Below are 57,671 nucleotides of genomic sequence, written 5' to 3'. Positions count from 1 at the left end.
CAAAAAGGTGACTGAGTTACTGAGTGAGCATCACTGGACTGAGGCGTTGTACCGCAATAGAGCGCAGTGGGGAGAAGGCATTCATGCCCGCATGTTTGGTCATGCCAACTATGAAATGTTGCTTAACCCGTTCATTGGATTAACAGGAAAATGGCTGGCGGTCCGTGTTGAACCAGGGTTTGCTCAGCGAAGCATGCTTGAGCAAAACGCTGAAGTTGACCGGTGTTTGTGTGGGCTGATAAATACCACTGAACTCTTTAAGCAAGCAAAACCCTTATTACCTTTACCGCTTTTAGGGATTGCCCAGTGGAGTAAACTTAATGCAGACGTACAATTCTATCAAAATACCGATTATTTTCGCCCTAAACGTGCTTAAGCACCTCGTCCTTTATCAAACCTGACAATTAAAATTACTTAATAAAAGATAATGATGAGGGCCCAAACTAGCCAAAGAGTCAGACAAGGGGCAAACGCAATCACTAATGCTCTTCGCCGACTTAACGTGACCCACTGGCTAATGCCTATGGCGAGTAGGTACATGCTCCAAAATATTTCCAGTTTGATGCTACTGGCTAATCCAAACCATGAGGAGGACACGGGAATAGCAAATAGGAACGATAAGGCGCTGGGAGACACAGCATCAAAGCTAATTTGCCCATGATCTAGCCAAAAAAGGATGACGCCGCTAAACAGTGCGCCCACGCACGATGGCAATAATATCCACCAAGTAAAACCAAACCAGTCACTAAAGCTATTGATGTTCTGGGGATCTGATTTGGTCACCACATTAAGGTAAAACGCGATAATAGACACCAACACTAACAACATAATCACAGGGGTAATCACGGTGCCAACAATGCTTTTAGTTGCGTCGAGTGAAGCGCTTATCGCTTGTTGTTCTCCGGGGCTGATGTTGGCAAATTGACTGGCAATAATGACCTCTTTATACCACTGAAAATCAACCACCTGAAAATAGTAATAAACCGGTAAAACAGCGGCAAGTGTAACCAACAAAAACGGCAACCACGACCAGTTATGTTGCTCTTTTAACTGTGCAAACGTTGCCTTAGGATGGCGCAGTACACCGATACAGGCACTGAAGGGATTGAGATGAGAGACCATGAAACGTGTCCTTGTATAACCTATTTTGTGGTTGTTGAAATAACTAATCTTATGATTTTAAACATGATTGTCGCATTTTTCAGCTACTAGGTTGTAGCTATTTGGGCTAAAGTAACAAACTATTTGCAACCTAAGGCAAGCAGCGGGCTGGAGCAAAAAAATAGCCGTGAGCGAAAAAATAGCCGTGAGCGAAAATAATAGCCGTGAGCGAAAAAGCAGTCGCGAGTTAAATAGGGTAAAAGAATGATCGAGATAGTTGGCTTAGCCAAAAAGTTTTCAGTTGAAAATCCTAAAAAACTCAGTGAGCAAGAACGTAAAGATCCCAGACTTAAAGGGCGCTTTTTTCATTCTGTCATTGATGTGTCTTTCACCTGCCAGCAAGGGGAAGTATTAGGTTTGCTGGGCCCAAATGGTGCTGGCAAAACCACGACATTACGCATGTTGTCCACGGCACTCAAACCCGACAGTGGCAGCATTACCATTAATGGTACAGATGTGTTGCAGGATCCGGTAATGGCGCGAAAAAAAATAGGTTTTCTATCAGGCTCGACAGGCTTATACGGGCGACTTTCTGGTCGTGAAAACATTGAATACTTCGCTAAATTACATGGCATGACGCCAGTGCAAATCAAACACAAAATGGAGGCACTTGCCGAGCTCCTTGATATGCATACATTTTTAGACCGGCGCAGTGAGAACTTCTCTACCGGTATGAAACAAAAAGTCGCGATCGCCCGAGCGGTGGTGCATGACCCCGAAGTTGTGATCTTGGATGAGCCGACAACCGGCCTAGACATTATGGCGACTCAAACTGTGTTGCGCTTTATTCGCGGCCTAAAAGAGCAGGGCACGCCGGTGATATTCTCTACCCACCATTTAGATGAAGTGAGCGAATTATGCGACCGTGTAGCGGTTATCGACCAAGGGTTGAGCAAATTTGACGGGGAGTTGAAGGCGTTTACCCAACTCGCTGATGGTTCATTACATCAAGCTTTTTTAACCAGTATCGATACTGAGCGTCAATAAGGAGGGAAAATACAATGTGGTTAGTCTTTTTTAAAGAAATAAAAGAATTGCTGCGCGACCGTAAAACGTTGTTTTTTATGATTGCGTTACCGATCCTCATTTTCCCGTTAATTTTTGGCGGAATGGCGTATTTCACCGCTCAGGCATTCGAAAAAGCGGAAAGCAAAGTCTTGAAATACGCGGTGGTGAACGACCAGTATGCGCCAGAGCTAACAAATGACTTGGCAGCCTCAGATAAGTTTGAGCGTGTAGATATTGCCATTAACGCCGATTACACGGCGTTAATTAACAGTGACACCGTTGATTTTGTAATGGTACTGCCGGAAAACTACAGTGCAGATATCCTTCGAAGCGGTCAGCTAAACATAACACTTTATTTAAATGACGCGGGATTAAACATGGTGCGCAACCGTGTGAATTCAATGGTGCAAAAGTATGCCGATGCGTATCAAGCATCAGCGTTTTCTGAACTTGGTGTCACCCTAGTGCAGCAAGATGCTTTGTTAAAACCCATCGTTCTTGAGCAAATAAGCACAGCGGGTCAACGGGAAAGTTGGGGCGAGAAAATAGGTGGTATGCTGCCATATTTACTGTTTGTATTGTGTTTTCAAGGGGCGATGTTTCCTGCGACCGACATTGGTGCCGGTGAAAAAGAGCGGGGCACATTAGAAACGCTGCTTATTTCACCTATCGATCGTACGAAAATTGTTTTAGGTAAATTTTTAACAATTGCTTGTGCTGGCGCCACCACCGCATTGATTACCGTTGTTAGCATGGCAGTATGGGGGTTAGTGCTCAGCCGCGGCTTTGCTATGCAGTTTGTAGCTGACTTTATGAGCCAAATTGGCATTGTTGATTTTGTTTTGATGTTTTTGATGCTGATCCCGCTGGTGGCTATCTTTGCGGCAGTATTGCTGAGTATTTCAATTTACGCTCGTAGCTTTAAAGAGGCCCAGAGTTATATGGGGCCGTTAGTGATTTTCGTTATCATGCCGGTCATGGTGGCACTCATGCCGGGAGTTAAACTTAAAGGCGGTTGGGCTTGGGTGCCTTTGACAAATGTAGCGCTAGCCATGAAAGAACTGGTAAAAGGTACCATGGACTATTTTCAGTTAATTGGCATTTTTGCTTCAACGGCATTGATTGCTGCATTACTGCTGGGATTTTGTGTGTACTGGTTTAAACAAGAAAAAGTGTTGTTTAGATAAACGACTCAACCCGCTAAACAGGCAAATTTGCTAAACCGGCTAAAACACCTAAACAGGTAAATTTGCTTGATTAGCTAAGCGTCCGGCAGTGATTCACTTCGGGCGTTTTTTAGTTTTGGTACTGTGAGCAACCGGCTTAAGTGTTAGCTAAGGGGTTAGCGAGTCAAATATCGATATCTGCTGATGGCTGTTTTGCGAGGCTGGTAATACTAATGCAGGCAGCGGAGCATCAGGGTAGGTAAGGTTATAATCACGAATAAAGGCCGCCGCTAACCAAGGTGCATCTTTGTTATCAGGCATATGAAAGAAAATGGAAGGGCTTTTACCCTCATCCAGCCAATATTTTATTTTCTTGATCCAGGGTCGATAAAACGACGTGCATTTGTCAATCTGCTGATGGCCGACAAAGCGTACGACAGGTGAATCACCGGTAGCGATAACATTGGTCGGGACCCGCGGCTTTTTACGTTGAACATCGATGACTAATTCGCGCTCTTCGCCGGTGAATTGACTTGGATCACAAGCAAATAAGGCGCGGGTATCCATTATCACTCGGTCTGCCTTATGTGAAAGTAACAACTGATTCAATGCTTTTTCTTGTTCGCCCTTTTGAAAAAATGCCAAGTGGCGGACTTCCACGCTCATAGGTAAATCTGTTGGTATAGTGTCAAGGAGCACGCCAAGTTGGTTGATATGTGCTGGGGTAAATTGCTTAGGTAGCTGTAACATAACGCCGCCAAGGGTTTCGCCGAGCACAGCTAAGTTATCGATCGCGTGCTTTAGTTCGTCTGTACATGTATCGAGTTGACCCGAATGACTAATACTGCGGGGTAACTTAAGAACAAAGCGAAAATCATCAGGCACGCTGTCGAGCCATTTTTTAAGGGTGTCTTGATTGGGTAAATGATAAAAACTGCTATTGCATTCTACGCTATTAAACAGCCTGCTATAGGATTGCAGGGCAGTCTTTTTGCTGCTTTTGGGCGGATAAATACTGCTAAACCAAGCATCATGGGTCCAAATAGGACAGCCTATATTAACTCTTAGCATAAGGACTCTCGTGACTATGAGTCACAAGAATAACAATTATTGCACTTACGTAAAATAATGCAGGGCCGGAAATTCGAATTTGTACCCATTCTAGGGAATTTTCGCTGAGTGGTTAATTGTTTATAGGTATAAAGTCCCGCGAAAAGCGTCAATGTGGGTCATATTTGTGCAACTTAATCATTAACGTCACTCATTATCTTTATGACTGCCTCAGCTCTTGGGGATTGTGTGCTTTGGGTATATACTACGCGGCCTTATTTTTCTTATATTTTAGTAGCTTGGTTTAGAGGCTTATTTCATCATGCGCACAGATTATTGCGGCAACATCAATGCATCACACATCGGACAAACAGTCACTCTTTGCGGTTGGGTAAACCGTCGCCGCGATTTGGGTGGGGTTATTTTTATCGACTTGCGCGACCGCGAAGGTATCGTTCAAGTGGTTTACGATCCAGACTTGGCCGAATTGTTTGATACCGCAAACAGCTTGCGTAGCGAATTTTGTGTTCAAATTGAAGGTCTGGTTCGTGCTCGTCCGCAAGGGCAAGTGAATAAAGACATGGGCACCGGCGAAATCGAAATCTTAGGCAAAGGCTTAACGATTTTGAACAAATCAGCTGTCTTGCCACTGGACAGCAATCAAGAGAATTCAGAAGAGCAGCGTTTAAAATATCGCTACCTTGATCTTCGTCGCCCAGTGATGAGTGACCGTCTTAAGTTTCGTGCAAAAGTCACCAGCGCCGTACGCAGTTATCTTGAAGGCGACGGCTTCCTTGATATCGAAACGCCTATGCTGACCAAAGCGACCCCTGAAGGCGCCCGGGATTATTTAGTGCCAAGTCGTACCCATAAAGGGAAGTTCTTTGCGTTACCCCAGTCACCTCAATTGTTTAAGCAATTGTTGATGATGTCCGGTATGGACCGCTACTACCAAATCGTTAAATGTTTCCGTGACGAAGATTTACGTGCCGATCGTCAGCCTGAATTTACTCAAATCGATATCGAGACCACCTTTCTGGGTGCCGAGCAAGTAATGAAAATCACTGAAGGGATGATCCGCAACTTGTTCATGAAAATGCTGAACGTTGATTTAGGCGAATTCCCGCAAATGACTTATGCCGATGCCATGCGCCGATTTGGCAGTGACAAGCCTGATTTACGTAACCCATTAGAGTTGGTTGACGTGGCGGACATCTTAAAAGATGTAGAGTTTAAAGTGTTCTCTGGTCCGGCAAATGATGCTAAAGGCCGCGTAGCGGTTATTCGCGTGCCAGGCGGTGCGAGCATGACCCGTAAGCAAATCGATGAATACACTAAATTTGTCGGGATTTATGGTGCTAAAGGCCTAGCGTGGATGAAAGTAAACGATATCGATGCGGGCCTTGAAGGTTTGCAATCGCCTATCTTGAAATTTTTAGGTGAAGATGTGGCCAAGCAAGTGCTATCAAGAGTTGAAGCACAAAGCGGTGATATTCTATTGTTTGGGGCTGACAGCGCAACGGTTGTAACCGAAGCATTGGGGGCACTGCGCTTGAAAGTGGGTGAAGATTTAGACTTGCTTGAAGGTGAGTGGAAACCGCTTTGGGTGATTGACTTCCCTATGTTTGAAGAATTCGATGGCCAGTTTTATGCGCTGCATCATCCATTTACCGCTCCTCGTGATATGACGGCAGAGCAACTTGCTGCAGACCCCGCCAATGCGTTATCAAATGCTTATGACATGGTATTGAACGGCTGTGAATTAGGCGGTGGTTCGGTGCGTATTCATAACCAAGACATGCAAGCTAAAGTGTTTAATATCTTGGGGATCAGCGAAGAAGAAGCGGAAGTGAAATTTGGCTTCTTACTGGATGCCCTTAAATTTGGTGCGCCACCTCATGCCGGTTTAGCATTTGGTTTAGACCGCTTAGTAATGCTGATGACGGGTGCAACGTCTATTCGTGACGTGATGGCGTTCCCGAAAACAACGACTGCTGCGTGTCCATTAACGGATGCGCCTGGTATTGCCAGTGACGAGCAATTGAAAGAGTTGTCAATCAAGACTGACATCGTTCAGGAAAAAGCCCCAAGCGCGGAGTAATTTTTCTGCAAACTAGCAAAAATGCTTATCGGCGTCCTGAATCGGCATTGGTGGTCATATATGACTGCCAATGTCGAGTGTTAGTGATGCAGCGCCAAGATGATCCTAACTTTTGGCAGTCGGTGACCGGTACGCTGGAAATCGGCGAGTTGGCTATCAATACCGCCCTAAGAGAAGTCAAAGAAGAAACCGGCATTGATATTCAACAAGCGGGTTATCACTTACACGATCATCAGCAGATAAATCGTTACGCCATTCGTGACATCTGGCAACATCGCTACCCGCCAAACACGCCCTTTAATACCGAGCATGTATTTTCAATACAAGTAAAGGATGATGTAGCTATTATCCTCACCGAGCATTTAGCCTATCAATGGTTAGAAAAAAACGCTGCCATGGCTAAAGTCTGGTCTGATACAAATCGGGCTGCAATCAAAGATTGCGTACCCGATGCGAACATGCCAACGTAAATCGGCAATATATAATTAATAGGTACATTGAAACTCGTGGCAATTATTCTCGGCATAGATCCTGGCTCACGCATTACTGGCTACGGCGTAATACAAAGGGCAGGGCGACAACAACAATATTTAGGCAGTGGTTGTATTCGAATGCAGGGGGACGCACTGGCGCCGCGATTACAGCAAATATTTGACGGTGTCAGCCAGTTAATACTGCAATATAAACCCGATATGTTCGCTATTGAGCAAGTCTTTATGGCTAAAAACCCTGATTCAGCGTTAAAACTGGGTCAAGCCCGAGGCGCGGCTATTGTTGCAGCGTCCAACCAAGGACTTGATGTAGCGGAGTATTCCGCTCGGCAAATTAAACAATCTGTGGTGGGCAACGGGAACGCACAAAAAAGCCAAGTACAACATATGGTCACGTTTATTTTGAAGCTACCGGGCACGCCTCAAGCTGATGCTGCAGATGCATTAGCGGTTGCGCTTTGCCATAGCCACACCAACGAAAACCTCATCAAGATGTCAGGTCAGGTGAAAAAGACCGTACGCGGCAGATTACGATAAATAACAACACTAGAGAATGAACATGATAGGCAGAATACGCGGCACAGTAGTAGAAAAACAGCCACCAGAGGTACTCATCGATGTAGCTGGAGTCGGCTATGAAATACAAATTCCCATGACCAGTTTTTATCAATTACCTGAGGTAGGTGCCGAGGCCAGCGTTTATACTCACTTTGTGGTGCGCGAAGATGCACAATTGTTGTTTGGTTTTGCTGATAAAAATGAGCGCGCCGTATTTAGAGAGTTAATTAAAGCCAGCGGCGTAGGGCCTAAATTGGCATTAACGATTTTGTCGGGCATGTCGGGGCAGCATTTCATGCAGTGTGTTGCACACGAAGACATTACCGCGTTGGTGAAGTTACCTGGCGTTGGTAAGAAAACCGCAGAGCGTTTAGTGATAGAAATGCGCGATCGCTTTAAAAAACTAAGCTTAGAGCAATCTGCAAGTGATGATTTTGCTCTGCAAGGCAATAATAGTATTGAAAATACCTTTGTTACTTCAAGTGATGCGAAAGAAGAAGCCCTAAGCGCACTGATAGCACTTGGGTATAAGGCGCCTCAAGCGAGTAAAGTGATAAATTCTGTGTATGTAAAAGACATCACCAGTGAAGAATTAATTCGCGAAGCATTGCGGGCAATGATCTGATTTCACCTAGGAAAATACAGGCCTAAAAGCCCGTTATTAAATAGTCTATGCAGTTTGCTTGAGTATCCGTCTCGACTCTCATAGACTACGCACTGTATATAAAACCACTACCAAAAGTTAAATAATTCTCATGATAGAAGCCGATCGTCTCATTCAACCTACCGCCCTACGCGAAGATGAAGTCATCGATCGTGCTATCCGCCCTAAAATGCTGGCGGATTATACAGGGCAAGACCATGTGTGTGAGCAAATGGATATCTTTATTCAGGCCGCGCGTAAACGCAGTGATGCGTTGGATCATTTATTGATTTTTGGCCCCCCAGGCTTAGGCAAAACGACCTTGGCGAATATCGTGGCAAACGAAATGGGCGTGAGTATCAAAACGACCTCAGGGCCGGTACTTGAAAAAGCGGGGGACTTAGCGGCGCTGCTAACCAATTTAGAAGAAAACGATGTGTTGTTTATTGATGAAATTCATCGTTTGAGCCCAGTGGTGGAAGAAATTCTGTACCCTGCGATGGAAGATTATCAGCTGGATATCATGATAGGAGAGGGGCCAGCTGCCCGCTCAATTAAACTTGAGTTACCGCCGTTTACCTTGATTGGTGCAACAACACGAGCAGGCTCATTGACGTCACCATTGCGCGACAGATTCGGTATTGTGCAGCGCCTTGAGTTTTACAATATTAAAGATTTAACCCAAATCGTAAAGCGTTCTGCCCATTTCCTGGAATTAAATTTAGACGAGGAAGGCGCGATGGAAATCGCCAAGCGCTCCCGCGGTACACCGCGAATCAGTAACCGCTTGCTGCGCAGGGTACGAGATTATGCCGAAATAAAAGCAAACGGTGAAATTAGCAGTGACGTTGCTTCAGCTGCGCTGGATATGCTGGATGTAGATAAAGAAGGCTTTGACTACATGGACCGAAAATTGCTGACCACCATCATAGATAAATTTATGGGTGGGCCTGTGGGTCTCGATAACTTAGCGGCGGCGATTGGTGAAGAACGAGACACGATAGAAGATGTGATAGAGCCCTTTTTAATTCAACAAGGGTTCTTGCAGCGTACCCCAAGAGGGCGAATTGTGTCTCAGCGGGCATATTTGCATTTTGGTTATGATTACGAGCCTAATTGATTTTGTATACCGCCAAAGGAGTGGTAATACTTTTTAAGTCGTAAAAAATAGGCAAAAAAAAGCCCGCATAAATTATGCGGGCAAAGCAACAAATAAAGTTGAATGGAATAAAATTCCAGGGAACATGTCAGTCAACAGGGAGTCGACATAGCATCTGATTAACGCCTGGTTGGAAACATTCGCTAATCGAGAAGACAACGTCATTATAGCCTCGCCGCGAAGAACCACAATTGAGAAAAATTACCATTTTATGATTAGTTTTTCTAATGCGTAATGTCTTTACTTATTTTGTATAAAACTTGTTAATACCTGTCACTTTTTATTTTTATCATTAAAAACAATGGTTTATTTTTTACTGAGTGTTATTTAACCTATTATTTTTTTTGTTACAAATATCTTTGATAAACGTATTTTTGCGAAAATATTGAATATCTATGCATATTTGTCGCGCTTATTATGTTGTATTACAACGCTGGGTTTAGTTAAATGGATCTATCTTTTTGAATTTTAATGCTTTAATTTTTAGTGGCGCATCATGATTAGTCTTTTGCATCGCATAGTTATGCGCTGGTTGGAGACGGTATGTAATAGTGTGGGGGAAAAGTGACGTTGCAGAAAAACTTAGCAGTATTTGAACACCAAATAAGGGTGTATTATGAAGATACGGATGCAGGCGGAATTGTTTATTACGCGAATTATTTGAAGTTTCTAGAGCGCGCCAGAACAGAGTGGTTGCGCTCGATGGGGATTGAACAAGATGGGTTATTGGAACGATCTATCGGTTTTGTCGTCAAACGTGTCGAAATGGACAATCAAGCGCCTGCACGATTTAATGAACTATTGAGAATTCAAAGCGAAATAGTAGAATTGAAACGCGCAAGTTTGGTGTTCAAACAAACAATAATAAGTCCAAGTGGTCAACGCTTGGTCAGTGCTTTAATTAGGGTGGCGTGCGTGGACCTTCAGCAAATGAAACCTATCGCCATCCCCGGATTTATACTAGAGGAATTCTCGCGTGTCGGCTGAGTTATCAATATTTGGATTATTTTGGCAAGCTAGCTTATTAGTTCAGCTTGTGATGTTGTTGTTATTAGCCGCGTCTGTGGCATCTTGGACGTTTATTTTTCAGCGTTCGCAGGCGTTGAGCCGTGCAAAAAATGATATGAAAAAATTTGAGGATAAATTTTGGTCAGGGGTCGATTTAAATCGTCTTTATCAAGAATTAGCTGCTCGAGAATCAGTGCAAGGTATGGCCAGTTTATTCTGTGCTGGCTTTAAAGAATTTGTCCGCTTGCGTAAGTCGTCATCTACCCCATCTGAGGCGATAATGGACGGTACTTACCGTGCGATGCGTGTTTCCTTGTCAAGAGAAATTGACGAATTAGAGAGCCGTTTACCTTTCTTGGCGACTGTGGGCTCAATTAGCCCGTATATTGGTTTATTTGGTACTGTGTGGGGGATCATGAATGCGTTTATCGCTTTGGGTGAAGTCCAACAAGCCACGCTAGCCATGGTGGCGCCTGGTATCGCTGAGGCGTTGATCGCAACCGCTATGGGTCTGTTTGCCGCTATCCCTTCTGTTATCGCTTATAACCGTTTCAGCCATCAAGTAGAAAAGCTCGAAAACAACTACGGTAACTTTATGGAAGAGTTTTCCAGCATATTGCATCGTCAGTCGCTGGTAACAAAGGCGGATACCGTCACCAACGGTCCAGCTCAGGGCTAATAGGCAACGATTATGTATGTAAGAAAACGCCGTCGTCCGGTGTCTGAAATCAATGTTGTGCCCTACATCGATGTGATGTTGGTGTTGCTGATTATCTTTATGGTAACCGCACCGCTTGTGACTCAAGGTGTTAAGGTAGATTTACCAAAAGCAGAAGCGCAACCGCTAGAAGATGATAGCAAGCCACCGCTAATTGCTTCCGTTGATGCAGATGGAAATTACTTCCTGAATATCGCTGAAGACCAAGAGCAGGCCATGACAGCTGTAGATGTGGCCACGTTAGTTGCGGCGCATTTGCGAATTGAACCTGAAACCCCAGTCGTGGTGAAAGGGGATGGCGCAGTGCCGTACAGCAATATAGTGCAGTTGATGGTGCTTTTGCAGCGTGCTGGTGCGCCTTCTGTCGGTCTTATGACTGACCCTCCTGAGAAATAAGCATTTAGCAGATATGAAGTTAAAATTGTCGCTACCTTTGATTAAATCACTGAGTTTGCATCTCGTTTTCGGAGTGCTTCTCTTTGCAGGCATGGATGTTAAGTTGCCTCAAGAAACGCTTGAAATGGCGTCATCTCAACCGGTTATAGAGGCCGTGGCGGTAGATGCCAACGCGGTTGATGACCAAATTAAGCGGATTGAAGATCAGAAGAAGCGCAAGCAAAAGGTTGAAGAAGACCGAATCGCTGAACTGGAACGTCGTGCGAACGAGGCTGAACGCAAGCGTAAACAACAAGAGCAAGAAGCGGTTGAAATAGAGCAACGCACCAAGCGCCAACGTGAAGAACGTAAACAGGCTGAGCAAGCTGCAATTGCTGCGCGTAAAAAGCAAGAGCGAGAAAAGGCCAAAGCGAAAGCAGCGGAGGCGGAGCGTAAACGCAAAGAGTTAGAGCGTAAGAAGGCGGAAGAGCGAGCTAGAAAGGCCAAGGAAGCGCGCGAGAAGGAAGAAAAAGCCTTGAAAGAGGCGCAGCGCAAGAAAGCAGAAGCAGCGGAGAAAGCGCGTCAAGAGCGTGCCTTGCAAGATCAACTTGAAGCTGAGCAGGCTGTGCGCCAGCAGCGACGAAGCAAGCAAGTATTAACCGAAGTACAAAAGTATCAAGCCCTGATCCATCAAGCTATTCAGCGACAGCTAATTGTAGATAACTCAATGCGCGGAAAATCCTGCCAGTTGAATATCCGTTTAGCATCGTCTGGTTTAGTTATTCAGGTAAAAGAACTAGGTGGAGATCCTATCTTATGCAGAGCTGCTAAATCTGCTGTTTTCAAGGCCGGTACCCTTCCGGTATCAAAGGAAGCTGATGTGTATGAGAAGCTCCGTGATATTAATTTAACTGTAGAGCCCGATTTATAATGACAAGATTGACCCGTGTTTTAACATTTTTAAGTGTAGTGCTCACTGCATCTAGCCAGGCGAGTTTGGAAATTGTGATCACCGAAGGAATCGATTCTGCGCGACCAATTGCCATTGTGCCATTCAAATGGAATGGCCCAGGCCAAATGCCAGAAAGCTTATCCGAAGTGGTTAGCGGCGACCTATTACGAAGCGGTAAGTTTAGCCCTATCGATAGCACTGACATGCCAGGGCAACCTCATAACGACAATGAATTGGATTATAGTGCTTGGGCAGCAACCGGCGTCGAAGCTATTTTGGTGGGTTCGGTCACCCCTGAAGGCCCTGATCGTTATCGTGTTAACTTCACATTAGTCGACGCTATTAGAGGTCAAATCACCGGTGGCAATGCGCGGGCATTAAGCGGTGGTAAATTAACCAACAGTAACGACCATATTTTAGATAGCCGCCAGACTGTTATTACAGGCCAAGGATTTAGACAATACGCTCATCGCATCAGTGATGTGGTGTACGAAAAATTAACGGGTGAGAAGGGCGCCTTTATGACGCGTATTGCTTACGTTGTTGTGCGGGACCGTAAAACCAATGAGTTTCCTTATCAGCTCGTTGTTGCAGACTATGACGGTGTTAACGAGACGATGTTACTGCGCTCTAAAGAGCCTTTGATGTCACCTTCTTGGTCGCCTGACGGGACCAAGCTGGCTTATGTCACATTTGAAAATAAGCGCTCACAGATATACATTCAAGACTTATACACCATGAGCCGAACGCAAATGACCGATTTTCCTGGCATAAACAGTGCGCCGGTTTTCTCACCCAACGGTAGGCAATTAGCCATGGTGTTATCGAAAGACGGTAACCCAGAGATTTACGTGATGGACGTGGCTTCTAAACGCCTAGAGCGGATAACTCGCAACCGAGCGATAGACACGGAACCGAGCTGGACACCCGATGGTAAGAGCTTGATATTTAGTTCCGAACGGGGTGGTAAACCGCAAATATATCGCGTAGATTTAGCCAGTAACAACGTCAGAAGGGTAACGTTTGATGGCGAAATGAACCTTGGGGGAACCATCACCCCAGACGGCGGTCGCATGGTTATGGTCAACCGTACCAGAGGGAACTACCATATTGCCGCTCAGGATTTAGAAAACGGAAATATTCAGGTATTAACCAAAACCTATTTGGATGAATCCCCGAGTATTGCACCAAATGGAAGTATGATTATTTACAGTACGTTACACCAAGGCAAGCAAGTTTTATCCTTGGTTTCCTTGGATGGTCGCTTTAAGGCGCGTTTACCCGCTTCTGATGGGCAGGTTAAGTCGCCAAGTTGGTCTCCATTTTTGTTGTAACAAGTTCAACCTATTTATAAATTTGATAATAATAAGGAATTAGAAAATGCAACTTAGCAAAATATTCAAAGGCATCACACTTGCACTACCTATTGTGACAATGGTTGCTTGTTCATCAGGTCCTAGCGAAGAAGAGTTAGCCGCAGAGAGTAACCGTGTTGCTGCTGCCCAAGCTGAAGCTGATCGCAAGGCGGCAGAAGAAGCAAAAGTGCAAGCAGGCAATATGAAGCCTATGTTGTCTCCTGAAGAAGTCATGCAGAAAGAAAAAAGTGCATTGATGGAAGATCAGGTTGTTTATTTTGATTTCGACCGTTCAAGCGTCAGTTCTAAGTATTACTCTTTGCTTGATCAACACGCTGCATTCTTGGTGAAAAACCCAGGCCAAGCAGTAGTTATTGAAGGCCATTGTGATAACCGCGGTACGCCTGAATACAACATTGCGTTAGGTGAACGCCGTGCTAAATCAGTTGAGACATACTTGATGAATGCTGGTGTGAGCGCATCTCAAGTTTCTGTTGTTTCATATGGCGAAGAAAAGCCAGTTGATACATCAGGCACTGCAGCTGCATTTGCTGAAAACCGTCGTGGTGTTCTTGTATATCAATAAAAGTTGGATTTATGAATAAACGCATTCTTGCGCTTACTCTGACAGCGATATTTGGAGCCGCAGTAAATGCGGCTCCTGCGCCTGTAGCGGATGTAAGCAGTGGCAGTACAGAGTCACGTCTAACCACCTTAGAGCGCCTTTTTAATACACGTACAGCGCAGCAACATCGCGTTCAGGAGCAGCTGGATTTGCTTCAGAATGAAGTGAATGAGTTACGTGGCAGTATTGAGAAGCATAATTATCAACTAGAGCGGATATTAGAGCGTCAACGAGAGCTGTATTTAGAGATTGATAAACGCATTGCTGCTGTGATGACGCAAAATGGCAGTGGAGCCACTGACGAGTTTAATCAGACTAATCAAGTTAGCCAACCTAGCTCTCAAACTAGCCTGAATGAAGATCAAGCGTATGATAAAGCTGTCAACCTTATCTTAAAAGACAAGCTGTATGATGATGCTATTCCTGAGTTCCAATCCTTCTTGCAAAACTTCCCTAATTCAAGTTATGCCTCAAATGCGCATTACTGGTTAGGGCAATTGTTATTTAATAAACAAGATTGGGCGGCAGCGGCAAATCAGTTTGAAACATTGATGAATCAATTTCCGGATTCTTCGAAGCGCGCAGATGCCATGTTGAAATTAGGTATTTGTGAGCAAGAGCGTTCAAATATTGCCCGAGCAGAACAATTATGGAAAAAAGTGTTAACGGAATACCCGACTTCTTCAGCAAGGAAACTGGCTGAAATTAAATTAAATGCCGTTAAATAGATAACGGCATTCCTTATTTTATTAGTGTTAATGCTTCGCTTTAGCGTAAAAAATAACCGCACAACATGCGTTTTGTATGCTTTTTCAGCAAACGATACGAATTATGAAAATAAAGCTTAATTTAAGGTTGCATGAAGTTTCGAATTCAGTATTATATGCGCCCTCGTCACCGAGAGACGAGAAGCAAAGCAAGAAAGGTATATTTTCCCTTAGTTGATTTGCAGTTAGATTTAATTTGATGGGTCGTTAGCTCAGTTGGTAGAGCAGTTGACTTTTAATCAATTGGTCGCTGGTTCGAATCCAGCACGACCCACCAGTTAAATCAAACAATTCAAAGCGTTACAATTAGATGGGTCGTTAGCTCAGTTGGTAGAGCAGTTGACTTTTAATCAATTGGTCGCTGGTTCGAATCCAGCACGACCCACCATCTAATATCCAGTTTATTGTATCTCTTCGTTATATTTCCCATTTTGCTAAAACACTCTATTTTATTTTTGTATCGATAGATCTTCGACGTGCTTGTGTTCTGTAATCGCTATTCTTGTGGTGCTTAAATCAATCTGCAATTTTACTTCTTTGCAAAGCGTTCGGTTCTGATTAAAATTTCGTCATCAGTTATTCGCTTTCTTTAAGGTTGATTAGTCGGTACTGTGTCTCTGTATGATTATACTTTAGTATTAATTGAGCAAGGTTTTACCGATGGAATTTAATTTACCTTGTAACTATTCTTCATTTTTCTATTTACATAGCGCTAGATGTATTAATCTTGAACATTAGAGATGGGTTGACTTACACTCTTACATAATCAAATTAAGGATAAACGTGCGTATGAATGCTCTTGAGTATGCCGAAAAAGCAGGTGATTTGTTTGTATTGCCTGACTCAGTCACAAAAATAAAACAGCTTATTGATGATGGCAGTGCTTCTATCAACGAAGTGGCAGAGGTCATAAATTACGATCCGGCGATTGCAGCGCAAATTTTGAAAATAGCTAACAGCGCCTTATACAAATTTCCCACAGTGATAACCACCGTTAATAAAGCGATTCAAGTCATAGGAACAGACTCAGTTTATGATTTAGTGCTCGCGTACGGCATCTCACACGCTTTTAAAGATATGAATGACAGTGAGGTGGACTTCAGTGTTTTTTGGGAGCTAGGGGTGAGCTGTGGCTTGTTAGCAAAATATATTGCCCAAGAGACGTCCGCTAAAAATCCCGATAAGATGTTTGTGTGCGGTTTACTACACAATATTGGCGAATTAGCCGTGTTGCAGCTTACACCCGACGTAGCAACGCAGTGCAGTTCATTTTCGGCGGAGCATTGCCCTGTCACCTTGCAGAATAAGTATCTTGGTTTGAGCTACGCGCAAATAAGCGCTGAATTGCTCAAGCTTTGGGGGATCCCCAGTGAAATTTATGCGCCTATTGCCCACCAGCATGCTTCTTTGCACAAAGCGCAAAGTCATGAAGAGAAAATACTGCAGCTTGCGTCTGGTTTGGCGCTCAATAACGTATACAGTGAGATCTATAATCGACTCGATAATATCGAACCTGCGCAATATGAAATCCTCGACTTAGATGACGAAGACTTGGACGCGGCGCTCGATTTTACCAATATGCAGCTGATCAGTACCTTGGCTATTTTTAGCCCGTCAACCTTTAGCATTTACTAAATTGAGCTGAACCTTATCCCGTAGAGAACTAACTAGTTACGAGTAGGATAAAAAAAGAGCGCTTATCAGCGCTCTTTTTAGTGGTGTTCAATATGGCTTAATCTCACTAATCAAACACTGCAATGGTTTGTCTACTGATTGCAATTAACTGCCCTCGGGTATCCCATATATTCGCTTCAGTTTGTGCGTAGCCATCTGCGGCTTGACGTGTGCGCACTTGATAGGCAAACCAGTCTTTAGGGGAAAAGGTGTAATGAGGGTAAATAAATTCTATGTTCCAACTCATAGTACTAGCGGGTGCTGGCCATTTAAGCATTTGCAAAGTGGTGGGTGGCCATCCATCGATAAGAGCGATTAGATGGGCATCAGTTAGTTCTTTTGGTGGTTTAGTAAATCGCATCCAACCATCAATTTTGCTTTCTTTACTTCCTGTAAAGGGCAGGCCTCCACCTTGTCTAGCCAAGTCTATATGGCGTAAAAACTTAGGCGTAATCTTAGGGATTTGAGGCAGAAAATCTGCTTTGGTAGGGGCTCGCATTGCATGTGTATCAGTATTGCGTACATCAATTTTTGAGTCTCGTGAAACACCAAAGGCAGCTTGCACCATCACGCATACCTTACCATCTTGAATTGCCTTACCTATCACTTGCGTAACATTCCTACCTTCTCGCAATATTTCAACTTCGATGTCAAAGGATGCCTCAGTCATAACTGGGCCGACAAAATTGCATGCAAACGATCTAAGTACTCGATCGTTACTGACTTTTTGACGGATAGCGCTATATACCAAGGCGCCAGTTAAACCACCATATGCGGTGCGTCCTTGGGCCCATTCTTTAGGGATAGTGAGTTGGGCTCTATCTTGTTCATCACTATTGATATAGTGATTTGTCGCGTCGATAAGGTCATCAATATGCATAAATCCAGTCACTTATGTTGGGTCTGCACGCATAGCAGAACTGGTCGGATGTCTGTAGGCAATTCTACCACGTAAAAATTCTAACATCCTAGCTATTCAATAGAACAATTTGCTCGTGTTATATGGGTATATAAGTGTTTGTTATGTTTACATTTATTTTACATTATTGATACAAAATGGCTTGTTATGTAGACACCGACAAGATTACTATGAGGGTATTTATTGTGGGCAGAATATCTAAATTGAGGGAGCAGTAATGACAGTGAATACCAGCGAAAGCCCTGTTGTTCAGCAGGAAGATTTTAATCAGGTGAGCAAACCTTATCGTACCTACGTATTAACAATATTGACCTTGGTTTATGCCTTTAATTTTATCGACCGACAAATCATCGGTATTTTATCGCCCTTTATTAAAGCTGACTTGGGTTTAAATGACGCGCAATTAGGCTGGTTAAAAGGGCTCTATTTCGCGGTGCTTTACACGGTGGTGGGAATTCCTATTGCTTGGTTAGCAGACCGCTATAGTCGCGTTAACATCGTTGCGATTTCCCTCACGCTTTGGAGTGGTTTTACCGCACTGTCAGGTATGGCTACGACCTATACGCAACTTGCCATTGCGAGAATTGGTGTGGGGATCGGTGAAGCGGGTGGTAGTCCACCTTCTCACTCTATCTTGTCTGACCTTTACCCTAAAGAGAAACGTGCAGGTGCGTTAGCGATTTATTCGTTAGGGATCCCATTTGGGATCATGCTGGCGTTTTTTGCTTCCGCTTTTATTTTAAAAGGTGGGGATGCTAACTGGCGGCTTGTCATGCTCAGTGTGGGTATCCCTGGGGTACTACTCGCTATTTTACTTAAGTTAACGATAAAGGAGCCGCCTAGGGGAGGGAACTTACATTCCGCGGCGGCTAAAACACCTTCCTGGCAGTCCATCAAAGTACTGTTAACAATACCGTCGTGGTGGGGCATGTGTATTGCGATTTCTTTAGCCTCATTTGGAAGTTATGCGATTTCTACTTGGATGATGGACTTCTATTTACGCGCCTATCCGAACTTGGACTTGACTAGCCTGCTAATCAAAGTGGGTATTATCAACGGCACTGCTTATGCGTTTGGCGTTTGGTTCGGTGGAGCAATCACAGATAAATGGGGTAAAACTAACAGAGGGGCGTACGGTTGGGTGCCTGCTCTTGGGCTTTTAGTTGGTGTGCCTGCATATATTTACTCTGTGCAGGTTACTGATTTAAACACGTCTCTGATACTGCTGACGGTGCTGCTATTTACCAGTGGTTTTTATTTGGGGCCATCGTTTGCCTTGGCGCAAACACTGGCACCGGTTAAGGTGCGTGCTATGTCGACTGCCTTATTCTTCTTTGTCTTAAACATTATTGCACTGGGCGGTGGTCCTACTTTCATCGGAATTTTGAGTAAATCGTTAACTGCTGAGCATGGTGAAGTGGAAGCTTTGCGTTTATCCTTGTCGGCTGTTTCAGTACCCTATGTTTTGGCTATTGTCGCTTTCATATGGACCGCTCGCAAAATCCCTGCTGATTGGGCTGCTGCAGAGAAACGTAACGGATAGAGCTACTATGAATTTAAGGGGATAAGGTTGGAACAAAATAACAATGTGCATCTGCATTTTGCCCATGCAAATGGCTTCCCAGCAGGGAGTTACCGTAAGTTATTTAGCGCGCTCAATAGCGACTATTGCGTGTCTGCTATAGAAAAATTTGGCCATACTAACCGGTTTCCAATCTCTAAAAACTGGGGCAATCAAACCCAAGAGTTAATCACCCATATTGAATCTACCGAAAATCAGCCCGTTTACGGCATAGGGCATTCATTTGGTGGGGTGGTGTCTTATATGGCTGCATGTACCCGTCCTGATTTATTCAAGGGGTTGATTATGCTTGATCCGCCCATGATCACGGGCTTAACTCGCGTCTTCTTTAGGGGAGCCAAAGCCACACCGTTAATTGACAAGATAACCCCCGCGGGTAAAACAGCAACGCGCTGTAAACAGTGGGGAAAAGATGAAGATTTAGTGGCCTACTTTCAAGCTAGAGCGCTGTTTAAAAATATGGATAGTGACTGCATTGCGGATTATGTTAGCAGTGTAACGCACGTTCAAGAGCAACACCGACACCTGCATTTTGAACCTGAGGTCGAGGCTTCTATTTTCAGAAACCTTCCTCACGATATATATAAGTACTATGGGAAACTTACCTGCCCAGCGCTACTGGTCACGGGCTCTCAAACCCATGTGTGTACTGAGCGTCGTATTAGGCCATTTATTAAGGCTAATCATCTCACTCATGAGGTGTTTAGCGGCGGGCATATGTTTCCTTTGGAGTCACCGGTAGAAACGGCTGAGTTAATAAACCGAACAATTGACGCCTGGCGCGCAGAAACGTCTGATAGTAATACGGCGGTCGCCACAGATAAGTAACGTTAGGGCACAAAAAAACCAGACTGAATCTGGTTTTTTTGTGGGCAACTTTTTCTATATATTCATCATATTCCGACTTTCAGACCTAACATTTCTCGGGTAACTAACACAACACCCTTGTTTGTGACTCTGAAGCCCCTTGCTCGGTCTTCATCATGGTTATGACCAATGACAGTGCCTTCAGGCACGATACAACCACGATCGATAATTGCTTTCTTGATTTTACAATTTCGCTTTATTTCTACATCCGGTAACAGTACTGATTCTTCAATTTCACTGTAGGAGTGAACGTGGACGTTAGAAAAGCACAAACTCTTGCGCACGGTTGCCCCAGATATTATGCAACCACCACTGACCACGGAATCAATGGCCGCGCCGCAGCGGTTGTATTCTTCCCAGACAAACTTAGCGGGGGGCAACTGTTCTTGATACGTCCAAATAGGCCACTTTTTATCGTAAAGATTAAGGGGAGGTTTGGGCGATACCAATTCCATGTTGGCCAACCAAAATGAGTCTAATGTACCCACATCACGCCAGTAAGAGACTTCACCATCGTCGTTTGAAAATGGATAAGCGAATACCGGGTGATCCTTAATAATCGACGGAATGATATCTTTGCCAAAGTCACGCTCTGAGCCTTCGTTTTGCGCATCATGTTTTAAATGCTCAAACAAAAACTCAGTGTCGAAAACGTAATTACCCATAGAGGCAAGACAACGGGTAGGGTCGTTAGGCAAAGGAGTCGGATTCTCAGGTTTTTCTTCAAATCCAAGAATACGATAATCTTCGTCTACAGACATGACCCCAAATGCACCAGCAGCTTCTTCTATAGGTACAGGCATACAACTGACAGTCATTTTCGCGCCAGATTCCACATGATGAGCAAGAATGTTCGCATAATCCATGCTGTATATGTGGTCACCGGATAAAATCATCACGTATTTAGGAATTTCATCGCGAATAATATCGATATTTTGGAATACCGCATCGGCAGTTCCTTCATACCAATTGCCTGAAGAGCGTTGAGAAGCAGGTAATATCTCAACTGATTCACCTAGTTCTTTTCTAAAATGTCCCCAACCCCTGACAAGGTGTCGGATCAATGAATGAGATTTATATTGGGTTACCACCCCTATGCGTTTAATACCGGAATTAATGCAGTTAGATAGTGGAAAGTCGATTATTCTAAATTTTCCTCCAAAATATAAAGCGGGTTTAGCCCGCCAGTCGGTCAGTTCGTGTAGTCGGGAGCCTCTTCCGCCAGCTAAAATCAGGGCGTAGGTATCTCGGGTCAGGTTGCTAATATAACGTGGGCTTGGATTGGGCATAACACTTGACTCCATTCTTATTTGATTTTTAGACGTTCTCGTTGCGCAGGAAACACAGAATCACGGAGCGTAAAGTGTACGTCATCAGATACTGTGAACTTCAGTGTGTCACGGGCCCGCTTGAAATTCAATTTGCTTCCAGCTGATTTATTATGTCTTTTTACATATTAGTAACGTTTGAAGCCGTTAAAAACTGAATCTGTACAATAAAAGAACACTCTGTTTTGTGCACAGGGCAAAAACACTACTATTAGTGCAGCTATATAGCGATGGAAGCATGATCTAATTTTCGCCAAACAGGTTGCTTTTCTTCTCGCTTTACAATGCAAACCTATGGCATATTTCTGATTTGCATAGATTTTTTGATTGTTTTATGTACAGTATGTAGTCGCAATTAATGAAAAAGTTAAAAAAATGTTATAAAAGCCGCCGGTGAGTGAAGGGGAAAGAGCATGTTGAAAAAAATGGCAATTGGGATCGCTGCAATACTGATGTTTTTTGTGGTGGTCGGATGGTTGTTACCATCCGAATTTAAAGTGGTTAGAACCATCAGAATTGAAGCTCCTGCAGATATTATTTTTAAACATGTGAAAGATTTAAAGAAGTGGCAGCATTGGGGAGTCTGGTTTGAACGCGACCCTGATATGCAAGTGGCTTACGCAGGCCCTGATTCCTCAGTTGGTATGAAATCTACTTGGCAAAGTGAAAGCCAAGGTAATGGCGAAATGGAGATTGTGGCCATAGAAGAAAACCAGCGATTCATATATACCCTTGTTTTTCCTGATATGGGAGTTGGCTCAACCGGTGAGCTAACCTTACGAGATAAAGAGGGAGAAACGGTCGTTATTTGGCACGATTATGGCGACGTTGGGGCTAATCCGTTGTTACACTATGTGGCGTTTTTTATGGACCGAATGATCGGTGAAGACCTACAAATGGGCTTAGAGAACCTTAAAGTTATTGCAGAGGCTGAGTTTCAACAAACGCGGTGAACGCATCGACTTACCGGTGACATTTTGCCGAGCGATAGGTTTTCTTTGCTCGTAAAGGGTGTAAATGGCTTTCAACGCTATCGCAGGTTAATGTGCGCGCTTTTAACGTTGAACTGTTCAATAAGGTATTGATTTAAGGAAGTATATGAGTCGATTTCCAACCCATGGCAGTGTTGAACTTGATATAGAAGAAAACATATTGTTCGTTGAGGGCTGTGGTCCATGGAATTTAGAATCTGTGGTCGAGGCTGAATTAGAGGTGGCGCCTTTACTGAAGCAATTAAGTGTTGGCCCATGGGGGGCTTTGGTTGTACTTAGAGGCGATCCGATTTACGTACCAGACGCTGCTGCCTTTATGTCAAAAGCAATTCGTGAACAAAAAACGTTGGGGCGAGTGGCATCCGCTTTGATTATCGAGCACTCTGCAACGCCAGAGTTTTCAAAACGCCACCTTGGATTAATCTATGACGACGCTGGCGAGCGTTATCGTTTCTTTCCGAATAAAGAGCAGGCAAAATGGTGGTTAATACAGCAGATCATCCACGCTTCGCCCTGAGCGATCTGCTGGTATGGTTACGTCTCGGCAAGGGGGAGGTTACTGAGTTAGGGCTTTATTGGCGTAAACGTTTGCCACTTTTGATACAGAGTTTATGCCTAACTTCGTACACACGTCTTGTCCTGCCTTGGCTAACATTGATAAATCAATACCTGTGGCAATGCCCATTCCATGTAACATGTAAACCACGTCTTCAGTGGCTACATTACCTGATGCACCCTTGGCATAGGGGCATCCGCCTAGGCCGGCTACCGCGCTATCAACTACGTTGATCCCCAATTGTAACGCCACCAAAATATTCGCTAAAGCTTGACCGTAGGTATCGTGAAAATGCACCGCAACAGCGCAGAGGGGGACCACATCTAATACGGCATTGAGCATTATTTGTGTGGCTATAGGAGTGCCTACGCCTATCGTGTCGCCTAACGAAATTTCATAGCAGCCCATCTCGAACAAGGTTTTAGCCACACTGGCCACATTGGCAGGCGCTATCTCTCCTTCGTAGGGGCATCCCAGAACGCACGACACATAACCACGTACTTTTATATTTTTAGCTTTCGCCGCAGCAATAACCGGTTCAAAACGCGCTAGACTCTCAGCAATTGAGCAGTTTATATTTTTTTGTGAAAAGGATTCAGAAGCAGAACCAAAAATAGCGACTTCATCAGCGCCTGCTTCTAGCGCTGCTTCAAATCCTGTTAGATTAGGCGTTAATGCACTGTAAATTACGGTGTCTTGGCGATTTATTGCCGCGAAGACTTGGGCTGAGTCAGCCATTTGTGGCACCCACTTAGGTGATACAAAGCTGCCTGTCTCAATCATGCTTAGACCTGATTTGGCAAGCGCCTCAATCAAAGTTACTTTAGTGACTAAATCAATACTCGCTTTCTCATTTTGCAAGCCATCTCGCGGACCTACTTCAACTATTTTTACTTTACTTGGTAAAGCACTCATCATGATAAAGGCTCCTCATCAGCTACAAAGTCTAATAAGGCTGCACCGCCATCGACTAATTCGCCAGCCTGATAGTAGAATTCCTGCACTTGACCATTTTGCGTTGCTTTAATGGCATGTTCCATTTTCATGGCTTCCATTATCATTAAGGTTTGACCTTTTTTAACGTTTTGCTTTGGCTTAACTAAAAGGGTCACTACCGTGCCGTTCATTGGCGCTACGAAAGCACCGTGCTGGTCGTTTTCATCAGCAACACCTAAGTCTTTCTGGATATGCCTGAATCTCGTCATGCCATTGGCGTGAAAGAGCGCGTAGTCATGGTCAATTCTATTGATGGTGACGCTCTCACTATGCCCATTAACGGTTGCCAGTAATCGATTGCCTGCTAATTGCCCTTCGCACTGATAAGTTTGATCCCCTAATTTAACAATAAATGTACCCTGCTGATGGGGGGCGTGGTTGTCACTTTTTATCCGTTCAACCACAGTTTCATAAGCCTCACCATGCATCTGGATGCAGTAGCGGCTTTGATAACGTTCGTTTGCTCGCCAATCACTTACGGATCCCCATGGAGACTGACTATCTTGATTACTAGGAGAGGTGATAGCTTGTTCATTTAATGATAAGTACATGGCCAAATTCAGTATTTGATGCTCGTGGGTTTGCTTATCTTTGTTAAAAATCTCATCGTGGTGAGTTTCGATAAAACGGGTATCGATCTCTTCATCTTTAAACGCTTGGGTGTCAATAAGGCTGCGCAGGAATGGAATATTTGTTATCACACCATCAATACGATATTCAGCCAAAGACTGACTTAAACGTGCTAAAGCACGTTCTCGATCTGTATCCCACACAATCAACTTAGCGATCATGGGATCATAATAAACCGATACCTCATCACCCTGAACCACACCGCTATCAATGCGTACATGTTCTGATTCTTGTGGTGTTTCTAATAGATGAAGTGTACCTGTGGCAGGCAGGAACTCATTATCTGGATCCTCGGCGTAGATTCGTGCCTCAAATGCATGCCCATTAATATGTAATTCGTCTTGTGTTTTGGGCAAGGTTTCATTGGCGGCGACCCGCAGTTGCCATTCCACCAAATCTTGCCCTGAAATCATCTCACTGACCGGATGTTCCACCTGCAAGCGAGTATTCATTTCCATAAAGTAGAAGCTGCCATCCGTATCGAGCAGAAACTCGACAGTACCTGCACCTACATAGTTAATGGCTTGGGCGGCTTTTAACGCCGCATCGCCCATAGCTACACGTAATTCAGGGGGCATCTTAAACGCGGGGGCTTCTTCAACGACTTTTTGATGACGTCTTTGCACTGAACAGTCGCGCTCAAATATATGCACACCATTTCCATGGTGATCACAAAAAACTTGTACCTCAACGTGACGCGGTTGGGTTAAGTACTTTTCAACTAACATTATGTCGTCATTAAAACTCGACATCGCTTCACGTTTAGCTGCGGCTAATGCGTCATCAAATTCATCCTCGCTCCAAACTTGGCGCATTCCTTTACCACCACCACCGGCAGCTGCTTTGAGTAATACGGGATAGCCCATGTCATCGGCGTGTTTTTTTATCAGCGCCGGTGACTGGTCGTCGCCGTGGTACCCTGGCACTAAGGGCACATTGGCCTGTTGCATAATGTGTTTAGCCGCAGATTTTGAGCCCATTGCGTCAATTGCTTCAACAGGCGGGCCCACAAAGATAATATTGTTATCTGCACAGGCTTTGGCAAATTCAGCGTTTTCAGATAGAAACCCATAACCAGGGTGGATAGCATCCGCGCCGGTTGCTTTAGCGGCAGCAAGGACCTTATCCACTTTTAAATAACTTTGGTTAGATGGTGAAGGGCCAATATGTATCGCTTCGTCGGCCATTTTTACATGCAACGCGTTCTTATCAGCATCAGAATAAAGCGCAACGGTTTGGATACCCATACGTTTGGCCGTGTTGATAATGCGGCAGCAAATTTCGCCACGGTTGGCAATTAGAAGTTTTTTAATCATGAGATATACCAATTAGGTCGACGTTTTTGTAAGAAAGCACCGAGGCCTTCTTGGCCTTCAGATGATACCCGGGTATTGGCTATGCGTTCGCTTGTCATGTTTCTAAGCGCTGTATCAGGGACGCGATTTGCCACGTCTGTTATCAATTGTTTGGCTGCAGAAACCGCGTGCGGACCATTCTTCAGAATATGCTCCAGGAGAGATTCAATTGTGCTATCTAGCTCTTCTTCGGTCACGCTTTCACTGAGTAGTCCAATGCGTCTTGCTCTACGTGATGAAAATACTTCAGCGGTCGTGAAATAACGCCTAGCGTTTCGCTCGCCAATAGCTTGAATAACATATGGGCTAATAGTGGCGGGTATTAAACCAAGCTTGACTTCGCTTAGGCAAAACTTGCTCAGTTTACTGCCCACAGCCATATCGCAGCAGGCAATTAAGCCTATAGCCCCGCCAAAGGCAGCACCTTGCACCCGGGCTATGGTCGGTTTTGATAGCGAATTTAAGGTATGCAGCATGGTTGCCAATGCATTTGCATCATTGAGGTTTTGCTCATATGAATAGCTTGCCATGCGCTTCATCCAGTTTAGGTCCGCCCCAGCGCAGAAGCTCTTGCCAGTCGATGCGAGAACGACAGCCCTTACAGTATTATCAGAGTCTAACCGGCTGAATGTCTCGGTTAGAGCTGCTATGAGAACATCGTCAAATGCATTGTGCACTTCAGGGCGATTAAGGGTGACAGTGGCAACACCACGCTCATCAATGTCGCAAAGCACATACTGTGAAGAGGGGGAATTAGTTTGGCTCATTTTAGGATCCATATTCAATGCACCTTACATTCTGAACACCCCAAACTGGGTGTCCTCAATGGGTTTATTTAAGCTAGCTGAAATGCACAGGCCCAACACCATGCGTGTGTCGGCGGGGTCTATCACGCCATCATCCCAAAGACGGGCTGATGCATAATAAGGGTGCCCTTGATGCTCGTAGGTATCGACTATGGGTTGTTTAAACTGCAACTCTTCCTCTTGGCTCCAAGTTTCACCGACGCGCTCCCGTTGTTCGCGTTTAACTTGCGATAACACGCCGGCGGCTTGTTCACCACCCATTACCGAAATACGTGCATTTGGCCACATGAACATAAAGCGCGGGTCATACGCCCGACCACACATACCGTAATTACCGGCACCAAAGCTACCACCAATGAGTACTGTGAATTTAGGGACCTTAGCGCAGGCGACCGCGGTGACCATTTTTGCGCCATGCTTAGCAATGCCACCGGCCTCGTATTGTTTGCCGACCATGAAGCCAGTGATATTTTGTAAAAACACTAAGGGGATTTTACGCTGGGCACATAGCTCAATGAAGTGCGCTCCTTTTTGAGCTGATTCACTAAATAAAATGCCATTGTTGGCGATAATACCTACTGGATAGCCGAAGATGCGTGCAAAACCGCAAATTAAAGTATTACCATAAAGAGCCTTAAATTCATCAAATTCAGAGCCATCAACTACGCGAGCAATCACTTCGCGCACATCATAAGGCTGGCGTGAATCCTTAGGTATAATGCCGTAGATGTCTTCTTTGGGGTATGCAGGTTCAACGCTGGGCTTAACGTCTAATGCTATTGGTTTTGTTCGGTTTAACCGTGTAATAGCGTCTCTGGCTATGTGCAAAGCGTGCTGATCGTTATTGGCCAAATGGTCCACCACACCAGATGTTCTGCAGTGCACGTCACCGCCGCCTAACTCTTGTGCGGTGACCACTTCGCCGGTTGCCGCTTTAACTAAAGGGGGGCCACCAAGAAATATAGTGCCTTGGTTTTTGACGATAATGGACTCGTCTGCCATCGCTGGTACGTAAGCACCGCCTGCGGTGCAACTTCCCATGACCACAGCTATTTGCGGAATATTTTGCGCCGACATGTTCGCTTGGTTGAAGAAAATACGCCCGAAATGTTCACGGTCGGGAAAGACTTCGTCTTGGCGAGGTAAGTTAGCGCCGCCTGAGTCTACTAGGTAGACACAGGGCAAATTGTTCTGCTGAGCTATGGTTTGCGCACGTAAGTGCTTTTTCACCGTTAACGGGTAATAAGTACCGCCTTTGACCGTCGCGTCGTTCGCGACAATCATGCATTCGATGCCAGATACTCGGCCTATCCCTGCAATGACACCTGCACTGGGCACATAGTCTTCATAGACTTCCCATGCAGCCAGTTGCGATATCTCTAGAAAAGGGGAGCCTGCATCGAGTAGCGCATTGATTCGGTCGCGAGGCAGTAATTTACCGCGATCGGTATGGCGTTTATTGGCTTTATCGCCGCCTCCCTGTTTTATTAAAGCTATCTTGTTATTTAAATCATCAATTTGCCCCTGCATGTGCGCTGCATTGTCGGCAAACTCTTGGGCTTTGGCGTTTATTTTACTGATAATTCGGGGCACGTTATTGCTCCAATTTAATGGCCACCGAATCAACGATGGCGCGATGGAAGTGTGATAGTTAGGGTTCGTTTTTTGACGTGAAACTCCGCTTTACGCTGACTCTTTAAATAGCTCTCGGCCAATCAACATGCGGCGGATTTCGGAGGTACCGGCTCCAATTTCGTATAGTTTTGCATCTCTTAATAAACGACCGGCAGGAAACTCATTGATATACCCATTGCCACCAAGTAATTGGATGGCATCGAGGGCCATTTTAGTCGCCAGTTCGGCAGAATACAGTATGACTGCAGCGGCATCTTTACGCGTGGTTTCGCCGCGATCACAAGCGCGAGCTACTGTATAAACATAAGCTCTCGCTGCGTTCATTTGGGTATACATATCAGCAACTTTACCCTGAACTAGTTGGAACTCGCCGATAGATTGACCGAACTGCTTGCGGTCATGAATGTAAGGTACGACTAAGTCCATACAGGCTTGCATAATGCCAAGAGGGCCACCTGAGAGAACGAGGCGTTCATAATCAAGGCCACTCATCAGAACACGTGCACCATCGCCTTCATTGCGAATTAAATTCTCGGCTGGTACTGGGCAATCTTCAAATACAAGTTCGCAGGTATTGGATGAGCGCATACCAAGCTTATCAAGCTTCTGTGCTTGGCTGAAACCTGGCGTGCCCCGTTCAACGATGAAAGCACTCATGCCTTTTGAACCTGCACTTATATCGGTTTTGGCGTAAATCACGTAAGTGTCAGCGTCAGGGCCATTTGTGATCCACATTTTATTGCCGTTAAGCACGTAATGGTCACCTTTTTTATCGGCCCGCAATTTCATGCTTACCACATCTGAGCCAGCATTAGGCTCACTCATTGCTAATGCACCTATATGCTCGCCGCTGACAAGCTTAGGTAGGTATTTTTCTTTTTGTGCATCTGAGCCATTTTTATGAATTTGATTGACGCACAAATTGGAATGAGCGCCATAGCTCAAGCCTATTCCTGCGGATGCTCGGCTGACCTCTTCCATGGCGACAACGTGGGCTAAATATCCCATGTTGGAACCACCATATTGTTCAGCCACGGTCACACCTAGCAGTCCCATTTCGCCTAATTTTGGCCATAACTGGTTAGGGAAACTGTTGTCGATGTCAGACTTTTCAGCCAAAGGAGCGATTTCCCCTTGAGCAAAGTTATAAACGTGGTCACGTAACATATCGATGTCTTCACCTAGGCCGAAGTTCAGTGTTGGATAGGGAGCATTCATGCGATTTGTCCTCGCTTAATCGTGGTGAGTTCGTCCTTACAACGGGCTTCGACTTCGTCTAATTCCATCATTAAGGCTTTAATGTCTTCTAGTTGCTGATCCATTACAGCGCGTTTTTGTTCTGTCATCAGCAACATGGCTTCTAACTGGGCTTCTGAGTTCTGATTGCTGTCATATAAATCAAACAATGTTTTAGTTTCAGCTAATGAAAAACCTAAACGTTTGCCGCGTAAAATTAGCTTAAGCCGAACCTTGTCTTTTTTCTTGTACACTCGGTTTTGACCATTACGGGTGGGGTTCAGTAGCCCTGACTCTTCGTAGAAACGGATAGAGCGGGAGGTGATATCTAGCTCTTTTGCTAACTCGCCAATGGTGTAAAATTTTTCAGTCATGGAACAGCCTTGTGACAAATTGATGTGTTATCCAGCAATTACTTATTCTGTTTAATAATGGATATTTGCTTTACGTTTACGTAAAGAGTAACTTAACGTAAAGGTAAAGTATGAGTTACAATTCGTCAACATCGAAGTATGAAAAATATTCTACGGACGCGCGAAGATGTATAAATAGGTAGTTTTCATTAATATAATGTTTATTATATATTTATTAATTGTTTAATTATTAGTGTCTTGAAGTGATGCAGTTGTACCAAAAATATAAGGGGTAAATTAATGAGTAACAGTTCAGTAGTGATTGTTAGTGCTAAACGTACACCAATGGGTGGGTTTATGGGGGGCTTGTCAGCACTGAGTGCCTGCGAGTTAGGTGCAAATGTGATTACAGCGGCATTAACAGATGCGGGTGATGATGCACCTGTTGTTGATGAAGTCATTATGGGCTGTGTTTTACCTGCTGGATTAGGGCAAGCGCCGGCTCGTCAAGCGAGTATAAAAGCGGGTTTGCCACTTGGTACTGGTGCGATAACGTTAAATAAGGTGTGCGGTTCAGGTATGAAGGCAGTGATGCTTGCCCATGATTTGATTAAGTCTGGTAGTGCTAAGACGGTTGTGGCGGGTGGTATGGAGAGTATGTCCAATGCGCCGTATATCTTACCCAAAGCGAGGCAGGGGTATCGCATGGGGCATGGACATATGTTGGACCATATGATGCTGGACGGTTTGGAAAACGCCTATGACGGTAAAGCGATGGGCTGCTTTGCTCAGTCTAAAGCTGACGAAGAGCATGTGACTCGAGAGCAAATGGATGAGTTCGCATTAGGCTCGCTAACTAAGGCCAGTGACGCGATAGCTAATGGGTTGTTTAAAGACGAAATTACACCGGTGAAAATCACTTCTCGCAAAGGTGAGGTCGTCATTGAAAACGATGAAGGGCCAGGAAACGCTCGCCCTGAGAAGATCCCTTCTTTGCGCCCCGCATTCACGAAAGACGGTACGGTCACGGCGGCGAATTCTAGCTCTATTTCAGATGGTGCTGCTGCGTTGTTGGTCATGAGCGAAGAAGAAGCAAAAGCAAAAGGGTACACACCGTTAGCACGTATTGTTGGGCATAGCTCAAATGCTATTGAGCCCGAGAATTTCACAGTGGCACCTGTTGGTGCTATGGAAAAACTGTTCGCGAAAACGGGTTGGTCAAAAGAAGATGTAGACTTATTTGAGATCAACGAAGCCTTTGCCATGGTCACTATGTTGGGTATGCGTAAACTTGGTCTAGATCCCGCTAAAGTAAACGTGAAAGGTGGAGCATGTGCCCTTGGTCACCCGATTGGGGCCTCAGGCGCGCGTATTATCGTGACTTTACTGCATGCACTTAAGCAGCGTAGCCTGAAAAAAGGCGTAGCTGCTATTTGTATCGGCGGTGGTGAAGCGACCGCGATAGCGTTTGAAATGCTAGTTTAATATCGCGCTTCTTTTACCTCATATATACGCTGGTGGTGTAATCGCGCTACCAGCATCTTCCCTCTGTCATTGCCGACATTCTTTTAGTTGTTCCTCAACGCTTCAAATTTTTACCTGCATCTGTTCTACTTCTGCCATTCGATAAGATAACTACGCATAAATGCTATAGAGAGATAATGAAAATTTCGTACAGCCTTTTCCCGCTATTCGTATTTTTTGTGGTGGCTTGTACCTCAAGTTTACCGAAGCACACAACAGAGCAAGAGCAGGTACTAAAAAATGCTGAGGTCTTAAAGACTACCACTTTGCAAAATGTAAGCTTTGCGCAAGTGATGGCGTTAGATGTAGCGCCCAATGCCAGTGAAAAAATCGCATATGGCAGTGATGAATTACAGTATGGACAATTGTATCTGCCGGAAAATGTGCGGGGTAAAGAGGTTGAAGATACTGCACCATTAGTCGTTTTTGTTCACGGTGGCTGTTGGCTTAACGCTTTCAGCGTTGATCATAGCGAGGCGTTTAGCCAAGCGTTGACAAAAGAGGGATACGCGGTTTGGTCTGTAGAGTATCGCCGCACAGGCGATGATGGCGGCGGTTGGCCTGGTAGCTTGAATGACGTCTTAAAAGGAGTGAGTTTCGCGCAAACCTTTAAGGATTATCCGATTGACTTAAACAAGGTGATTTTGGTCGGGCATTCAGCAGGCGGACATTTGGCGTTATTGGCCAGCGCCCCAGAACGACAGGTATTTAAGGGCGGGGCCAAGTTGCTAGGCGTCATCGGTTTAGCTGCTATTGTTGATGTGGTTCGTTATTCACAAGGTAATAACAGTTGTCAAACTGCTACGCCTGCTTTTTTTGGTGGCAGTGCTGAGCAAAAGCCAGAAGCTTACGCTTCAGGCTCGCCCGATCATTACGCGCTAACAGAGCATTCACTCTTATTGCATGGCAGTGCTGATGAAATAGTCGAGCAGAGCCAAGCACTGAAGAGTGATTTTGAATATCAAATTGTAAAGGGGGCAGGGCACTTTGATTGGATCCATCCTCAGACAAATGCGTATCAAGTTTTTTTATCAGCGTTAAAACAACGGGTCAGTGAATAATGGAAAACATCAGTGAAGAGCAAATAGCACAATGGGATTTGATAGACCCTTTGGCTGAAAAGCGTGAAGCGTTTACGCTTCCTGCTGATACTGTTTATTTAGATGGCAACTCTCTAGGAGCCATGCCAACTGCTGCAGCGCTGCGTGGTAAAGAAGTGTTAGAGCATCAGTGGGCCAACGATCTCATTACCAGTTGGAACACACATTCGTGGATTGACCTACCGACAACCGTAGGTGAAAAAATTGCGCCACTCATTGGCGCAGCACCAGAGCAGGTGATTTGCTGTGATTCTACCTCTATCAATTTGTTCAAAGTACTTGCCAGTGCGGTGACGCTACAAAAAAATCGCTCTCAGGTACTTTCTTTAGCGGGGAATTTTCCTACTGACTTGTACATGGTTGAAGGGCTTACATCACTGTTGGGCGAGAGTCATTGTTATCTTAAAACGGTTGACGAAGACACGCTAGAAGAAGCTCTTACTTCTGAAGTGGCAGTTTTAATGCTGACTCAGGTTGATTTTCGCACTGGTCGCTTGCTGGATATGCAGCGCATAACGCACTTAGCGCATGAGCAAGGAATTTTAGTGATATGGGATCTCGCTCATAGCGCGGGGGCGTTGCCTATCGCGCTTGATGAATGTGACGTAGATTTTGCTGTGGGGTGCGGTTATAAATACTTTAACGGAGGGCCTGGCGCACCGGCATTTGTTTACGTAGCCAAACGCCTTCAAGCTCAGGTATCTCAGCCGCTGAAGGGATGGATGGGGCATAAGCAACCTTTTGCTTTTGCACAAGGTTATGAGCAAGCGGGTAATATTACTCAATATCTATGTGGTACGCCAAATGTGGTATCTATGAGTGTATTAGATGCTGCACTTGAGGTATTTTCTGATGTGAAGATGCAGCAAATACGTGAAAAATCAGAGGCGTTAAGTGAATTGTTTATTGCGCTAGTGGAAGCCGAGGTGGCGCTATCTGATTTAGTACTAGTATCGCCACGAGCGACGAAAGACAGAGGTAGCCAATTGGCATTTAAACATGAACACGCTCATGGGATTTGTCAGGCATTAATCGAGTTTGGTGTGATAGCCGATTTTAGAGCACCGAATATTTTACGGTTTGGCTTTACTCCTCTGTATTTACGCTACCAAGACATTCTGACCAGCGTGCAGAATCTCACACAGGTTATTCAGCAAAAAGTCTATCTTCAAGCACAGTACAACAAGCAAAATAAAGTAACTTAGCGCAGGTGAAATCATCCGCTGCTCTAATCGTTAATACGAAAATACATTAGGGGCATTGTCACTTTGTTGAACGAGTTTTGGTCAATACATCGAAATACTTTAGAGCGCGAAACAGTCTCGAAGGCCTAATGGGCAATGCAAAGAACTGAGATGAAGAGAAAATTGTTTCACTTACGCCCCCGGTTGGGTAGCAGCTGTTAGTCATTTATTTCATGTTGAATGATTTCTGTACAGAGCGACCAGTTTCATAAGCATCCATCATGCTCAATTTAGTCACAAACTGTTGCCCAAATGTACCGCTAATATCAACAAGGCCTAGGCGATGTCGTCTAATAATTCACGTATTTTGGTGTACCGATTTTCCTGCTCATCATTCAGTGAGCCGGCTTCAACCGTGCGCACGCAGCGCTGGATCGTTTTTTGATAGTTGTCGTCTGTGTGCAAGCGTTTTATAGTCATCACCTGCAGTAAGTTAAGCGCAATTGCGGGAGTTTTAGGCATAATGGTAAAGGCATCGGCGAAGGTACCCAATGCACTGTCGATATCACCTTCTTGAAAACGCTGGACCGCTAAGTTATTCAATTCTTTGGAGCTTTGCTTGATTCTACTTTTTTCCTCTTGCTCTTGTTCAACATAGTGAAGAAATATTTCATTACCTTGCTCGTTTTCATCACAACGGCGCATAATCTCACTTAATATCTCTTGGCTACGCTCGTGTATGCCTATCTCATGAAATGCTTTGGCTTTATCGAGCAAAGCTTCGATTGTTTCATTCTCCCAGTTGTCGTTGTCTAGTTGCTCAAGCAATGCTTTGGCGTTATCTTTTTCATCCGCTAAATACATGAGTCGAGCGTTGATTACATTGATTTGGTCTTGCATATCCGCCTTCGGGAATGCTTGGCGAGATTGGCGAATGTACTCATTTGCTTGCTTAACCAGCGCACTCGTTTGCTCTTCATCAGCCGTCATGGCGTAATCAATACTAGCGCGGGCGACATTTAGGTAATGCTCCGGCGTGTCGTGAATAGAATTTTTAGCAAATTTAACGATTTTTTTGGCTGCCTCAAGCTGCGTATGATAATCGTGGGTAATTCTGGATAAATCCAACGCGGTTTTATGCCGTCTTATATTTCTAGGGGATATTTCAGATGCCATTAAAACGCATTCAAGAGCAGTATCAAAATCACCTTGCTTGATTTGCAACGACATTAGTAAATCATATGCGGCCAATTGTGATTCCGGTTTAAAGGCGAGACGAAGTACGAGCTTCTCTGCCGCTTCGTCTTCATTCAAGTGTAGATACGTTTTTACTAAGCCCAATTGAGCCCAAGTAAACGTTTGAACATTAAGAATCGCCTGGTAGAACGCTTTAGCTTGAGGAAAGTGACCACATAGCTGCAACACTTCGCCTTTAATTTTCAACGCCAAGGGAAAAAACTCTGAGTTTTTAGTTTCACTCAAAAACACTTCTACTTCTGATAGTGCCTTTGGGAAATGTTTCTTTTCAATACACCAATACACACTCTGTAAAGCTCGTTTACGCCCCAGAATGCGCGACAAGCGTCGGTCTAACTCTTTCACGGTAAACGGCTTAGCGAGAAAATCGTCAGGTTGTAACTCAACAATACTTTGTACTAGATCCGCTGTGGTATCAGCACTGATAAACACGAATGCGGTGCTCAGAGGTAACTCGCCGTTTCGGTTTATTTCATCGTAAAAGTAGTACCCATCTTGCTCATGTTTTAAGTTGTATGAGCATACGATGAGATCATACCGCTGGTGGCGGATTTTATTAAGAGCGAGGTGTACCTTGTCCACATAGGTGATATCGCTAAAACCAAGCTCTTCCAAAGAATACTTCATGTACCCTTTAGCGAGAACCTGATCATCAACGATCAGCACTTTGGTTTCTTTAGCGATCAGTGGATTCATATATGTATTTCAAAGGGTTGATTATTAAAGGTTATCGTACTTTCACTCATAATTATAAGTACAAATAAGCATCAATGAAGAAAATAAACGTTTTGAATGCAAACGAGCCAAAAAAGAAACGCTATTGAGATACCTAGGCTTGTCTTCGCTACTGGGCTTGAATCGCGTCGCTTGTGCTTTTGTGAAAAGCGGCGATGCGTATCGCAGATACAGTTATGCTACTCAAATAATGACGTTTACATAAATGGGGGTATAACTAAAGAAGTGGTGGTCGCTATTGGACTTAAATCACGTCGCCTGTGCTTTTGTGAAGAGCGACGATGCGTATCGCAGATACAGTTATGCTACTTAAATAATGAAGTTTATATAAATGGAGATATAACTAAAGAAGTGGTGGTCGCTACTGGGCTTGAATCACGTCGCCTGTGCTTTTGTGAAGATCGGCGATGCATATCGCAGATACAATTGTACTACTTAGATAATGAAGCTTGTATAAATGGGGATATAACTAAAGAAATGGTGGTCGCTACTTAGTTTGAATCACGTCGCCTGTGCTTTTGTGAAGATCGGCGATGCGTATCGCAGATACAATTGTACTACTTAGATAATGAAGTTTATATTAATGGAGATATAACTAAAGAAGTGGTGGTCGCTACTGGGCTTGAACCAGTGACCCTCGCCTTGTAAGGGCGATGCTCTCCCAACTGAGCTAAGCGACCGTTTTGTGAAACGTTGTACTTCACTGGCTTGAACCAGTGACCCTCGACCGTTTCTTGTCGAAAAGTGGTGGTCGCTACTGGGCTTGAACCAGTGACCCTCGCCTTGTAAGGGCGATGCTCTCCCAACTGAGCTAAGCGACCGTATATTGAAACGTTGTACTAACACTGACTCTCGACCGTTTCTTGTAGAGAGTGGCGATGCTCTTCTCTTTTTCTAACTGAGCTAAGCGACCGTATATTGAAACGTTATACTACACTGGCTTGAACCAATGACCCTCGACCGTTTCTTGTCGAAAAGTGGTGGTCGCTACTGGGCTTGAACCAGTGACCCTCGCCTTGTAAGGGCGATGCTCTCCCAACTGAGCTAAGCGACCGTTTATTGAAACGTTGTACTAACACCGACTTGAACCAGTGACTCTCGACCGTTTCTTGCAGAGAGTGGCGATGCTCTTCTCTTTTTCTAACTGAGCTAAGCGACCGTTTTTGTTTCACTTAAAGAGTTGCCTCGGTAAGTGGAGCGCTATTATAGGTATGCGTTTGTGAGTGTCAACTGTAAATTTAAAAAAGTGTTCAAGTGCTATAAAAACGACCGAATAGCGTGAATATTGTGCAGTTTTATTAATAGTAAATGCGCTGGAATAGAAAAAACAGCTTTCTTTGATTGGTTATGAATGAGGTGACAAAAAATTTAATTGGCGTTTACGTCAAATTTAACCTTTGAAATGCATTGTATTATGCAGCCCACTCAAAACTAACTACGCTAGTGCAAATCGGCTACGCTTTATCAATTTTGTCATTTTTTATTAATTGGTTCGTTAGGTAACTGGATGTAAAACATCCGTTTAGATAAGACCAGAGCCAGTGTTTTATTAGTAATGAAAGCGCTGAGACCACTGCAAGTAAAATTAAACAGCAATATATGTTCAATTCTTCAGGGCCCTTTGTTCGTTTAACCTTTCTTATAAGGGCCATTGACTGGTAAAATGCTGCCAATTTTTTGTAATAGGATTATTTATACCATGACAGCGGTTACCCGTTTTGCTCCAAGCCCTACCGGTTTTTTACATGTTGGTGGTGCACGTACTGCACTTTATTCTTGGCTTTATGCAAAAAGCCAAGGTGGAAAATTTGTACTTCGAATTGAAGATACGGATATAGAGCGTTCTACTCAGGAAGCCATCGATGCGATTTTGGAAGGTATGGAGTGGTTAGGATTAACATGGGACGATGGCCCATATTATCAAACAAAACGGTTCGACCGATATAAAGCGCTCATTAATGAGATGCTTGAAGAAGGTAAGGCTTATAAATGTTTTATGAGCAGTGCTGAGCTTGATGAAATTCGCGAAAAACAAAAAGCGAACGGTGAAAAACCAAGATACCCAGGCACTTGGCGTGACCGTACTGATCATCCAGAAGGCGAACCTTTTGTTATTCGCTTTAAAAACCCGTTAGAGGGTAAAGTGCTGGTAAAAGATCATATTCGCGGAAACATCGAAATTGCAAACAGTGAACTAGATGACCTCATTATATTACGAAGTGATGGAACTCCGACCTATAACTTCTGCGTTGTGGTTGATGATTGGGATATGGGGATTACGCATGTGGTGCGCGGTGAAGACCACATTAATAATACCCCACGCCAAATTAATATTTTACAAGCACTTGGGGCACCAGTACCTGAATATGCCCATGTATCTATGATATTAGGTGATGATGGCAAAAAACTATCTAAGCGTCATGGTGCTGTTAGTGTAATGCAATATCGTGATGACGGCTTTCTACCGCAAGCACTATTAAACTATCTAGTTCGTTTAGGTTGGTCTTATGGTGATCAAGAGATTTTCTCTAAAGAAGAGATGATCGAGTTATTTAGTTTAGATGCGATAGGTCAATCAGCTTCAGCTTTTAATACTGATAAACTCATTTGGTTAAATCAGCATTATATTAAGGAGCTACCAGTCAGTGAGGTGTTACCTTATGCAAAATGGCACTTTGAGCAACAAGGCATCGATGTGTCTAACGGCCCTGCACTAGAAGAGGTCATTAAAGTACAAGCAGATCGCGTAAAAACGTTGAAAGAGTTGGCCGAGATCAGTGGCTATTTTTATCAAGAGTATGAAGACTTTGATGAAAAGGCGGCTAAAAAGCATCTTCGCCCTGTGGCGCAAGAGCCTCTTGAGGCGGTTAAGGCTGCTTTAATGGCGTTATCGACTTGGAATGCTGAAACCATCCATGAAGCGATTAACAAAACTGCGGAAACTTTAGGGGTAGGTATGGGCAAAGTTGGAATGCCATTGAGAGTTGCCGCTACCGGTTCAGGTAATTCGCCTTCACTTGATGTGACATTGAATTTGCTAAAACCTGAGCAAATTGCTCAACGTATAGACAAAGCGCTCATATATATAGCAAACAGACAACAATCATAGATAAAATTTAAAAAAGTCGTTGACATAAAAGGGGGGGGTGCCTAGAATGCGCCCGCTGTCAGGGAATGACACCCAATAAGTCAAAGCGAGTTCGCTTGTAAAACTTAAGTATGGGGCCATAGCTCAGCTGGGAGAGCGCTTGCATGGCATGCAAGAGGTCGGCGGTTCGATCCCGCCTGGCTCCACCATATCAAGGAGCATTTACGGCATACCTAGGCCAGTAAATGTAATGATATAGACAGATTTTAGTTTTTGTAAGATCAGGTCTTTCCTCTCGCAGGCTCGACTCACCTTACAGAAACTCATCGAAGCTTGCTTCGATGAACAAAGTTTCTGTCCCCATCGTCTAGAGGCCTAGGACACCGCCCTTTCACGGCGGTAACAGGGGTTCGAATCCCCTTGGGGACGCCATATTAAGTAAACCTACGGATAGGGTTTATGTTTTAACAACAAGGACATTCACGGCATACCTAGGCCGGTGAATGCTATGTTTGACAGATTTTGTTTTTGTAAGATCAGGTCGTTCCTCTCGCAGGCTCGACTCACCTTACAGAAACTTATCGAAGCTTGCTTCGATGAACAAAGTTTCTGTCCCCATCGTCTAGAGGCCTAGGACACCGCCCTTTCACGGCGGTAACAGGGGTTCGAATCCCCTTGGGGACGCCATACAAAAGAACGAAGTGATAGCATTTATGCGTCACATGGGGTGAGAACCTCTTAGTTCGACAAATTCGTAGGGAACGAATTTGAACGTGCATAGCACGGCCGCAAAGCGGTAAAATACAGGACGTATTTTATAATCCCCTTGGGGACGCCATATTAAGTAAACCTACGGATAGGGTTTATGTTTTAACAACAAGGACATTCACGGCATACCTAGGCCAGTGAATGCTATGTTTGACAGATTTTGTTTTTGTAAGATCAGGTCGTTCCTCTCGCAGGCTCGACTCACCTTACAGAAACTTATCGAAGGTTGCTTCGATGAACAAAGTTTCTGTCCCCATCGTCTAGAGGCCTAGGACACCGCCCTTTCACGGCGGTAACAGGGGTTCGAATCCCCTTGGGGACGCCATATAAGAAAAGCCGTACAGTGATGTACGGCTTTTTTTTTTATTTAAATGGCGATCGCGGATGGTCAAAATGGTGAGCGTTTTGCCCGCTATCACCCTGTTTCGGCCACGTTTATGTCGTCAAAGCTAAACGTCAATAGCGTTGTATATTCATGTCTCATCAGTCTAAATTGCCACCTGCATCTTACCAAATTAACATCAAATCACGTCTTATTGCTGTTAAAACAACGGGTGAGTGGAGCTTACAAACTGATATGGCATATCTGTCTGACCTCGGTGAAGCAATGCACTCCATGCGCGGTAATGTTTGGGCGGTTCTTGTGGACATGCGAGGCTGGGTGGTGCCTGCGTCAGTGAGTACATCCCCCCTTAAATCAGATGTAATATTAGACCGACGCAATCAAAAACTTGAATGTTGGATAGTAGACGAGCCAAGTCAAGGCGAAGCGTTACTCCCCTATTTTAAGCAAGCGGGCATTGTACCAAAGCGTTTTACGGATCCGAAAGACGCCCATGCCTGTTTAAAAGACGCTGGGTTTATTGATAGTTAATTATTTAATGGCGTTGGTATTCATCAAACTCACATTCTTCACTATGTCACTTTCTCGCATTGGCTATGCGTTCTCTCAACAATGGATGGGTTTGCAACCATTTATCCATTTTTGACTGTTCTGGCGAGGTTTGTGCTAATTTCTCAAGGGCTAGAGCGAAGGCCTCAGTGCTTATATTTGCACTTTTCATTGTTTGTAACGCAAAGTTATCTGCTTCCCATTCTAACTGAGATGAAAACTGGTTTTGAACTAGTGTGGTGGATACACCGGCAAAGATATCGATTAATCCACTGACATCAGCGAAAAAGTAATCAATGACAAGGGAGGAAAATAGCGTCTGGGAGATGAGTCGCATTGAATGATGCTGCTCAACATGCCCTATTTCGTGCAGTAACACCGCGTGCAGTAATGACGGGTTTTCTTCTATCAAGTCCATAAATTGATCAGTAACAACAATCGATCCGTTTGGAAAAGCAAACGCATTGGCCCCGAGTGTTTCACTGTCTCTAAATTGCAAGGAGTAGGCATTGCTGTTTAACCGCAGTTGATTGAGTTGCTCTTCCCACTGAGTCCTAAAAGCCTCTTGTTCGTTTTGGCTCAGCTTGCTTGGCTTTAGAACGCTACTGTCCATAGCATGCAATGTATGGGTTGAAGCTAACTCCACTGCACTATCAGGAATGATTGTCGCGAATTGCTGTGCGGCGTAAGGAATGCCATATTTAAATATCAAAAACAGGCTAAAGGGCATTAATATCAAACTGATGATAATTGCTTTGTAACTACTTTCGAGTTTGGCTGCCCATTGCAATTTATTCGTTGGGTAGATGAGCTCATCAATCTCATTGGAAGAAGGGATGACTAACTGCCCAACATCAGGGATTGATACTTCCCGATTTGTGGACGCGAGTTTCGACGCGACAATCAACTCGCGCTTAAAAATAGTGTGGAGAACTTCGTTATCTTCGTTGCTAATAACGAGATGATCTTTGGTGAAATTCAAGGAAACGAGCAGGCAGCGTGAACTGCCTTCCGGATAGAAATTTGCGCTGTGCACGGCTTTATCCTAGTGCAATGTCGACATCAAACACATTGGCGACTTCTTCGCCCAGTGCGCTGGTGTCGTCTTGAGCACCATCAACGACCTCGGCAATTCCTTCCAAAATAGTGACTTGAGTCACATTTGCATAGAACTGAGACGTTCTAATGTGGATCCAGGGCAAAGCAAACCCGAGCGTGATTATTAGTGCGACGAAATTGCTCAATCTTAAACCGATCAATTTCGTTGTTGCCACTGTCGAGGTAAACCGTGCCACGCCCTCTATGTGGGTACTGTTAAACAAATGATTACGCACATGAGCTTGGTAAAAGCTCGTTGCGATTAGAAATACCACCAAATAACCAAACATTATGCCGATAGTGGTCATTGAAAAAGTGGATGCTTGTGCTGCATCGGCGCTCAATGTACTAAAAGAAGCCCCCAAAGCGAATAACGACAGACCTGCCACAACAACACCTAAAATAAGAGCGCCAATTGAAGCAATGTAATATTCAGAGCTCTTTAACTCAGTGCTGAAATTCTGCTGTCCATAGGTCATATTATTGTGTAAAAACTCATCTATTTTTTTCAGCACCCATGGCAGCGCCAGATACAATGTGAAGACACTCACAATAGGCAGTAGAATAAACGTCGCGAAGGCGTCGCCATACTGGCCTTTGAAGCCAAATTTGACGTTACGATAAGATGTCATGCGCATTTTAAAACGCACCGCAGAGATGATCATAATAGGGGTTAGGAAGACAAAAGCGACGATGAAAATAAGTAACAAAGTTGGACTGAAGGCACTCGCAATCGAGTACACAGCAAATAGAATAACAGCAATTATTCTTCCTTTTAAAATTTGGATTGGGTCTGCTAAATAGGAAAAACGATGGCCATCAATTTCAGTATTGCTATAAAAATATCTGTTCGTGCGTACAGTAGCCCAGGCTGAATAGATACCCAAAGTTACTATCGTGAGCAATATGTTCACTATCCAAATACCAAAAAACTCTGCGGTTTTACCATGGAAAATAACGTCAGATTGGCGTAGTTGAGAACGGTTGAGCGCTGGCGGGGATGTTGACTCAAGCGCTTTCTGGCGCTTCTCCGATATTAATCTATCAAGTTCAGCAGCCCGTTCTGGGTAGGTTTCTTGATCGAGTCCTGCTCTCGCGCTGAGTAAGTCTTCATAGCTGTACTGTGAATAATCTATATGTTTGTCCATATTTTTTCCTTTGTTATATTTTTTATTTATTTCCCTGATCCATGCGACGAGCGCGTTTTGATATTACGGTAAAAATGCTTGCTAGTTAAGGGGCAATCTAGAGGTCACTATATTTATGAGCACTGAGGCTATGGTACAATTATTCATAACATCTTTTGTTGCAGAGGCGGGTACACGCTGGCGCAAAGTAACCTAAAGTAGTGAAATCCATTATGGAAGATAAAGAAATTGCTTCTCCGTGCGTACGAAATTGTTGTCTTGATCAACAAGATATGTGCGTGGGATGTTTCCGAGTTTTGGATGAAATTGTTGGTTGGGGCGCTGCGTCAACAGAGCGAAAACAACAGATTCTCTTGTACTGTGCAGCAAGAAGGCGTTCTGACAATGTGGGCCAAGTTAGCTAAGTTAGTCTCATAAACTCACTTTATTTCGTTAACCTCTCTGGCCATTCTTTATAATCGTTGTGCTGTCGTGACGATTTCACTTTAATATTGAGTAAGCAAGTTGCAAGTTATTTTAGCACCGATGGAAGGGGTGGTTGATCACCTCATGCGTGACATGTTGAGTAAAGTGGGTGGCTTTGACTTGTGCGTAACTGAGTTCGTAAGGGTGGTGAACTGCTTACTACCGAAAAAGGTTTTTTATCGTATTTGTCCTGAATTACATCATGGCGGGTTTACCCCAAATGGCACGCCCGTGCGGGTGCAATTATTGGGACAAAACCCACAGCCCTTAGCTGAAAACGCGGTACGTGCTGTTGAATTAGGCTCTCATGGTGTCGACTTAAATTTCGGTTGCCCAGCCAAAACCGTCAATAAAAGCAAAGGTGGGGCGATTTTGTTACGTGAGCCACAAGCCTTATACGATATTGTCAGTGCGGTGCGCGAAGCAGTGCCTAAAGAGCACAAAGTCACGGCCAAGATGCGCTTAGGGTTTGAGGATAAAAGCCTCGCGTTTGAGAACGCTGCTGCTATTGAGGCCGCTGGGGCTGATTTACTGGTGGTCCATGCCAGAACCAAAGTAGAAGGATATAAGCCGCCTGCTTATTGGTCGTGGATCGCGGACATTAAACAGAAAGTCAATGTTCCCATTATTGCGAACGGTGAAATTTGGTCCCAGGAAGATGCACTCAATTGCCAAACACAATCAAATTGCCAAGATATCATGTTAGGGCGTGGCATTCTGGCGATGCCTAACTTGGCGCAAGTGGTGCGCGGCGAGCAAGATGTGATGAGTTGGTCCCAGGTGAATCAATTGTTGATAGATTATTCTGGCTATGAGTTGTTCGGTGATAAAGGCAAGTACTTTCCTAATCGTCTTAAACAGTGGTTGGGATATTTGTCACGGCAATACCCAGAAGCTGAAAATTTGTTTATGCAAGTACGTAGGTTGCGTGATTCCAAGGAGATTGTGCAAGTTTTACGGCAAGACACGTAAGAGAGCTTTAGCTGCGCTGTATAGGCAAAAGCCAAATTATAATAATAATTTGGCTCATCTATCTTTAGCGCTTTTTTTACAACTTTTTGAAATATAGTGGTATTAAACCTGCACATCCACTATCGAGCCAACCCGCTGATTAGGATCAGCAGATTGTGAAGCTGAGCTGGTTTGGGAGCTCGATTCTGGGCTAGACAGGGTTTGAGTTTGTGAAGTTTGCGGGGGAGGCCGACGTTCGACCTCTTGTCTTGGCGCTGGTGCATTGGTTTGTACTGAACTAGCGCTTGAAGAACTGACTTCCATAACATTATCCTCTTAATCAAAACGGTTACACAAGTCTAGACATTCAACTGGTCAGTTACCAGTTTGAGTGCAAAATTAACCTGCGTGTTTGCTTCCAACCTGCCTGAAGCGTCACTCAAATCTTAAGCCAGTATTCATTCAATCTAGTGTATCAAAGGGCCGAGCGCGGCTTGCATCGATTTGGCGATCATAGGTTGTGCTTTGGCATTCGGATGAATTCCGTCGGATTGCATTAGCTCGTTGTTAAGGGCAATGTCTGCTAGAAAAAAAGGCAATAAGGTGACATCACGTTCACTAGCCACTGTGCCATACGCCTGAGTAAATAGCTCTGTGTACCTGCGTCCATAGTTCGTGGGGATCTGCATTTCTTGCAAAATAACCGTTGCACCTGACTCTTGGCTTAACTTGACTATTTGAGTCAGGTTGTCGCGCATTTTGCTCACTGAATGCCCCTGCAAACCGTCATTCCCGCCCAATTCCACATACACGTGACTCGGGGTATGCTGAGTCAGTAATCTCGGTAAGCGGGCCAAAGCCCCGTCAGTTGTTTCACCACTTATCGCCGCATTTACGACGGTAATGTCGCTTTTTTGCCACGCATCTTGTAACAAACTTACCCAGCTTTGTGCTTGCGTCAAACCATAACCAGCACTTAGGCTATCGCCTAATATTAGCAATTTACTGGATTTCGCCCAAAGTTGATCTGAAACCAATATTATCGGTAAAAGTATCAATATGACTTTGGCGCGCATGCGCAATGAATTCGTTATCAATTTAAACACTATGGCTCCTACAAATATGATTAAAACGTCCGCGATTACAAAAACGGTTACTACGTCTCAGGGTGAACTTTCGATCCTCCAGCCAATTAGTTTTGAAGTCAAGGCGGGTGAGTCGATTGCCATTGTAGGTGCGTCCGGCTCCGGTAAATCAACTTTATTGAGCCTTCTAGCGGGGCTCGATGAAGTGAGTAGCGGAAGCATCTATCTCGACGGTCAAGGGCTGCATGATATGAATGAAGAGCAGCGAGCTCAACTACGCGGCGAAAAAGTCGGTTTTATTTTTCAAAGTTTTATGTTGGTTCAAAGTTTAACAGCGCTGGAAAACATCATGTTGCCTGCGGAAATTGCAGGATTGGACAACGCCAAGCAACTTGGGCAAGAAATATTAGAGAAGGTCGGTCTGGGGCATCGCGGCGATCATTATCCGAATCAATTATCGGGCGGTGAGCAGCAGAGGGTTGCCATTGCTCGCGCGTTTATCACAAAACCCAAAATTCTGTTTGCCGACGAGCCTACCGGTAATTTAGATGCTGCTAACAGCGGTAAAATTGAACAGTTACTCTTTGATTTGAATCGGGATTCGCACACTACTTTAGTGTTGGTTACCCACGATAATGAATTGGCAAAGCACTGTCAGCGCCAATTATTGATGAACGCGGGTGAGCTTAGCGAAGTGACTGTTTCTATTAAGAACACTGATCCTATTGATGTATTAACGCCCTCAGAAAGTCAGGCAGGGTAATACATGACTAAGCAAACTTTTAATTTAGCTTGGCGTTTATTCAAACATGAGGCAAAGCGCGGTGAACTCACAATTATTTTGTTGGCCATTATTTTGTCTGTGGCGTCAGTGTTGTCGCTATCGCTCTTCAGTGAGCGATTACAATCAGCCCTGACAGATAAAAGTGCTGAGTTTATCGCCGCGGACAGAGTGCTGAATTCGCGCAAGCCGGTGGATGAGGCCTGGATCGAGAAAGCCAAAGAGTTTGGACTAAATACTGCGAATCAAGTCTATACGCGCTCTATGGCATTCTCTGGCGACAACATGATGTTGGTTGATTTGAGGGCGGCCGCGCAAGGTTATCCTTTGAAAGGCACAGTCAAAATTGCTGAGCAACCGTTCGCTCCCGGGCAGGCAACAGACACCTTGCCACAACCTGGAAATGCGTGGGTTGAGTCCCGTTTATTTCAAAATTTAGGGTTGAGCTTAGGGCAGGTAATTGAAGTAGGTGACAAAGCATTCACCGTCAGCAAGGTTTTATCAGAAGTGCCTGATGCGGGTTTCAGCGTGTTTGGCGGCGATCCAAAGGTGTTGATAAGCGAGCAAGATTTAGCTGCAACGAACATTATTGGTCCTGGTAGTCGTGCCTCTTTCAGTTACTTCTTTACGGGCAGTGATGCGGATTTAAATGATTATTACGACTGGCTGTTGCCGCAATTAGATAAAGAGCTACAAAGCTGGGTGTCAGTCAGCGACGATGACTCAGCAATCGGCCGCTCTATCGCCAAGGCAGAGCAATACTTTTTATTGGCTAGTTTGTTAGCTATCGTTTTAGCAGCCGTTTCAATTGCGGTAGCGGCGCAAAGATACAGTCAACGCCACTATGATCCTGTTGCGATCATGAAGACATTAGGCGCTAGTAAAAAAATGGTGCAGCAAGTGTATTTGCTACAAATCACTTTCATTACTGTATTGGGGATTGCGATCGGTACAGTGCTGGGCTTTTTGATCCAACAAGTTGTGGTCTTGGCGCTAGCTGGCAGCGTAGATGTGTCACTTGACGTGTGGTTTTGGCGACCACTGATTATCGCTGTTTTTACTGGTGCTATCTGCGCAGTGCTATTTTCACTTTATCCTCTCCTTAAACTCTTCTCGGTTTCACCGCTGCGGGTTTTGCGGCGTGACTTGGGGGCATCATTAAGTTCACGCTTCATTCAATTTTTAGCATCAGGGGGGGCTATTTTCAGTTTGATGTGGGCGTACAGTGGTAATTTGGGCTTAAGCGCTATTTTGTTCGGCTCAGGTATTTTACTGGTGATGAGTTTACTGCTTGTCACCTTCGGTTTGATTTGGCTTGGCCGCAGGCTTGGCAGTGGTAAAATGGGAGCATGGCAACTTGCATGGGCACGTATACGTCGCAGGGCCATGGATAATGCTGTTCAGCTTATTAGTTTTGCTGTAACCATCATGCTGTTATTGATTGTGTTGGTCATGCGCAACGACATGATAGCCCAGTGGCAAAATCAGCTTCCCCAAGGCACGCCGAATTACTTCCTCGTGAATATTACACAACAGCAGCTACCTGACTTACAGGCGCATTTTGCGCAAGAAAATGTCGATATTGAACATTTTTACCCGGTGGTACGTGGTCGATTTGTGGCTATTAATGATGAAAAGGTTTCAACAGCAGTCAGCAAAGAAGATGAAGAGCCTGGTGAGCGTCAGGGGCGCGAGGGGTTAGGGCGAGAAGCGAACCTGACATGGAGTGATGAATTACAGCATGAGAATGTGATCACTGCTGGTAAATGGTTTGACTCTAGTGAGCCTCTTGAAAGTGGTTTGTACGGGGTATCTGTTGAAGCGCGAATTGCTGATAGGCTTGATATTCAATTAGGTGACAAACTAACCTTTAATGTCGGCAGTGAAATCATTAATACACAAGTATCCAGTTTACGTGAAGTGAATTGGCAAACTATGCAGCCAAACTTCTTTTTTGTTATTCAGCCGCAGGCGATGGAAGGGTATTTGCCGACGTATTTATCCAGCTTTTACTTAGACAAGTCGAGAAAATCAGATATCACAGATTTGATGAAGCCTTTTGCCAGTGTCACCTTATTTGACGTTGATGCCCGCATAGAGCAACTTCGCGGCATCGTGCAACAGGTATCATTAGCGGTTGAGTTTATATTGGTGCTTGTGCTTGCTGCAGGTGCATTAGTACTAATTGCACAGGTGCAAGCCAGTATGGACGAGCGACAGCAAGAGCTAGCCATCTTACGTACCTTGGGGGCGAAAGGGCGTTTGATACGAGCCAGTGTGTTGTTCGAATTTATTATTATTGGTTTGGTTGCGGGGCTAATGGCTGCCTTTGCCAATGAAGTCAGCCTGTTCTTTTTACAAAGCCGAGTGTTTGAAATGGAAGCCATGTTGCATTGGGAGTACTGGTTTATTGCTCCTGTTGTGGGTGCTATCGTCGTAGGGGCTTTAGGTATGGTTGGTTGCTGGCGTTTGCTGCGCTTAAATACCAGCCATCTCCTGCGTCAAATGGTGTGATCTGTTAAACAAGCTCTGTAGATAAAGCTGATTTTATAAAAGCCAAAAGTAAAAAGCCGATAAATCGTAATTAATTTATCGGCTTTTCTGTGTTTACTTATCTTGTATTTCAGTGCGTCTTGTTTGCTTGGTCAGACCGCTACAGTCGCAAGCACTCCAACGCATGTTCCAACTCAGGGTACTGAAATTGATAACCGCTTTCTTGCAATCTTTTGGGAATGACGCGTTGCCCGTATAGCAGTAGATCTGCTGCCTCGCCCATTATTATTCGCAGGGCGAAAGACGGCATTGGTAGCAAGCTTGGGCGATGCAGCACCGACGCAAGTGTTTTACTAAACTGGGCGTTTGTCACGGGGTTCGGTGCCGTAAAGTTGTATATCCCTTTACACTCAATATTGTCAATAATATGAATCAGCCCGTCTAGCATGTCTTCTAAGTGGATCCAAGACATGTATTGTTTCCCTGAGCCCATCGGGCCACCCAAGCCAAACTTAAAGGGTGGAACCATTTTCATTAATGCACCGCCTCGACGGGTGATAACGATCCCAGTGCGAATAATGCATACGCGTGTGCGCTCTGATTCGGCTTGCTTGGCTAAAAACTCCCATCTTTCACATAACTGATGGCTAAATTCATCATTCGGCGAGTCGAAATCTTCATCGATTATCTCGTCGCCTTGGCGACCATAATAGCCAATGGCAGAGCCGTTGACGAATAACGATGGAGGATCGTTACTGGCTTTCATCAACGAGATTAACTTTTCAGTGATATCCCATCGACTGTGCTCGATAACTTTTTTCTGTTCATCTGACCAACGTTTATTGATTATTGGTTCGCCCGCTAGGTTGATGACCACGTGAAAATTATCAAGGTTTTCGAATTCGTCTAATGACGAAATTAACGTGACCTTGTGACCTAATATCAGCTCTGCTTGCGATACGTTGCGAGTGACCACTGTGATATCATTTGGCTTTAACTTTGGGATTAAATTAGAACCAATTAATCCTGTACCTCCAGTAATCAAAATACGCATAGAAAATCCTTGTTTTGTTACGTTTTAGAGCACGAAAGACGAAGGGAAACTGAATCTGAAAACCGTAAAGCATGAGGTTTGTCAACTTCGGCTTCAGCATAAATCACCCTAGGGTGTTCCGCTGCAATTGCCAACACATCAGCGGTTAATTTTTCCAATAACGCAAAGCGATTATCTTCAACCAATTGAATAATGCGTTTGGTAATAATCTTATAATTAAGCGCATCGTCCATGTTATCGGAACCTGTCGCTTGATCTGCCTTGTATTCAATTTTCACGTTTACAATGACATCTTGCTTGTTTTTTATTTCATCTTCATTAATACCAATATAGGTACGCAAGCGTAGATTTTTTATCCTGATCGTCGCTGGATTTAACTTCATATTGTTACCACTCTTGTTTTACGACGTAAAAATAACCTAAAATCAGTACGTTAATATCTTTTAAAGGTTTTGTACACGGATAATATCAAGTTGTCATTGATATATTTCATAATACTAAATACACAGCGTAAGGCTATAAAACAACCTAACTTTCCACTATCTTTTTTCACTCACTATACAGGTGACATCAACCATGCAAATGAAATACTCTCCTTCGCTGAAAGTGTTATTAATACTCGCGTCACTTGTTGTTGTTCTCGCAGGCGTTAAGGCGGCAAGCACAATCGTCGTACCATTCCTATTATCAATTTTTATTGCGATGTCTTGCAGCCCCATAATTAACTGGGCTAATCGTTATCGGGTGCCAAGAGCGTTATCCGTTGTATTGGTTATACTGCTTATCGTTGTTTTTGGATTTATGCTCGCGGGGCTTGTTGGGCAATCTATGAATGACTTTAGCGAAAACGTACCAAAATACCGTAAACAATTGGTCGAGCAATTTTCTTTCGTTATCGGGCGCTTAAACGATTTCAATATACAACTTAATCAAGACCAGCTGTTGTCTTATCTTGACCCTGGCGCAGCTATGAATATGGCAACTAGCTTATTAACTAGCCTTGGTGGTGTTCTAACAAACTTTTTGCTTATTCTTCTGATTGTGGTGTTCATGCTGTTTGAAGCCGAATCGTTTCCTCGTAAAATTCATATTGCTTTGGACGATCCGAACATGAAGATGCGTCAAATAGACAAGTTCTTACTGTCGGTCAAAAACTACTTGGCGATTAAAACTCTCGTAAGCTTAGCTACTGGCTTGGTGATTGGCCTTTGGTTGTATTTCTTAGGTGTAGACCATTACCTGTTATGGGCGATGATGGCATTTCTATTAAATTACATTCCAAATATTGGCTCGATAATCGCCGCTATTCCAGCGGTATTACTTGCGCTAGTGCAATTAGGGCCAGGTGTCGCAGGTTTAACCGCGCTGGGGTTTGTTGTGACGAATACCGTGATGGGCAATATAGTTGAGCCAAGATATATGGGACGTGGCTTAGGCTTGTCCACGTTGGTTGTATTTCTATCCTTAATATTTTGGGGCTGGTTGCTTGGCACCGTCGGTATGCTGTTGTCAGTACCTTTGACTATGATCGTTAAAATCGCTCTAGAGTCCGGCCAAGATACCCGCTGGATTGCATTGCTATTAGCCAGCGATGGCCCAGAACTTAAACAGTTAGAGCAGGAAGAGGGACAAGAAGACAGCGGACAAGAAGATAGCGCGCAAGGACCAAGCGAACAAGAAGATGAGAAAGCCTAAGTCAAAGCTAAAGCCGAAAGCGCAATAAATGCTTGCCCTGCTTTCCTTAGTGAAGCAAGGGCAGGGAATTGCGTTTTTACCAGATGTGTATGTACAAAAAGAACAGGCCAATAGCTCTCTAAGGAGCCTTATATAATTTTAGACCTTAGCGTTACCCATCAATCAGCTTCACGTACCTAACCGACAGGTTACGCCTTTGCTAACAGCGCTTACAGAGTTTGTAGTGCAATATTAGCATGAGTAAAGGCGATGCCAACACTGGCGACTGAAATCAAAGATCGTTAAGCACGCTGGCGGCCGTGCTCTGTAGCCTTGTTTAAGCGACCATAAGCTTAGGCCTTGTAAATATCATGCACCTATTGCAATATCTCGCTGACAATATGCCTTCGTGGGCGTGTATTCCGCGCTGGAACTTCTCATTTTAGGCAAAGAGCGTACTTTCTAATTTATTCACAGCAGTGCTAATTCTAGTCGCGTCAGCATCAATGATCTCAAGGCGAGAATCTGGGCTTTCATCAAGCTCGATACAGGTCAGCACCTCGTCAACTTTATCGAATCCGAAAATACCCTTTTCAGTAATAAGCACGGCTTTTAACCTATCCACCTCAACCACACTGAGCAAGTTCATCGCCTGAGTGAAATCAAATATTTTATCGCCATTGAATATCCAGCCTTGAGAGGAAAACCCCTGTGCGGTATTTTCTATGGTAACGCGGCCAGTTCGCTGTAACGCGTGCTGTAAATCATCAACTAGCGACTCTTCTTTTTCATGTTTATGTTCAGACTTGTCAGATAAAGCCTGAGCTTTAACTGTAACACTGCCGGTCGTGCCCGCAAGTATAGACAGATCAGCCAGAGGACTATCTAACATAGTCAAAGGCGTATTGGCTAAGCCTTGCTCTGCAAGATAGCTTTTTAAATGGCCAACTTCATCACCTTTATATAAATCGATTTTGGTCGCAATAATACGATCGGCAATGGACAACTGTTCTTGGTAAATGAGGTTTTCACGATAACGCGGCTGAGCGATTACGCGGGCATCCACTAACGTAAGCGTTGCCTGAATATCAAACACATCTTGATAATGGGGTTGCTGCAAGGCAGCGAGTACTTCTTTAGGGTGGCCTACACCTGTCGGCTCAATTAACAGCCGGTGGGGTTTAGCATAGGAAATTAACTGATTGAGCGCTATTTGCATGGGCAAGCCCGAGGTGCAACACATACAACCCCCGGGCACTTCTCTGATGTAAATATTATCTTCAGGTCGCCCTTTGAAAAAAGCGCCATCTATTCCAACTTCACCGAACTCATTGACTAAAATCGCCCAGCGCTCATCTTTAGGCTTAAGGGTAAGTAACTGCTTAATAAGGCTGGTTTTCCCTGTCCCCAAAAAGCCTGTAATTATGTTTGTGGGAATGGCTGATGTAGGAGCAGGCAACAACATTATATATCTCTCAGAGGGGAGTAGGTGTGAAAAGTGTGATGTTATAACAATTTGCCAAGCGCGACTATCCTTCAACGCTGTTTTATCCAATGCCTCTTTCATTTTCAATGCTGGACACGGCTCATTTACCCTTCACTGCGCAGTTGGTGCTTTGTCATCTGCACTTCAATCTTTGTCATAAGAGAGACATTGGTAGAAACTAGATAAGAGCCATAAACAATACAACACAAGCGACTCACTTTCTTTAGGTGCTTATTTGCACGCGTTACAAGCAATGTAATTCTAGGTAAATATCCACATACAATCGTTCATTTGTGCGATTATTGAATATATCAAGCGGGTTTAAATTTGAATAAAGGGACCGGTAATATGGGCACGAAGAATAAAAAGGGCACGATAAATAGAAATTTATTCGTGGGGTTAATTACCCTTAGTGTATTCGGCCTCACTGCTTGCGATGATTCATCAGAATCATCCGCAGAGAAAGAGTCAACCAAAAACTCGGGGTTAGAGATTTCGTTGTTTGCTGACGGGGCATTTTTGCAACCGCCTAAAATGGTTGATTGCGAAACAGCCCAGGGTACCGCTACCACGTGTTACCAATTTATCACTTCTGGCGCGCCAGCAGGGCGAGTACCAGGCCCATTTTGCCCCAGAACGATCGACGATGGGGCTGACGTCTCAGGTAGTTGGTTCAGCAAAGATGCAGAGGGGGACTTAGTCGACCTTACAGGTAACTTCATCTTAACGCTTGATGAATATTACGGTGATGAAAAATGGCTACTCTACGATGCTAAAACAGGAAAAATACGTTACACCGCTGACAAAGAATCTTGCTCAGGGGCGGCCCGTCCTGATGTTGAAGAACAATATAAGCAGAACTGCATTGAGTGTGAGTTGAGCTACCTTGATGAGGACTTTTCTTTAACCTATTTAATTCCAACCACACCCATTCCCTCTGCTAATACGGGGCGACTGCATACGGTGGGTATCGCGTTAGATGGAACTGAGTTATCTGGCCCTGCACCGGTTAGCGAGATTTTGGGTAGCTACACGATTGCCGCTTTTGATGACTGTGGTGGTCATATTAATCTGCATCAAGGGTATCACTATCATTCAACAACAGGCTGTAGTGATGCTCAAGCAAGTGATGATGGGCACGCACCGTTAATTGGCTATGCTGTTGATGGGTATGGCATTTATGCCATGCGCGATGCTAAGGGTAACGAAGAATCTTTGGATGAGTGCCGAGGGACGACTGATGATACAAGAGGCTATCATTATCATGCCGCAAGCCCAAACGAGAACATGTTCATTGGTTGTTTACATGGAGAGTCTGTGCGACCTGCTGGTGGCCCTCCTGGGGGAGGTCCGGATGGCGGTCCTCCCGGTGGCAGACCGGATGGAGCGCCAAACGAAGCAGGCGGCCCACCGCCTAGGGAGCGCTAAATGAGAGCCGCTGGGGGAGTATCCCCTGTGACGTTAACTCGAGAGCTTATTATGAAGTGTCGCATTCTGTGCGCTGCGATCTTACCACTGCTAGCCAGTAGTAACGCAACGGCACATGCAGGCCAACTGAATATAAAAGCCCTTGATGCATGTGAACTGAAAGAGCGGTCTCAGGCCTGTGATTACCGAGGGACCCATAATGATTTATACATCGGCACCTGCCAGTACATGTCAGATGCCCTATCGTGCGTTCGAAATCAGCCTATTCAACGAACAGAAACGCCCGTTAAAAAAGATACCCAGTTCAACCTTGAAGAAAATAGAACCTTAGAAAAGCAATAACGTCGCGCAATGTCTCTATCGTCATCGATATAGAGGTTCTGTCGTCCTCTTCTAGGAAGAACCACACAGCATAAACACTGGCTTATCTAAACAAACATACGTTGCAACGTTAGCCCCGAATGACAAACTAACCTACTTTTCGTCTCTTATTGCGGGATGAGAAAAATACTGTAGTGGTATTAATAAGTATTTTTCATTTTCCCGCGTCAACTCAGAACACGAACTTGTAACTGAGTGAGCCCATGAGCAACAACATTGAAAACGTGAGCGTCGTTCGTACCATTTTAGGACCATATCGGATGGCTGAGCTACTGCCGACGTGATCACCAGCTAAATTGGCGATGACTAGAACATATGACAAGCATTAAACACAACATAAGCGTAGTATCTGTTTGAAAAATGAACAATAAAGGTAAGGCGAACAAATGTTTGGAATGGAGGTGTTTGCGCTGAGTCCTCACAGTGGATGGTGAGCGAGTGCTTTGTCGTTAGTTTAGGTGATAATCAAGACCAGCGCCGGTGTCGATATGTTGAGTTCAGAGGCCAAATAGGCTGGTATGCTTGCTAAAGTCAGTTAATAACTCTGCCAAACTACATATGCGATAAACCCAATCCAACTCAGGGCTAAAAGGCCCCATGGTAAGCGATTAAAAGCTGCGGTTGGGAGAACTTGGATTGTTGGCTCATTAGGTTTATCAGCAACGTGTTTGGCTTTTTGTTTACGCTGTTTGTCAATTTCACGTAATTTTATCCTCTGTTGCTTCTTGTAATCCGCAATGCCTTTTTGAATGCCTTGAGCAATCAGCTTGGTTTGCTCTTTCGTTTGGCCACTTTTTTGTCTTCCCTTAGCTAACTTCATCGCTTGCTCTTCAACTTGTGGTGATACTTTAGGTTTCATTTTTGATTGTTCCACATCATTTAATTAAGCAGCCTAGTTTACTGTATACGCTAAATTGAAGTCGATTACCCTTACCTCAAATTCTGTTGAGATGATGCCTCATTTTACCGAAATAGGCGCACGTTTTTCCATAGTCATAGCTAACAAAGCGTATAAATGCATTAACGGTTGGTCTATGCGTGCTGAGCTGATAAAAAAGCCCTGCTAATGCAGGGCCTGATTGAATTTACCAGTAATTTAGTGATAATTCTGGTGACACATCTGATGAACCACGTTTACCACAAGTTAGCCATTACAAACTGGGGGAGTAACGAATAGCTAATCCTACTGTTCTGCCTATTACATCGTAATCACTGACTGTATTGAAATGATTTGCTCCTGCTGATGGGGTAGGAGGTTGCTTGTCAAACAGGTTGTCGATACCGAAGTTTAACACCACTTGCTCGGTTGCTTGCCAAGATGCGGCGAAGTCAAAATAATCTTGGGCGCTAATGCTAGTGGAGCGGTCAGACGCGTAATCCACATCGCCTATTCGTCTCCAACCTAGTTGCATGTTTATGGTGTCTAATTGCCAATCAAGGGTTGCTCTGTGCTTGTAGTCAGCTTGCAACACGCTGGCAAAGTCGCCGGAGCAGGCGCTGCCGTAGGTCCCCTTACAATCAATAGCCGCCACTGTGGCATTGTTTTGGCGGGTTTGCTTAGTAACTAGGTTACCTTGATAACTAAACTTGAGCTTACCCCCAATGGCGTCAGGCGCATCCATGATGTAATTGGTCGCTATATCAATACCGCTTTGTTCAATCGATGCCAAGTTGAAGTCATTAACGATAGCTGTGGTGATAAAACCAGTGGTTGAGTCACGCAGAACAGCGCCACATAATGGATTGTTCGCATCAGGGTTATCGATATAGCAGCTTTGTAACGCCGCGCCAGGTTGAATTTGGCTAACGGCATCAGAGATATCAATGTGATAATAATCGATTGAGATATCGAAACCGTCAATGTACTCAGGGGTGTAGACGATACCCAGGGTCTCAGATTCGGCCTGTTCAGGCTTAATGTCTGGGTTGCCTCCATAGGTGTACTCCGCGGTGCTCGAATCATAAGCTGTACCAATCGCAGGTGCACCGTAGCGTTCGCACTGAGCTGTATCGCCTGTGCCCAATAAGCAAGGATCGCCGTTATAACGCCCAGCAAATCGGGCTACAAACTGATCGCTTGTTTGATCGAATAAGGCAAGTGATAAGCCACTGATTGGGCTAGCAAACTCACCTAGGTTGGGTGCTCTAAACGCGGTTAGTTTGTTCGCACGTAAGCGAATATCATCATTAATCGCCCAGTTAAGGCCAATTTTATAGGTATCTTCTGCTTCGGTATTAGAATACTCGGAAACACGATAAGCCCCTTCAATGCTCACTTCTTTGGCAAAGGCGACGTCTGATACCACAGGGATTAGCACCTCGGCATAAAATTCCTCACTGTCAAAGCTAGCATCCATATCAAATGCGCTTACAGTCGCAAAACTGGTGCCGTTTCTGAATGCGTCCCCTGGCGTCTGTTCGCCCGTTTCTTTGCGATATTCATAACCTACTGCAAAATCGATGGGACCATCCGGTAATTCAAATATGGCTGATGAGTCACCAGACAGAGTTGCTGCAAGCACATTTTGAGTGCGCTCTCGGGTGGTATAAATAAGTGGGTCACTGAAATTGGATAAATCCAAATTCGGGTCGAACAAATCGACACTATTGGCCAACGCCGCAAAGCGATTATTGCCAGCGCCGTCAACTGTATAGGCGTTATTATATAAGGTCGCGGTTTCATCTGTTTTACCGTACTGCCCGTAAACATCGTAACGTAAGTAATCAGTGATATCGCCTTTGATGCCCAATTGTAGTTGAATTGAATCTCGCTCAGCTTCTGTGTGCTGTACACCAAGGCCTAGATTTCGTTCTACGTTTACTTGTGCATTGCCGTCAGTATCAAAGGTTAGTCTATTGCGAATGTCATCAGTTAAAAAGGCATTATCTGCGGTTAGCGTCACTGCTTGATTGACCGATATCGGTGCTTGTCCGCTTGCGCCAGCACCCTCAACCGTAACTTGAGAGTACATGACTCGACCATAAGCCGTGGCGTTGTCAGTTAGATCAAAGT

52 protein-coding genes and 9 tRNA genes (2 of these 61 running past the window's edge) are annotated in these 57,671 nt (G+C 44.5%); 38 read left to right on the top strand and 23 right to left on the bottom strand.

The features are described 5' to 3' along the window. Positions 1-376, top strand: the 3' end of a protein-coding gene (locus PATL_RS15130; protein WP_011575715.1) for a DUF3025 domain-containing protein. The gene continues 479 nt to the left of window position 1, outside the view; only the last 376 of its 855 coding nucleotides appear in the window; its start codon lies off the left edge, out of view; the stop codon is at positions 374-376. Between the two features lie 38 nt (positions 377-414). Here PATL_RS15130 and PATL_RS15125 read toward each other — a convergent pair whose 3' ends face one another. Next, positions 415-1,122: a YIP1 family protein gene (locus PATL_RS15125; RefSeq protein ID WP_011575714.1), complete on the bottom strand. Its 708-nt coding sequence runs from the start codon at positions 1,120-1,122 to the stop codon at positions 415-417. A gap of 243 nt (positions 1,123-1,365) precedes the next feature. Here PATL_RS15125 and PATL_RS15120 point away from each other — a divergent pair, with 243 nt between their 5' ends. Further along, entirely contained in the window at positions 1,366-2,148 is a 783-nt protein-coding gene (locus PATL_RS15120; RefSeq protein ID WP_011575713.1) for an ATP-binding cassette domain-containing protein, read from the top strand. A 14-nt stretch (positions 2,149-2,162) separates the two neighbouring features. Continuing rightward, on the top strand, positions 2,163-3,356 hold the full coding sequence (locus tag PATL_RS15115) for an ABC transporter permease (RefSeq protein WP_011575712.1): 1,194 nt from the start codon (positions 2,163-2,165) through the stop codon (positions 3,354-3,356). A gap of 147 nt (positions 3,357-3,503) precedes the next feature. On the opposite strand, the gene PATL_RS15110 is transcribed toward PATL_RS15115, so the two are convergent. Then, positions 3,504-4,406: a DUF72 domain-containing protein gene (locus PATL_RS15110; RefSeq protein ID WP_011575711.1), complete on the bottom strand. Its 903-nt coding sequence runs from the start codon at positions 4,404-4,406 to the stop codon at positions 3,504-3,506. A 301-nt stretch (positions 4,407-4,707) separates the two neighbouring features. Between PATL_RS15110 and aspS the strand changes: the two genes are divergently transcribed. From aspS to PATL_RS15035, 15 genes are all read left to right on the top strand, one after another. Further along, a complete protein-coding gene (gene aspS, locus PATL_RS15105) occupies positions 4,708-6,486 on the top strand; it encodes an aspartate--tRNA ligase (protein WP_011575710.1) in 1,779 nt (592 codons plus the stop codon). Positions 6,487-6,491: 5 nt separating this feature from the next. Continuing rightward, positions 6,492-6,956 (top strand): dihydroneopterin triphosphate diphosphatase, encoded by a 465-nt coding sequence (nudB, locus tag PATL_RS15100; RefSeq protein WP_081429944.1) that lies wholly within the window; start codon positions 6,492-6,494, stop codon positions 6,954-6,956. A 36-nt stretch (positions 6,957-6,992) separates the two neighbouring features. Beyond that, positions 6,993-7,514, top strand: coding sequence for a crossover junction endodeoxyribonuclease RuvC (ruvC, locus tag PATL_RS15095; protein WP_006993621.1), 522 nt, complete (start codon positions 6,993-6,995; stop codon positions 7,512-7,514). Positions 7,515-7,536: 22 nt separating this feature from the next. After that, on the top strand, positions 7,537-8,160 hold the full coding sequence (gene ruvA, locus PATL_RS15090) for a Holliday junction branch migration protein RuvA (RefSeq protein WP_041713928.1): 624 nt from the start codon (positions 7,537-7,539) through the stop codon (positions 8,158-8,160). 130 nt (positions 8,161-8,290) lie between these two features. After that, positions 8,291-9,298: a Holliday junction branch migration DNA helicase RuvB gene (ruvB, locus tag PATL_RS15085; protein WP_011575707.1), complete on the top strand. Its 1,008-nt coding sequence runs from the start codon at positions 8,291-8,293 to the stop codon at positions 9,296-9,298. Between the two features lie 603 nt (positions 9,299-9,901). After that, positions 9,902-10,324 carry a tol-pal system-associated acyl-CoA thioesterase gene (ybgC, locus tag PATL_RS15080; RefSeq protein ID WP_011575706.1) on the top strand — a complete coding sequence of 141 codons (423 nt, stop codon included), beginning with the start codon at positions 9,902-9,904 and terminating at the stop codon, positions 10,322-10,324. Next, the gene (gene tolQ, locus PATL_RS15075) at positions 10,314-11,024 is read left to right on the top strand and encodes a protein TolQ (RefSeq protein WP_011575705.1); all 711 of its coding nucleotides are present in this window, start codon (positions 10,314-10,316) and stop codon (positions 11,022-11,024) included. The genes ybgC and tolQ overlap by 11 nt, the downstream gene beginning before the upstream one ends. Positions 11,025-11,036: 12 nt before the next feature. Then, on the top strand, positions 11,037-11,459 hold the full coding sequence (tolR, locus tag PATL_RS15070) for a protein TolR (RefSeq protein ID WP_011575704.1): 423 nt from the start codon (positions 11,037-11,039) through the stop codon (positions 11,457-11,459). 13 nt (positions 11,460-11,472) lie between these two features. Further along, positions 11,473-12,369, top strand: coding sequence for a cell envelope integrity protein TolA (gene tolA / locus PATL_RS15065; protein WP_011575703.1), 897 nt, complete (start codon positions 11,473-11,475; stop codon positions 12,367-12,369). After that, positions 12,369-13,724, top strand: a complete 1,356-nt coding sequence (gene tolB, locus PATL_RS15060) for a Tol-Pal system beta propeller repeat protein TolB (RefSeq protein ID WP_011575702.1) — start codon at positions 12,369-12,371, stop codon at positions 13,722-13,724. Before tolA ends, tolB begins: the two co-directional genes overlap by 1 nt. Positions 13,725-13,770: 46 nt before the next feature. After that, complete coding sequence (pal, locus tag PATL_RS15055; RefSeq protein WP_011575701.1) at positions 13,771-14,331, top strand: peptidoglycan-associated lipoprotein Pal; 561 nt, start codon at positions 13,771-13,773, stop codon at positions 14,329-14,331. An 11-nt stretch (positions 14,332-14,342) separates the two neighbouring features. Then, entirely contained in the window at positions 14,343-15,098 is a 756-nt protein-coding gene (ybgF, locus tag PATL_RS15050) for a tol-pal system protein YbgF (RefSeq protein WP_011575700.1), read from the top strand. Between the two features lie 240 nt (positions 15,099-15,338). Then, positions 15,339-15,414: transfer RNA gene (locus PATL_RS15045), tRNA-Lys, on the top strand. Between the two features lie 35 nt (positions 15,415-15,449). After that, positions 15,450-15,525: transfer RNA gene (locus PATL_RS15040), tRNA-Lys, on the top strand. 401 nt (positions 15,526-15,926) lie between these two features. Further along, a complete protein-coding gene (locus PATL_RS15035; RefSeq protein ID WP_011575699.1) occupies positions 15,927-16,772 on the top strand; it encodes an HDOD domain-containing protein in 846 nt (281 codons plus the stop codon). Positions 16,773-16,878: 106 nt separating this feature from the next. On the opposite strand, the gene PATL_RS15030 is transcribed toward PATL_RS15035, so the two are convergent. Then, positions 16,879-17,691: an acyl-CoA thioesterase gene (locus PATL_RS15030; RefSeq protein ID WP_011575698.1), complete on the bottom strand. Its 813-nt coding sequence runs from the start codon at positions 17,689-17,691 to the stop codon at positions 16,879-16,881. A gap of 256 nt (positions 17,692-17,947) precedes the next feature. On the opposite strand from PATL_RS15030, the gene PATL_RS15025 reads away from it, so the two are divergent. Together PATL_RS15025 and PATL_RS15020 are read left to right on the top strand one after the other, a co-directional pair. After that, the gene (locus tag PATL_RS15025) at positions 17,948-19,273 is read left to right on the top strand and encodes a spinster family MFS transporter (RefSeq protein ID WP_011575697.1); all 1,326 of its coding nucleotides are present in this window, start codon (positions 17,948-17,950) and stop codon (positions 19,271-19,273) included. A gap of 27 nt (positions 19,274-19,300) precedes the next feature. Next, complete coding sequence (locus PATL_RS15020; RefSeq protein WP_011575696.1) at positions 19,301-20,140, top strand: alpha/beta fold hydrolase; 840 nt, start codon at positions 19,301-19,303, stop codon at positions 20,138-20,140. A gap of 65 nt (positions 20,141-20,205) precedes the next feature. Here the strand turns inward: PATL_RS15020 and glgC are convergent, their stop codons facing one another. Next, positions 20,206-21,468, bottom strand: a complete 1,263-nt coding sequence (gene glgC, locus PATL_RS15015) for a glucose-1-phosphate adenylyltransferase (RefSeq protein ID WP_011575695.1) — start codon at positions 21,466-21,468, stop codon at positions 20,206-20,208. A 452-nt stretch (positions 21,469-21,920) separates the two neighbouring features. Between glgC and PATL_RS15010 the strand changes: the two genes are divergently transcribed. Both PATL_RS15010 and PATL_RS15005 read left to right on the top strand, forming a co-directional pair. Next, positions 21,921-22,460, top strand: coding sequence for an SRPBCC family protein (locus tag PATL_RS15010; RefSeq protein WP_011575694.1), 540 nt, complete (start codon positions 21,921-21,923; stop codon positions 22,458-22,460). A gap of 145 nt (positions 22,461-22,605) precedes the next feature. Further along, positions 22,606-23,016 (top strand): hypothetical protein, encoded by a 411-nt coding sequence (locus tag PATL_RS15005; RefSeq protein WP_011575693.1) that lies wholly within the window; start codon positions 22,606-22,608, stop codon positions 23,014-23,016. 39 nt (positions 23,017-23,055) lie between these two features. Here the strand turns inward: PATL_RS15005 and PATL_RS15000 are convergent, their stop codons facing one another. The 6 genes from PATL_RS15000 to PATL_RS14975 all read right to left on the bottom strand — a co-directional run bounded on the left by PATL_RS15000 (position 23,056) and on the right by PATL_RS14975 (position 30,087). Beyond that, positions 23,056-23,973, bottom strand: coding sequence for a hydroxymethylglutaryl-CoA lyase (locus tag PATL_RS15000; RefSeq protein ID WP_011575692.1), 918 nt, complete (start codon positions 23,971-23,973; stop codon positions 23,056-23,058). Continuing rightward, entirely contained in the window at positions 23,970-25,997 is a 2,028-nt protein-coding gene (locus tag PATL_RS14995) for an acetyl/propionyl/methylcrotonyl-CoA carboxylase subunit alpha (RefSeq protein ID WP_011575691.1), read from the bottom strand. The genes PATL_RS15000 and PATL_RS14995 overlap by 4 nt, the downstream gene beginning before the upstream one ends. Next, entirely contained in the window at positions 25,994-26,815 is an 822-nt protein-coding gene (locus PATL_RS14990; RefSeq protein WP_011575690.1) for an enoyl-CoA hydratase/isomerase family protein, read from the bottom strand. Before PATL_RS14990 ends, PATL_RS14995 begins: the two co-directional genes overlap by 4 nt. A gap of 12 nt (positions 26,816-26,827) precedes the next feature. Further along, a complete protein-coding gene (locus tag PATL_RS14985) occupies positions 26,828-28,435 on the bottom strand; it encodes a carboxyl transferase domain-containing protein (RefSeq protein ID WP_011575689.1) in 1,608 nt (535 codons plus the stop codon). A 90-nt stretch (positions 28,436-28,525) separates the two neighbouring features. Then, positions 28,526-29,695: an isovaleryl-CoA dehydrogenase gene (locus tag PATL_RS14980; protein ID WP_006993598.1), complete on the bottom strand. Its 1,170-nt coding sequence runs from the start codon at positions 29,693-29,695 to the stop codon at positions 28,526-28,528. Beyond that, positions 29,692-30,087, bottom strand: a complete 396-nt coding sequence (locus tag PATL_RS14975; RefSeq protein WP_011575688.1) for a MerR family transcriptional regulator — start codon at positions 30,085-30,087, stop codon at positions 29,692-29,694. Before PATL_RS14975 ends, PATL_RS14980 begins: the two co-directional genes overlap by 4 nt. Before the next feature lie 279 nt (positions 30,088-30,366). Here PATL_RS14975 and PATL_RS14970 point away from each other — a divergent pair, with 279 nt between their 5' ends. The 3 genes from PATL_RS14970 (at position 30,367) to kynU (ending at position 33,895) form a co-directional block, all read left to right on the top strand. Further along, on the top strand, positions 30,367-31,551 hold the full coding sequence (locus PATL_RS14970) for a thiolase family protein (protein ID WP_011575687.1): 1,185 nt from the start codon (positions 30,367-30,369) through the stop codon (positions 31,549-31,551). 176 nt (positions 31,552-31,727) lie between these two features. Beyond that, positions 31,728-32,651 (top strand): alpha/beta hydrolase family protein, encoded by a 924-nt coding sequence (locus PATL_RS14965; protein WP_011575686.1) that lies wholly within the window; start codon positions 31,728-31,730, stop codon positions 32,649-32,651. Next, positions 32,651-33,895, top strand: a complete 1,245-nt coding sequence (gene kynU, locus PATL_RS14960) for a kynureninase (RefSeq protein ID WP_011575685.1) — start codon at positions 32,651-32,653, stop codon at positions 33,893-33,895. The genes PATL_RS14965 and kynU overlap by 1 nt, the downstream gene beginning before the upstream one ends. Positions 33,896-34,210: 315 nt before the next feature. On the opposite strand, the gene PATL_RS14955 is transcribed toward kynU, so the two are convergent. The 4 genes from PATL_RS14955 to PATL_RS14940 all read right to left on the bottom strand — a co-directional run bounded on the left by PATL_RS14955 (position 34,211) and on the right by PATL_RS14940 (position 36,920). Continuing rightward, positions 34,211-35,827, bottom strand: a complete 1,617-nt coding sequence (locus tag PATL_RS14955) for a response regulator (protein WP_011575684.1) — start codon at positions 35,825-35,827, stop codon at positions 34,211-34,213. A 643-nt stretch (positions 35,828-36,470) separates the two neighbouring features. Further along, a tRNA-Val gene (locus tag PATL_RS14950) sits at positions 36,471-36,546 on the bottom strand. Positions 36,547-36,611: 65 nt separating this feature from the next. Further along, positions 36,612-36,687, bottom strand: a tRNA-Val gene (locus PATL_RS14945). 157 nt (positions 36,688-36,844) lie between these two features. Then, positions 36,845-36,920 (bottom strand) — tRNA-Val (locus tag PATL_RS14940). 645 nt (positions 36,921-37,565) lie between these two features. Between PATL_RS14940 and gltX the strand changes: the two genes are divergently transcribed. The 6 genes from gltX to PATL_RS14910 all read left to right on the top strand — a co-directional run bounded on the left by gltX (position 37,566) and on the right by PATL_RS14910 (position 40,596). Continuing rightward, positions 37,566-38,975, top strand: a complete 1,410-nt coding sequence (gene gltX / locus PATL_RS14935) for a glutamate--tRNA ligase (protein ID WP_011575683.1) — start codon at positions 37,566-37,568, stop codon at positions 38,973-38,975. Between the two features lie 112 nt (positions 38,976-39,087). Then, a tRNA-Ala gene (locus PATL_RS14930) sits at positions 39,088-39,163 on the top strand. Between the two features lie 147 nt (positions 39,164-39,310). Further along, a tRNA-Glu gene (locus PATL_RS14925) sits at positions 39,311-39,386 on the top strand. 179 nt (positions 39,387-39,565) lie between these two features. Beyond that, a tRNA-Glu gene (locus PATL_RS14920) sits at positions 39,566-39,641 on the top strand. 330 nt (positions 39,642-39,971) lie between these two features. Continuing rightward, positions 39,972-40,047: transfer RNA gene (locus PATL_RS14915), tRNA-Glu, on the top strand. Between the two features lie 150 nt (positions 40,048-40,197). Continuing rightward, positions 40,198-40,596: a hypothetical protein gene (locus PATL_RS14910; protein WP_011575682.1), complete on the top strand. Its 399-nt coding sequence runs from the start codon at positions 40,198-40,200 to the stop codon at positions 40,594-40,596. Positions 40,597-40,642: 46 nt separating this feature from the next. Here the strand turns inward: PATL_RS14910 and PATL_RS14905 are convergent, their stop codons facing one another. Together PATL_RS14905 and PATL_RS14900 are read right to left on the bottom strand one after the other, a co-directional pair. Continuing rightward, entirely contained in the window at positions 40,643-41,650 is a 1,008-nt protein-coding gene (locus PATL_RS14905; protein ID WP_011575681.1) for a M48 family metallopeptidase, read from the bottom strand. A gap of 4 nt (positions 41,651-41,654) precedes the next feature. Next, on the bottom strand, positions 41,655-42,860 hold the full coding sequence (locus PATL_RS14900) for a YjgN family protein (protein WP_011575680.1): 1,206 nt from the start codon (positions 42,858-42,860) through the stop codon (positions 41,655-41,657). Positions 42,861-43,072: 212 nt separating this feature from the next. Here PATL_RS14900 and PATL_RS14895 point away from each other — a divergent pair, with 212 nt between their 5' ends. Together PATL_RS14895 and PATL_RS14890 are read left to right on the top strand one after the other, a co-directional pair. Next, a complete protein-coding gene (locus PATL_RS14895; RefSeq protein WP_081429943.1) occupies positions 43,073-43,264 on the top strand; it encodes a DUF1289 domain-containing protein in 192 nt (63 codons plus the stop codon). A 100-nt stretch (positions 43,265-43,364) separates the two neighbouring features. Next, positions 43,365-44,297, top strand: coding sequence for a tRNA dihydrouridine(16) synthase DusC (locus PATL_RS14890; protein ID WP_011575679.1), 933 nt, complete (start codon positions 43,365-43,367; stop codon positions 44,295-44,297). A 102-nt stretch (positions 44,298-44,399) separates the two neighbouring features. Here PATL_RS14890 and PATL_RS14885 read toward each other — a convergent pair whose 3' ends face one another. Together PATL_RS14885 and PATL_RS14880 are read right to left on the bottom strand one after the other, a co-directional pair. Beyond that, complete coding sequence (locus tag PATL_RS14885; protein WP_041713922.1) at positions 44,400-44,600, bottom strand: hypothetical protein; 201 nt, start codon at positions 44,598-44,600, stop codon at positions 44,400-44,402. A 143-nt stretch (positions 44,601-44,743) separates the two neighbouring features. Beyond that, on the bottom strand, positions 44,744-45,382 hold the full coding sequence (locus PATL_RS14880; RefSeq protein ID WP_011575678.1) for an arylesterase: 639 nt from the start codon (positions 45,380-45,382) through the stop codon (positions 44,744-44,746). 16 nt (positions 45,383-45,398) lie between these two features. Between PATL_RS14880 and PATL_RS14875 the strand changes: the two genes are divergently transcribed. Then, a complete protein-coding gene (locus PATL_RS14875) occupies positions 45,399-46,124 on the top strand; it encodes an ABC transporter ATP-binding protein (RefSeq protein WP_011575677.1) in 726 nt (241 codons plus the stop codon). Positions 46,125-46,127: 3 nt separating this feature from the next. Then, a complete protein-coding gene (locus PATL_RS14870; RefSeq protein ID WP_011575676.1) occupies positions 46,128-48,656 on the top strand; it encodes an ABC transporter permease in 2,529 nt (842 codons plus the stop codon). Positions 48,657-48,795: 139 nt separating this feature from the next. On the opposite strand, the gene PATL_RS14865 is transcribed toward PATL_RS14870, so the two are convergent. Continuing rightward, a complete protein-coding gene (locus PATL_RS14865) occupies positions 48,796-49,689 on the bottom strand; it encodes a TIGR01777 family oxidoreductase (protein WP_011575675.1) in 894 nt (297 codons plus the stop codon). A gap of 17 nt (positions 49,690-49,706) precedes the next feature. Next, positions 49,707-50,072, bottom strand: a complete 366-nt coding sequence (folX, locus tag PATL_RS14860; RefSeq protein WP_011575674.1) for a dihydroneopterin triphosphate 2'-epimerase — start codon at positions 50,070-50,072, stop codon at positions 49,707-49,709. 193 nt (positions 50,073-50,265) lie between these two features. On the opposite strand from folX, the gene PATL_RS14855 reads away from it, so the two are divergent. Beyond that, on the top strand, positions 50,266-51,384 hold the full coding sequence (locus PATL_RS14855; protein ID WP_011575673.1) for an AI-2E family transporter: 1,119 nt from the start codon (positions 50,266-50,268) through the stop codon (positions 51,382-51,384). Between the two features lie 421 nt (positions 51,385-51,805). Here PATL_RS14855 and PATL_RS14850 read toward each other — a convergent pair whose 3' ends face one another. After that, positions 51,806-52,828 carry a CobW family GTP-binding protein gene (locus tag PATL_RS14850; protein ID WP_011575672.1) on the bottom strand — a complete coding sequence of 341 codons (1,023 nt, stop codon included), beginning with the start codon at positions 52,826-52,828 and terminating at the stop codon, positions 51,806-51,808. A 369-nt stretch (positions 52,829-53,197) separates the two neighbouring features. Here PATL_RS14850 and PATL_RS14845 point away from each other — a divergent pair, with 369 nt between their 5' ends. After that, positions 53,198-54,277 (top strand): YHYH protein, encoded by a 1,080-nt coding sequence (locus PATL_RS14845; protein ID WP_011575671.1) that lies wholly within the window; start codon positions 53,198-53,200, stop codon positions 54,275-54,277. 51 nt (positions 54,278-54,328) lie between these two features. Beyond that, on the top strand, positions 54,329-54,619 hold the full coding sequence (locus PATL_RS14840) for a hypothetical protein (protein WP_157043417.1): 291 nt from the start codon (positions 54,329-54,331) through the stop codon (positions 54,617-54,619). 574 nt (positions 54,620-55,193) lie between these two features. Here the strand turns inward: PATL_RS14840 and PATL_RS14835 are convergent. Both PATL_RS14835 and PATL_RS14830 read right to left on the bottom strand, forming a co-directional pair. Then, entirely contained in the window at positions 55,194-55,517 is a 324-nt protein-coding gene (locus PATL_RS14835; RefSeq protein ID WP_011575669.1) for a DUF2956 domain-containing protein, read from the bottom strand. A gap of 292 nt (positions 55,518-55,809) precedes the next feature. Continuing rightward, positions 55,810-57,671, bottom strand: partial view of a TonB-dependent receptor domain-containing protein gene (locus tag PATL_RS14830; protein WP_011575668.1) — the 3' portion only. 883 nt of this gene lie beyond the right edge of the window; 1,862 of the gene's 2,745 nt are visible here — the last part of the coding sequence; its start codon lies beyond the right edge, outside the window — the gene reads right to left on this strand; it ends in the stop codon at positions 55,810-55,812.

This window comes from Paraglaciecola sp. T6c, assembly GCF_000014225.1.
Taxonomy (GTDB): domain Bacteria; phylum Pseudomonadota; class Gammaproteobacteria; order Enterobacterales; family Alteromonadaceae; genus Paraglaciecola; species Paraglaciecola atlantica_A.
The sequence above is the reverse complement of the archived record's forward strand: the minus strand, read 5'-3'. Positions and strand labels throughout refer to the sequence as shown.

Excerpts from the sequence above, each read along its gene's own strand:
- PATL_RS15125 (WP_011575714.1), bottom strand. The coding sequence starts at position 1,122 with ATGGTCTCTCATCTCAATCCCTTCAGTGCCTGTATCGGTGTACTGCGC.
- PATL_RS15120 (WP_011575713.1), top strand. The coding sequence starts at position 1,366 with ATGATCGAGATAGTTGGCTTAGCCAAAAAGTTTTCAGTTGAAAATCCT.
- PATL_RS15115 (WP_011575712.1), top strand. The coding sequence starts at position 2,163 with ATGTGGTTAGTCTTTTTTAAAGAAATAAAAGAATTGCTGCGCGACCGT.
- PATL_RS15110 (WP_011575711.1), bottom strand. The coding sequence starts at position 4,406 with ATGCTAAGAGTTAATATAGGCTGTCCTATTTGGACCCATGATGCTTGG.
- aspS (WP_011575710.1), top strand. The coding sequence starts at position 4,708 with ATGCGCACAGATTATTGCGGCAACATCAATGCATCACACATCGGACAA.
- ruvA (WP_041713928.1), top strand. The coding sequence starts at position 7,537 with ATGATAGGCAGAATACGCGGCACAGTAGTAGAAAAACAGCCACCAGAG.
- ruvB (WP_011575707.1), top strand. The coding sequence starts at position 8,291 with ATGATAGAAGCCGATCGTCTCATTCAACCTACCGCCCTACGCGAAGAT.
- tolR (WP_011575704.1), top strand. The coding sequence starts at position 11,037 with ATGTATGTAAGAAAACGCCGTCGTCCGGTGTCTGAAATCAATGTTGTG.
- tolA (WP_011575703.1), top strand. The coding sequence starts at position 11,473 with ATGAAGTTAAAATTGTCGCTACCTTTGATTAAATCACTGAGTTTGCAT.
- tolB (WP_011575702.1), top strand. The coding sequence starts at position 12,369 with ATGACAAGATTGACCCGTGTTTTAACATTTTTAAGTGTAGTGCTCACT.
- pal (WP_011575701.1), top strand. The coding sequence starts at position 13,771 with ATGCAACTTAGCAAAATATTCAAAGGCATCACACTTGCACTACCTATT.
- ybgF (WP_011575700.1), top strand. The coding sequence starts at position 14,343 with ATGAATAAACGCATTCTTGCGCTTACTCTGACAGCGATATTTGGAGCC.
- PATL_RS15035 (WP_011575699.1), top strand. The coding sequence starts at position 15,927 with ATGAATGCTCTTGAGTATGCCGAAAAAGCAGGTGATTTGTTTGTATTG.
- PATL_RS15030 (WP_011575698.1), bottom strand. The coding sequence starts at position 17,691 with ATGCATATTGATGACCTTATCGACGCGACAAATCACTATATCAATAGT.
- PATL_RS15025 (WP_011575697.1), top strand. The coding sequence starts at position 17,948 with ATGACAGTGAATACCAGCGAAAGCCCTGTTGTTCAGCAGGAAGATTTT.
- glgC (WP_011575695.1), bottom strand. The coding sequence starts at position 21,468 with ATGCCCAATCCAAGCCCACGTTATATTAGCAACCTGACCCGAGATACC.
- PATL_RS15010 (WP_011575694.1), top strand. The coding sequence starts at position 21,921 with ATGTTGAAAAAAATGGCAATTGGGATCGCTGCAATACTGATGTTTTTT.
- PATL_RS15005 (WP_011575693.1), top strand. The coding sequence starts at position 22,606 with ATGAGTCGATTTCCAACCCATGGCAGTGTTGAACTTGATATAGAAGAA.
- PATL_RS15000 (WP_011575692.1), bottom strand. The coding sequence starts at position 23,973 with ATGATGAGTGCTTTACCAAGTAAAGTAAAAATAGTTGAAGTAGGTCCG.
- PATL_RS14995 (WP_011575691.1), bottom strand. The coding sequence starts at position 25,997 with ATGATTAAAAAACTTCTAATTGCCAACCGTGGCGAAATTTGCTGCCGC.
- PATL_RS14990 (WP_011575690.1), bottom strand. The coding sequence starts at position 26,815 with ATGGATCCTAAAATGAGCCAAACTAATTCCCCCTCTTCACAGTATGTG.
- PATL_RS14980 (WP_006993598.1), bottom strand. The coding sequence starts at position 29,695 with ATGAATGCTCCCTATCCAACACTGAACTTCGGCCTAGGTGAAGACATC.
- PATL_RS14975 (WP_011575688.1), bottom strand. The coding sequence starts at position 30,087 with ATGACTGAAAAATTTTACACCATTGGCGAGTTAGCAAAAGAGCTAGAT.
- PATL_RS14970 (WP_011575687.1), top strand. The coding sequence starts at position 30,367 with ATGAGTAACAGTTCAGTAGTGATTGTTAGTGCTAAACGTACACCAATG.
- PATL_RS14965 (WP_011575686.1), top strand. The coding sequence starts at position 31,728 with ATGAAAATTTCGTACAGCCTTTTCCCGCTATTCGTATTTTTTGTGGTG.
- kynU (WP_011575685.1), top strand. The coding sequence starts at position 32,651 with ATGGAAAACATCAGTGAAGAGCAAATAGCACAATGGGATTTGATAGAC.
- PATL_RS14955 (WP_011575684.1), bottom strand. The coding sequence starts at position 35,827 with ATGAATCCACTGATCGCTAAAGAAACCAAAGTGCTGATCGTTGATGAT.
- gltX (WP_011575683.1), top strand. The coding sequence starts at position 37,566 with ATGACAGCGGTTACCCGTTTTGCTCCAAGCCCTACCGGTTTTTTACAT.
- PATL_RS14910 (WP_011575682.1), top strand. The coding sequence starts at position 40,198 with ATGTCTCATCAGTCTAAATTGCCACCTGCATCTTACCAAATTAACATC.
- PATL_RS14900 (WP_011575680.1), bottom strand. The coding sequence starts at position 42,860 with ATGGACAAACATATAGATTATTCACAGTACAGCTATGAAGACTTACTC.
- PATL_RS14895 (WP_081429943.1), top strand. The coding sequence starts at position 43,073 with ATGGAAGATAAAGAAATTGCTTCTCCGTGCGTACGAAATTGTTGTCTT.
- PATL_RS14885 (WP_041713922.1), bottom strand. The coding sequence starts at position 44,600 with ATGGAAGTCAGTTCTTCAAGCGCTAGTTCAGTACAAACCAATGCACCA.
- PATL_RS14875 (WP_011575677.1), top strand. The coding sequence starts at position 45,399 with ATGATTAAAACGTCCGCGATTACAAAAACGGTTACTACGTCTCAGGGT.
- PATL_RS14870 (WP_011575676.1), top strand. The coding sequence starts at position 46,128 with ATGACTAAGCAAACTTTTAATTTAGCTTGGCGTTTATTCAAACATGAG.
- PATL_RS14865 (WP_011575675.1), bottom strand. The coding sequence starts at position 49,689 with ATGCGTATTTTGATTACTGGAGGTACAGGATTAATTGGTTCTAATTTA.
- folX (WP_011575674.1), bottom strand. The coding sequence starts at position 50,072 with ATGAAGTTAAATCCAGCGACGATCAGGATAAAAAATCTACGCTTGCGT.
- PATL_RS14855 (WP_011575673.1), top strand. The coding sequence starts at position 50,266 with ATGCAAATGAAATACTCTCCTTCGCTGAAAGTGTTATTAATACTCGCG.
- PATL_RS14850 (WP_011575672.1), bottom strand. The coding sequence starts at position 52,828 with ATGTTGTTGCCTGCTCCTACATCAGCCATTCCCACAAACATAATTACA.
- PATL_RS14845 (WP_011575671.1), top strand. The coding sequence starts at position 53,198 with ATGGGCACGAAGAATAAAAAGGGCACGATAAATAGAAATTTATTCGTG.
- PATL_RS14840 (WP_157043417.1), top strand. The coding sequence starts at position 54,329 with ATGAAGTGTCGCATTCTGTGCGCTGCGATCTTACCACTGCTAGCCAGT.
- PATL_RS14835 (WP_011575669.1), bottom strand. The coding sequence starts at position 55,517 with ATGAAACCTAAAGTATCACCACAAGTTGAAGAGCAAGCGATGAAGTTA.